We start from the raw sequence: 53,527 nt of genomic DNA on the forward strand, positions 1-53,527 counted from the left end.
CTCATTCTCTCCTGGCGCGGTGGCTCTAGTTCTTCTTTTGCCACCGTTCTCATCTTTGGTTAGTCTAAACTACAATTTATAGAAGGGAATCATCGTACAAAACAATGTCATCTTCTCTGAATAAAAACCAGTCAAAATTTTCTACTCTTTCGACAAATCCTTCCTGAAGTCTAAACTCTACAAACATGGGGTCGCATTCAGGACCTTCTTGTATTTAAATGCACTTAATTTGATATTCAGGTAAGTAGGCTGTAACGTGCCTGTTCGGTAGATTTTGGATAGTAATACTCACGTCGCAACGATCAAAACTCGTCAATAAGCCATCTATTGTGTGCCTGAGCCTCTCTATTTTTACTGCACATTTTTCTGGATTGTTAGATTATTCAACGGATGTAAGGTGTACGAGATCCGCAAATACTTTGGGTCGTTCTTTTTCGGGCTGTTCGTTTTCTTTGACTAAATTTATAAGGCGATTTATTTGATAAAAAAACATCAGTTTAGTATACCTATGAGCCTATCGGGATCTCTCTTGTAACAGAGCCATTTGTAAAAAGATAAAGTGCATTACTTTTCTTCTTGTATTGTGGTGGCTGACCTATAGACAATCTACTTTTTGTTTACTGAAACAGTTGATTTATTGGACTTAAATCCATCGCTGATATTTTATCGATCGGCAGACCCAAACCAAAAGCCACTCTACACCAAATTAGAGTAGCCAGCACCCCTACAAACAGTGCTGTTAATTGAATATCCTGCCAAAAACAAGTTAGTCCTTCTTTCCACAAACCGTAGTTAGTTACTAGATAGGTAGGAATGTCGCCGAGAGCTACAGCAATCACGGCACCTAAATTACCTTTTAAGTGATATCCCAGCGGTATACTTATACATAGATTCACAAAAGTCAGCAGATTGCCCATAGCTCCGTACTGAGACTTTCCTACGGCTAACAGACAAGAACCCATCATATTGTGGAGGGTGGTGTGCCAGATACCTAACGCCAAGATTGGCATCATCCAAGATGCAGCCTCATACTCTTTGCGATACAGTGTTAAAATTAACTGATCTCCAAAGCTCACAAAAATTGCTAAACCTACGGCTAACGGTATTAGAATTAGCTTGCGGTTTTTAAGTATCTTGGCGCGCAACTCCTCCCGTGGCAAATCTGCCAGCATAGAAATTGAGGGAAAAATCACCCTGCCGCTAATGGCCAGGATTACTTGGCGCGGCATATCGCCGAGAGTAAAAGCGATGCCGTAAATGCCCAACATTGTTAAAGTAAATATTTTACCGAGGATGAGTCTATCGGCTTGAGAACACAAGAAAAACAAAGCCGTAGACAAAAATATCCATTTACCAAAAGAAAATATTTCTTTAGCTGCTTCTTTATCCCAAGCAAAGCGGTTTGACTTGCCGGGAATCAAAAAATGGCTCCATACTACCTCCATTAAAGCTCCAGTCAAGCCGCCTGCAACGATCGCCGAGATGCTGCGATCGAACCAGGCCCAGACAATCATCACTGTTGTAGAAACAATCTGTATGCCCAACTCAAAAATTACTACTTTCTTCACTGCCATTTTGCGTTCTAGGCTGGATGTGGCGGTGGATTTAAACCCTCCTATTAGGGAATTTATACCTATTGTTGGAATTAACCACACGAGACGGGGATCTCCATAAAAATTCGCAACGGGCAGGGTAATTATAACTAAACAAATCCAAATGAAAAAGCTGCGAATAACTTGCAGTGTCCAACCGGTGTTGAGAAATTGAGGATCTTCCCCCCGTTTGTTCTGGATGATACTTGGGCCTAAACCTATGTCTGTAAATAAGTTTATCCCTGTTATAAAAACGTAGGTTAGACCTACCAGACCAAATAGTTCTGGCAAAAGCAGACGCGTCAGGATTAGGTTGCTGGCAAATCGGATAATTTGACTGCTTCCATAGCTGGCGATCGTCCAGGCTGCACCTTTGATTGCTAATTTTTTTTGTGATGACATATACTCAGAGTTTATTTACTAATGACGAGTGTAGTTGCTGAATTTGTTTTTGGCAACTCCTAGAGGATGGTGTTGCCACTTTTATAGCTGACTGTACCTTGTCTTAATTTGCATAGGGAGGACGGGTCTGAGGTGTCCCTCTCACAATAAAGGTAAAATTTAATCTCATACTTACTCCACATCTAATAATCATAAGGGTTTTTTGGTTCGGGAATTGGTTTGAGAGAGGATGCTTGAATGATTAATTTGCGCTTGCCTTGCAGTTCTTCTACGATCGTTTCTCCTTCTATTTCTAGCCAACTATCTGGGGCAAAGGCGGCGCGGCTTTGACCGATCAGTAATTTTACCGGCAACCCGATCGGATAGGCGTCTGCCGCGCAGCAAGTAATGATAAAACGCCCGATCCACATATATTGTTCTGCTATATTGGGGGGATGAATTACAAATCCTTGAACTTTGACTTTTTGACCTCTGTATGTATCCGGTTCGGGGTTGAAATTTAACAGCCGCACCCATTCGACAAGCGATCGCTTTTCTGGTTTTGTATTATTGCGAAATTCTTGGGGTTGCAGTCGGGTGATGGGCAGGGATTCGGTGAGGCCTCGTTCTAATGCTGTCTGGCTGGTAAATGTGCGTGGCGTTGTTAGTAAACCTATTAATGCGACGCTCAACATTAAGGTGCTGCCGATACTGGGGGGAAACAAAGTAACGTGTTCAACTTCTGTGGTTCTGAGAGAGTTATTTGCTGGTGATGTCCGCGATTGCTTTGTGGTGCGATCGAGTTTTAAGAGTTCCCAAGCTTTTAAACCGCCAATAACCATTAAGCCGATTCCTCCCGCTAGAGTCAAGCCAAAGTAATTGGGGTGAATGAGAATGCTTAATTTGCCGGTGATCCAATATTTAAGAAGCAGTATTCCCCAGGCTAAGATAGCTAGGGCGTCCAGCCAGGGGCTAATTTTTTTAAGATTCATTTTTTAATAGTCATTGGTCATTGGTCATTAGTCATTAGTCATTAGTCATTAGTCATTAGTCATTGGTCATTGGTCATTGGTCATTGGTCATTGGTCATTGGGAATCTATCGTTAGTTGTCAGTCCGGGTCCATTTATTATTAACCTAAATGCAAGTTGACAGCGAGGGTCATTAAAAAGGTTAACTGAGCGGCCAAGACAATTAAGTAAACTACTGCTCGACCTTTAAAAATTGACAGCATTAAACCGATGCCTTTGAGGTCAATCATCGGGCCGAAAACGAGAAATGCTAACAGCGAACCGCTGGTAAATGTGGAAGCAAAAGACAGGGCAAAAAAGGCATCTACTGTAGAACAAATCGATACGACTGTGGCTAATAGCAGCATGGCTAGAATCGAGGAAACGGGGCCTTGACCGAGGTTGAGAATTAGTTCGCGGGGCGCGCCAACTTGAATGATGGCTGCGATCGCACTTCCGATTACCAACACTCCTCCCAATTCGCGCAACTCCTGTACCATAGTATCTAAAAGCAGGCGCAGACGCTCTTTAGAAACGCGGTGGAACATGGAGGAAGGTTTCGAGGTTTTTTCTGTTTTGCTTGTTTGTAATCGCTTCCAGTCGTCTTGTAGCAAAGATTCGATCGGCACCACCCCCCCCGGCTGACCCAGCATAAATGTTCCCGACTGCAACAGCAGCGGAGTGTTAGCTTGGACGAGTTCTTTTTCGGAAAACTCTGGTTTTGGCAAAGGGATTGCGCGGGCTACAGAAGGTTGCAGCAGAGGCCGCAAGTCTTTTTGGGCGCTGAACACCCAGCCGATAATTGTGGCTATAAACAGAGAAAATACCACCCGCAAAACTACAATTTCTGGCTGATCCCGAAATGCCGTCCAAGTAGCCCAAATTACCACGGGGTTGATGGTGGGGGCCGCGAGCAAAAAGCCGATCGCGGCTGGTGCGGGTACTCCCTGCATCAATAACCTGCGGGCTACGGGCACGTTACCGCACTCGCACACGGGAAACAAAAAGCCGATCGAACTGCCCATCAAAGCCGCCAGCAGCGGGTTTCGCGGGATGCGCGATACGAGTTTGCGTTCGTCTACAAAGCCCAGCAGCAAACCTGAGAATAAAACTCCCAGCAGCAGAAAAGGTATTGCCTCTACTAACAAGCTGAGAAAAAGGGTAAAAGCATTGTTTAACTGGTTCGTGAGGGCGGGTTGCATCGATCACCTACTGGTAGATTGCTATTTAGTTATACGTCTTTGGTAGAACTCCTTGTAGATCATACCAAAGCATAGCACTAACTTAAGAGCCTGTTAATTTTTTTTAGCATTTTTTTGGCTGAAATTTGTAGACATTCTAATTTATTCAAGACTGATGCCTTGAATAAATTGGACTGATTAAACTTGTTTGAATTTGACTAAAATTTTATTCATATCCGCCTCGTACAGCCACTCAATAATTGACTCTGCCAACCGTCGCAGATTGGATGGATCTTTCGGTTAATAATTGATTGTAGAACAAATGCCAAGGCAGATTTTGCAGATTGCGGGCGAGGCTAACTGTTTTATATAACGATCGCTACAAAATTGGTTTGTAGCGATGACTTTAGTTTTCACTACAAACCTATAGGGGACGCACTGGCAGGTGTGTCGCTGGCTGAGCGTTACGGGGGGTTGCGAGTACCGGATCGGGGAGATGGGATGACATGGCCTCAAATGCCCTAGCTTGCAAGGCGTCCCGCCATCGCGATTGCAAGCTAAAACTCAGGGACGCGATCGCCCTAGCTTTGTGCTTTTAACTTGTTTCAGGGCGTTGTATCGCCGGGGCGATCGGGCAATTCCGATTTTATTCTATTACCAATCAATTATATTTCTCAGCCTAATAATTTATTAACAAAAGGTTAAGACGATAACTTAAGGTTAATGAATAGTTAAATAGTCGAACCAAACGTTAATACCGCTCAACTCAGTATAAAATAAAGTCAGGTATAATTACCAGGGCGCATTTATCTCGGTGATACTCAATCTTGCCTAATACTTTAAGTGGTAAAATTTTTCTTACTACAGTCAGTTTTTTGTGTAATTTAAAATGCAGTGTGCCAGGGGGATGCCGGTCAAAACACTCAACAACTCACCTGTTGACCTTTGGTAGCTGAATGTCTGCTGGCAAATAGAACCCAAAAAAGCGTGCTGATAAATTTATGTTGAATACCTCCTGCGTAGAAAGACCCGTCCAACCCATCTCCGAGGCTGACCTCGGAGAACTTTGTTTAGACTCTACTCTCCAACAATTGTCGCTTTACGATTTTCAGGTAGAAGCTACGGATTGGGGAATGCGAATTTCTCAGATGTTAGAAGCTAATCCGCTGTTACCGGGAGTCATTGTGACCCATCAAGGTGAATTTGCCGGTATGATTTCCCGGCGGAGATTTTTAGAATTTATCAGCCGTCCTTTTGGGCGAGAATTATTTTTAAAGCGACCTGTGAGGGCTTTGTACCGCTTTGCCGAAACAGAGAGTTTAATTTTTCCCAGCAATACTTTAATCGTGGATGCAGCCAGGAAGTCGCTGTTGCGATCGAAAGAACTGCTTTACGAACCGATTGTGGTTCAAGTGTCGCCTCAAACTTATAGTTTGCTAGACGTGCACGAACTGTTAGTAGCGCAATCCAACATTCATGAACTAGCGACCAAATTGCTGAGGCAGCAAACTCAATCTCAACTAATTCAAACCGAAAAACTAGCGAGTTTGGGGCAGATGGTAGCTGGAGTCGCCCACGAAATTAGAAATCCCCTAACCTGCATCAGCGGAAATCTCGGCTTTTTGTCCAACTACTCGAAAGACATCATGGATTTGCTGTCTGCTTACGAACAAATTGTCGGTGACAGCGAAAAAATTGACGGACTCAAAAAAGAGATAGAATTTGATTTTTTGCAAGAAGATTGGGTGGAAATTCTCAAAAGTATGAAAGTTTCATCGCAGAGGCTGACCGAACTCGTCACCAGCCTGCACACCTTTTCTCACATGGACGAAACCCACTTGAAGCAAGCTAACATCCACGAATGTATTGACAGTACGCTGCTAATTATGAAAAACCGTCTGAAGTACGGGATTAAAGTAGTTAAAAGCTATGGTGATTTGCCTTTATTCAAGTGTTACTCTGGTCAGTTGAGCCAGGTATTTATGAATATCATCAGCAATGCGATCGACGCTTTGGAAGAGGTAAAAGAAGAAAATGGTTTTATGCCTGCAATTACTATTGAGACGGAGGTAATAGAGAGTTCTGACGGAGACTGCGTGAATTCGGAATTACTTCAAAATTATGTTAGGGGCGATCGACAAAATGCCAAACAGCTATCCTCCGCCAGCCAAAACGGCGACTTCTGCCCAGAAGCCGCGGAAAAAAATCAAAATAACGCTTGGATAGCCATCCGAATTGCTGATAACGGGCCGGGAATACCGCCAGAAATTCAGCGGCGGATTTTTGAGACATTTTTCACCACTAAACCCGCCGGGAAAGGTACTGGTTTGGGGTTGGCAATTACCCATCAAATTGTTACGGAAAAGCATAAAGGCAAGTTGAACTTGCATTCTACGCCCGGTACAGGTACTGAATTTGAAATTTTGTTGCCATTGATTTGAAGCAATAAGTCATATCAAATCTGTTAGCATCGAAATTATTCCTATCTCTCTTCTCTTGATCTGCGTGAATCAGCGTCAATCCATTGTCATCTGCGGTTAATACATTCTCTTTTTTTAACCGCAGATGAGGGCAGATAAACAGCGATTAACGCAGATGAGTTAGATCGAGTTCGGTTGCACCATCGGTGATTGTTGACTGTTGACTGTTGACTGTTGACTGTTGACTGTTGACTGTTGACTAATGACTAAGGACTACTGACTACTGACTACTGACTACTGACTCTTTTTAAGCTCTTAGCTGCACTGGCATTACCAAGAATGTAGCATTGACTCCGCCCAAAGGCTGGAAAATTACTGGGGCTAAAGCACCGTTTAATTGCAGTTGAATTTCTGGGGATTGAGCAGTTTTCAAAATGTCAATTAAGTATTTCACGTTGAAAGCAATATCTATGCTATCTCCCGAAATCTGTGCGGGCATTGACTCTTTGCCACAGCCGACATCTTTAGCATCTACAGACAAAGTAATTTCCTGATTCTCCTCGTCGATGCTGCATTTGAGAATATTATTTTTTTGGTCGGCAAAAACGGCAATTCTTTCTACTGCTGCTAAGAACGATCGCCTTTCTAAGGTAATTTGCCGCTCAAAAGACGGTGGAATCAACTGGCGGTAGGCGGGATATTGCCCTTCCAAGGTGCGAGTTGTCAGCCGCTGGTCTGCCCATTCAAACACTACTTGACCGTGTTCAAAATGCAGGGTGACAGGTTCAGTCCACTGCCGCATCACCAGCATTCTTTCTACTTCCCGCAATGCTTTAGCGGGGACTGTCACCTCAAATTCTTCTTGGGTTTCTTCGCCTTCAGCTTTTTCATTGGCAGTTTGAACTACTGCCAATCTGTGGCCGTCTGTAGCTGCAAATTCCAGGCAATCTTGCAATACCTTTAAATGCACCCCTGCAAGTACCTGTTTTGCCTCGTCTGGGCTAGTAGCAAATAAAGTTCCTTTGAGTCCTTCTATCAAGGCTTCGGGCGGCAATTTGAGGATTGTTCCGGCTTCGATTGCAGGCAATTCTGGGAATTCTTCCGGGCCCATGCCTCTAACTTGGTAGCTGCCAGAACTGCAAGTGAGATATGCTACGGTGTCTCCCGCTTCGTCTTCTAGAGTAATCTCTCCATCTGGGAGTCTCGAAACAATATCGTTAAGCAATTTAGCGGGTATGGTAAAACTGCCGCCGCCTGTTACTTCTGCTGCGAAGCTGGTACGAATGCCCAAACTGAGATCGAAAGCTGTCAAGCTAACCCGCTGATTTTCCTCATCCGCTACTAAGAGCACGTTGGCGAGTACCGGATGTGTCGGGCGGGAGGGAACGGCCCGACTTACCAACGAGAGGTTGGCGTTGAGGTCACTTTGGGTGCAAACCAATTTCATGGTACGAAGGTTAATTAACCGGATTTGAAACAGAAACAAATGGTATCACAGAAAGCCTGCGGGTCGGTTTTTCTCTGTCAGGGCTTAAGCCTGGGCGCTTATTCCCGGTTTCTACGCAAAATTTTGTCTGTAAAAACGAGAAATCTTCCAAGAAACCGGGTTTCTGAGGTTCGCGCGCGTCGTGAACTATCTGTGTAGGGTGCGAAGGGCTCACCAGTTTTTTTTAGTTTATTGAATTATTTTTGTATCGATCACCCTGTGGAAACTGTGGAAAAAAAAGCTAACTGCTTGCTGGGCGTCACTTATAGGTAATAAATACCTGTGGAAAACTTGTGGAAAAGCTGGTGCGGTCGATCGCCCGCTTATTTTTGTGCAAAAACTGTTTTGGGCGATCGAGTAAAGTTTTCCACAAACCGAGGGCAACTTTTCCACAGGTTTTTCCACAGGCAAGATTGTCTATTATGGGGCATTGGGAATGGGGAATGGGAATTGTTGACTGTTGACTGTTGACTGTTGACGGCGTTGAGTGATGACAACTGACAACTGACAACTGACAACTGACAACTGACAACTGACAACTGACAACCGACAACTGACAACTGACAACTGTCAACAGACAACTGACTTCAAATTAACTTTTGCGACTGACAACGTTAATTCGATCGCTCAACTGACGCAAAGTTTGAGCCAAATTCGGGTCAGTGTTCCGCAACTGAGCAATTTTTTCGCAACTGTAAAGCACAGTCGTGTGATCTTTGCCACCGAACACTTCGCCAACTTTTGGCAAACTCAAACCAGTATGCTGCCGAATTAAATACATCCCTATTTGACGGGCGAGACTAATTTCTCGCCGGCGGGAAATTCCTTTCAAATCTTCAACAGAAACATCAAACTCCTCAGCCACAACTGCAATTACTGCATCTGGCGTTGCTTCTACGCTTTCTGTTTGCGGATTCAAAACCGGGGCGATATTTTCCACGGTCATCGGCAAACCAGTAATTGAAAGATATGCTACTGCCCGAATCAAAGCACCTTCCAATTCCCGAACGTTGGAAGTGTAACTAGAAGCAATGTATTCAATGACATCTCGCGGCAGCCGCATATTTTCATACTCAGCTTTTTTCTGCAAAATTGCCATCCGAGTTTCCAAGTCTGGCAATTGAATGTCGGCAATTAATCCCATCGAAAATCGGGAACACAAACGCTCTTGTAGACGCGGGATTTGCTGTGGCGGACGGTCGGAAGCTAAAACTACTTGGTTTCCTGATTCGTGCAAAGTATTAAAAGTGTGAAAAAACTCTTCTTGAGTGTATTCTTTTCCTTCAATAAATTGGATGTCATCTATTAATAAAACATCGGCTGCCCGATAATGGTCGCGGAAAGTTTGCATACTGTCTTTGCGAATGGCGGCGATTAAATCGTTAGTAAATTTCTCAGTAGAAACGTAAAAAATCTTGGCGTTGGGGTCAATTTCCAAGCGATAATGACCGATCGCCTGCATCAAATGAGTTTTGCCCAAACCGACGCCACCGCACAAAAATAGGGGATTGAATTCTCGGCCCGGAGACTCGGCTACCGCGAGGGAAGCCGCGTGAGCCATGCGGTTGTTGGAACCGACGACAAAGCGGGAAAATAGGTATTTGGGGTTTAAATTGGCAGGTTTGGGGGGGTGAAGCGAGTGGCTTTCCGGGACATCGGCTGCGATGGGAGACGGCCAAATCATGGCGGAGTCACTGCTGCCGCCTGTTTCGTTTCCTCCGGCAATTGTCAAGTAAATGTCTACGGGATAGCCGAGAATTTCGTAGACTGCATCGGCAATGGTTTTGACGTAATATTTTTGCAACCAATTGCGAGCAAAGGGGTTGGGGGCGCTGACGATCAAACAGTTATTTTCGAGTTGTTCGGCCCTGGCAGTTTTGATCCACGTCTCAAAGCTAGGTCTGCTAAGTTGTACCTGGAGACGTTCAAGTATCTGATTCCACAGACTTTCGAGGGGAATGTCCACTGCTCACCTCTGCCGATCGGCATTCAAGATATTAATTCTACTCTAGAGAGTTTAGTCCTCAGATGCTAAAGTTTAAGGGAGTCTGCCGTAGCTTGCGGGGCGGGACGCCATCGCCCAAAAATTTGGGGGCTCTGCAGCCCAAACCAGGTATCGGGGAGCTGTTCAGCAAATATTTAGATTTGGCAGGAAAGCCTTAAAACATGGCCATGAAGAGTTCTACTGGCAAATTTTGGAAGCAACCGGCAATTTACATATTGCTGCTGGTAACGGGAGCCGGGGCCGCCATGTTGGGCGATCGTCTGACGGTTTCTCAATTTCGTGCAAATTCTGGCGATTCTGAACAAAGGGCGCTGGAACCGAAATTGCAACTGCCTCGTAATACAAAGGATCAAGCTAGCAAAGTCTTGCCGCCGGCTTCCTTGTCGGGCGACGGGACTAATGTGAATTTTATTGTGGCTGCGGTGGCAAAAGTTGGCCCGGCAGTGGTTCGGATCGATGCTTCGCGGCGGGTGAAACCCGGAAATAGAGGCCTGTCGCCGGAAGATTTTTTTGGCATAGAACCGAATTCGGGTGGCCGGGGCGGGATCGAACGGGGCACTGGTTCGGGTTTTGTCATCGGTGCCGACGGCGTGATTCTCACTAACGCTCACGTTGTAGAGGGAGCCGATACGGTAAATGTAACTCTCAAGGACGGCCGCAGCTATCAGGGGCGGGTGTTGGGGGCGGATAAGGTGACGGATGTGGCTGTGGTGAAGATTGAGGCGAATAATGTGCCTGTGGTGGCGATCGGCAATTCGGATAAGCTGTTGTCTGGGGAATGGGCGATCGCGATCGGCAATCCTTTGGGTTTGGACAATTCCGTAACTGCGGGAATTATTAGCGCTACGGGACGATCGAGCTCTGATGTGGGCGTGCCCGACAAGCGGGTCGGTTTTATTCAAACAGACGCTGCAATTAATCCGGGGAATTCCGGCGGCCCGCTGCTGAATGCTTCGGGCCAAGTTATTGGCATGAATACGGCGATTATTCAAGGTGCTCAAGGATTGGGGTTTGCGATTCCCATTCAGGCGGCGCAAGAGGTGGCGAAGGAACTGATTTCGACGGGGAAAGTCGAACACGCTTATTTGGGCATTGAAATGGCGACGCTGACTCCGGATGTTAAGGAGCAAATTAACAGCAACGCTAACAGCAGCCTGCGAGTTGCAGTCGATCGGGGTGTGGCTATTGTTAGCGTTGTTCCTAATTCTCCGGCAGCAGCAGCCGGTTTGCGCGCTGGAGATGTGATTCAAAAAATTAACAATCAGCCAATTATTCAGTCGGAAGCTGTTCAGGAGTTCGTGCAAAATGCTAAGGTTGGCGGGCTGTTGCAAATGGAAATCAACCGCAACGGGCAAATAGTTAATTTGAGTGTTAAACCGGGGAGTTTGCCGGTTCAAAAAGTTAGATAAGAAGGAAGAAGGAAGTTCGGCAACGGATGTAACGGATGTAACGGATGTAACGGATGTAACGGATGTAACGGATGGAAGGAAGAAGGAAGAAGGAAGAGGGAAATAATAATTTGTCAGTAGTTAACGAGTAACCAATAACCACTAACCAATAACTATGGCAGAAATCTTACAAATCTCAGAATTAGGAAATCCTGTGCTGCGCCGCAAGTCGCAAGTTGTCGAGAATATTAAGGACGATCGCATTCAACAGTTGATTGACAGCTTAATCTGTACAGTACAGCAGGCAAACGGAGTGGGGATTGCCGCCCCTCAAGCGGCTCAGTCCGATCGCCTGTTCATCGTCGCATCCCGCCCCAACCTGCGGTATCCCCAAGCACCCCACATGGAACCCACAGCGATGATTAATCCCCGGATTGTGGCTGCATCAACAGAGACAGTCAAAGACTGGGAAGGCTGTTTGAGCATTCCGGGGATTCGGGGATTGGTGCCGAGAAGTAGGGCGATCGAGATAGAATACACCAGTAGAGATGGCAAACTCCACCGACAAGAATTGACAGACTTTGTGGCCCGAATTTTTCAACACGAACACGACCATTTAGATGGAATCGTGTTTTTAGACAGAGTGGAAAATACCCACGAACTAATCACAGAGGACGAGTACCAAAAGCAAATTGTCAACTTACTATAACACTTGATATAATTGCTAGTAGTAACGCCAGTGATGTTGTGAATAGGAGGGCGAATGTCTATCAATTTGGAAAAAGGCGGGAGAATCAATCTCTCTAAAGAAGCACCCGGGCTGAAAAATGCCGGGATTGGTTTGGGATGGGATACCAATGCTACAGACACAGGCGCAGCATTTGACTTAGATGCTTCCGTGTTTATGTTGGGGGCTACTGGCAAAATTCCCGGCGAAAAATACTTTGTTTTCTACAACAACAAGGAGTCGCCGGACACTGCTGTAATACATCTGGGAGATAGCAGAACCGGAGAAGGATTTGGCGATGATGAAACAGTTACCGTCGATTTAACCAAAGTCGATCCGGCGGTGCAAGAAATTGTGTTTGTGGTAACTATCCACGAAGCAGAATCGAGAAGGCAAAACTTTGGTCAAGTGCGGAATGCTTTTATCAGGATTTACGACACTACTACTAACACAGAGGTAACGAAGTACGATTTGGACGAGGATTTTTCTAGGGAGACAGCGGTAGAGTTTGGCAGACTTTACAAGAAAGACGGTGAGTGGAGGTTCCAAGCTGTAGGACAAGGCTACAATTCCGGCTTGCAAAGCTTTGTAGAAAAGTATGCCGCATAAAAAGGCGATCGCTCCTAGCTAAATAAATCGAGGGGAAATTCGGAAGCCGGAATGTTTCCCTCGATTTTAAGCAATCAGACTCATGAGGTGACAAACCAGATGGGAATTCAATTAAAGAAGGGCGAAAGATTTAATCTTTCTAAAACATCTCCAACTTTAACAAAAGTTGCGATCGCCCTGGGATGGGAAATAGCAACTCAACTAAATTTATCGGACTCAAACCAGCAAAGCTGCGATATCGATGCCTCTGTTTTTGCGTTAGGTTCAAACGGCAAGATTCCCGATGAAAGATACTTTGTATTTTACAATAACTCACAGTCGCCGGACGGAGCGATCGCCCATTCGGGAGATAATCAAACTGGTCAAACTCTAGGGGATGACGAGACAATTTATGTAGACTTAGAAAAAGTAACGGCTGCTGTTGAGGAAATGGTTTTTGTGGTCACGATTCACGACGCACAAGCTAAACATCAAAATTTCAGCCAAATCAGAAATGCTTTTATCCGATTGTACGATCGCCAAACCGAAAGCGAACTAGCGCGGTATGATTTAACAGAAGGTTTTTCTGAAGAAACAGCAGTCGAGTTTGGACGGTTGTATAAAAAAGATGCAGCTTGGAGATTTCAGGCCGTAGGACAAGGATATAAAGCAGGGTTGCAGAGTTTTGTTGACAAGTATCATTCAGAGACAAAACCGGAAGAAAAGCCAGCACAACGTACAGTAGAACTGCCTAAATTACCAGTTATTGAAGATAGCCACAAAAGTCAGAAAGCTATAGCATTAGACAAAAAGCTTGAGGAGAAAGCGCCGCACATTTTTAATCTCGCGAAGAAAGCCGATATCTCGCTAAAAAAGGCAAATCTCACAAATCACGATGCTAAAGTAGCGCTTTGCCTCGATATTTCGGCTTCCATGTCTTCTCTATACAGTTCAGGAAAAATTCAGCGTTTGGCAGAGAAGATTTTGGCTTTGGGATGTCGGTTTGATGACAACGGATCGATCGACATATTTCTGTTTGGAGTCAACCCCCACAATCCCGGTGAAATGTCGATCGACAATTTCTCAAACTTCATCCACCATATACTGCAACAGTATCCTTTAGAAGGAGGTACTTACTACGGTAAAGTGATGAAGGAAATTAGAAAGTTCTATTTTCCTGACGCTCGCGGTAGCAGGCGCTACGCAGCTATTAAAGCCGATCGACCTGTCTACGTGATGTTTGTAACGGATGGAGAAACTGCTGACGAATCGGAAAGCCAGCAGCAGCTACAATGGTCGTCCCACGAGCCGATATTTTGGCAGTTTATGGCGATCGGCAAGTCGCAGAAGGATGTCAAAAGTAAGGGAGTTCGCGGGTGGTTAGCAAGAGCCGTAGCGAGCGATTTTAGCTTTTTAGAGCAGCTTGACCAAATGGGCGATCGCTACCTAGACAACGCCGATTTCTTCAGTTTACAAGACCCGGAACATATTGCGGATGAGGAATTATACGATTTGTTGACAGCAGAATATCCGCATTGGGTAAAATCAGCGCGACTCAAAAATCTCTTACCCTAGAAACAGCTTTTGCAGCCAAACAAAATGCTAGCTTAGGGCAATCATTCAACTTCACCATAAACCTTACAAAATCACAAAACTATGGCTATCAACTTAACAAAAGGACAATCGATCGTTCTCAGCAAAAGCGAATACGACTTGTCCAGACTGACAATGGCTTTGGGCTGGGATGTTGCACAAGCTAAAAAAGGTCTTTTCGGGCGAAGCAGCGGTGCAAATTTTGACTTAGATTCCTACGCTATGCTGCTGGGAGAAAATGGCAAAATAAAGAACTACAAAGAGGATGTAATTTATTACTCTCATTTGGAGTCAAAGGACAAAACAGTTGTTCACTCAGGCGACAATCTCACGGGGGCTGGAGACGGAGACGACGAACAAATAGTGGTGAAGCTGAGTTCTTTGCCTGCCGAATATCACAAAATTATTTTGGGCGTAAATATTTACGATGGAAAAGAGAGAAAACAGCATTTCGGCTTGGTAGAAAATGCTTTTGTGAGAGCTGTAGATGCCGCCGGGAAAGAAATCGCTCGCTATCGCTTGTCAAATGACCCATCTTATGAAGGAAAATTAAATATGTTGATGGGAGAAGTCTATCGAGAAGGCGGCGAGTGGAAGTTTAAGGCTTTGGGAAATCCTTTGGCTGAGGATATGAACGGTGTTGTCGGTTCGTTTATGCGGTGATCTTAAAAATGTTTTTTTAACCGCAGATAAACGCAGATAAACGCAGATGAAATTCCATCTGCGTTTATCTGTGTTAATCCGCTGATATCTGCGGTTAAAAAATCCCCATGTACTTATTAGACATCTGCAAAAAACCTACTCCAATCAATCTTTGACCGGCCGCATTGTCGGGAACATGACGGCATCGCGGATGCTTTGAGTATTAGTTAAAAGCATCACCAATCTGTCTACGCCGATACCCATTCCCGCACAATTAGGCATTCCCAAAGATAGCGCTTGAATAAAGTCTTCATCCATTGGATGCGCTTCGTCATCGCCGGCATTTTTCTGCGCCAACTGTTCCTCAAACCGCTTTCTTTGCTCTTTCGGATCGTTCAATTCTGAGAAGCCGTTCGAGTATTCTGTACCGTTGATAAATAGCTCGAAACGTTCTACAAATCCCGGCTTGCTGCGATGTCCTTTTGCTAAGGGACTGACTTCGACAGGATAGTCGATGATGAATGTAGGTTGAATTAGTTTGGGGACAACTAATTTGTCAAAAACTGCATACAGCACGTAGCCTAAACTCTGTTGTTCTAACTTAGACAGGTGCAATTCTAGTTTGGTTGCAGAGGCGATCGCACTTTCCAAGTCCAAACTGTCAAAATCCAGCCCAAACTCGTCTCTGACAGCTTCTACCATCGTTTTCACTTGCCAGTGTTTGCCGCTGAAACCGGGATATTTTTCGCTGTAGTCGAACTTCCGTTCTAAACTAATCGTTTCCCCCTGATTTTCAATTTCCTTGACATCCCCAAATACCGCCGCCGCTGCGAAACAAATCACGTCTTCGACAACTCCTAAAATGTCGAAAACATCAGCATAAGCTTGGTAAACTTCTAAAGAGGTAAACTCTGGATTGTGGGTGCTGTCAATGCCCTCATTTCTAAATGCTTTCCCTAGTTCAAATACTCGCTCGAAACCGCCGCAAATTGCTCTTTTTAAGAATAATTCTGGAGCCACTCGCAAATACAAATCCACATCCAAAGCATTGTGGTGAGTGATGAAGGGCTTAGCAGCAGCACCGCCGTAAATAGCTTGCAGCGTTGGCGTTTCTATTTCGTAAAAATTTGCTTGCCAGAGATAGGAACGGATGCTTTGAACGATGCGGCTGCGAAGCATAAAACGGTTGAGCGCATCTTGGTTGCTTGCCAAATCCATTTCGCGGTGACGGCGGCAAACTTCGGGGTCGTTAATTCCATAATAAGAATCGGGAAATTGAATGGTAGCTTTTGATAAAAGCTTTAATTCCCTCACTAAAATAGAAAGTTCTCCCCTGGGGGTGCGGCAGCCGATACCTTCGACGCCGACAAAATCGCCGACATCGAGCAATTTTTTAATTTGTTCAAAGCTCAAACCGACTTCGCCGGTGACGATTGCTTTCTCGATTTTGAGTTGAATTTTGTCTGTGGCGTCTTTTAAATCGATGAAACCAATTTTGCCGCTGTCTCGCTTGGAAGTGATGCGGCCAGCTAATCGCAGGGAAATTTCTTCGGGGTCAGTTTCTCCGTTTTGGAGTTCTTTTCCCGGCTGACTAAATATTTCGCGAACAAGCTTGGCTGTGTGCGATCGCGCGTAGGATTCACTGGGATACGGTTCTATGCCTTGCGATCGCAGTTCGTCTACTTTTTGACTGCGGACTTCGGCTTCACTCAGAGTCATTAGTTATTGCCTGATTAAAATTACAAATATCTGACATCTTGCACTATTCTGGCGATCGTGCACGGCTGGGCGGGCGATCGTGTCCGCCCCACAAGAAAATTCACTGTTTGTGGAACAGGCCCGAAAGGTCTGTTCGTGACAAAGCTGCAAGATGTCAGAAACACCAAACTCTATCTTGACACTCCCCTGGCTGAAGCCGAGGGGATTCTTAATTCAGCGACTGACCTTAAAATGTTCTGTCCTTGCGGCAATTCTTAAACCTTTCAACCGTGGGGATACCACCAATTGACGAGCCTAACTCAGAAACATCCCAGCGGATCTATCTCCAAAAGCGTACTAGGATATTTCCCTAGAGTTCGGGTATGCCCTACCCTACTTAACAATTCGAGCGTAAAAAAGTTTGTGTTTGCTGGATTGAAACCTACATTTTCGGTTTCGACTGTTTATAGTGTTTTCGTCGCACTTTGTCCCCCAGTTTATGCCTAAAAGTGTGTCTCATGTCCCGTTTCACGACGGCAAGGGAGTTTAACCGTGACTGTTTCAGTTTACCATACTGTCCCGTCGTGTCCAAAACTTTTCACGAAAGTTTTTTGAATTGAAAAGATGAGATTTTAGATTCAGGACTGGGGTAAAGAGAGCAGGCAGGATAAATCCTGTAACGCCCTTTCATCCCCGGACTGAAGTCACGGGGTTTTCAGGGTATTCGTTATAACAATTTGCGATCGACTGCACAAAGCGACCGAAACATTAAAAAATTAAGTTGTCTGTCGATCGCAACAGGTGAGATGATATGTAGTGCAGCCTCACGGCAGTTCCACAGAAACTGAACAGCAGAAACGCGAGCGATCGAACTCGGCTCATCGCACCTCTGTCAGAATCGACCACACACACTCTCTCTTAACATATAAAAACCATAATTATGGCTGTTGCAACCCAATCACTCGAAGAACTCTGCATCAACTCTATCCGCTTTTTGGCCATCGATGCGGTAGAAAAAGCAAAATCAGGACACCCGGGACTGCCGATGGGCGCTGCCCCTATGGCCTTCGTGCTGTGGGATCGGTTCATGCGGTTCAACCCCAAAAACCCCAAGTGGTTTAATCGCGATCGCTTCGTCCTCTCCGCCGGCCACGGCTGTATGCTACAGTACGCCCTCCTGTATTTGACCGGCTACGATAGCGTCACCCTCGACGACATCAAGCAATTTCGCCAGTGGGAATCCAGAACCCCCGGACACCCCGAAAACTTCATGACCCAAGGCGTAGAAGTTACCACCGGCCCCCTGGGACAAGGAATTGCTAATGGCGTCGGTTTGGCAATGGCAGAAGCTCACCTCGCTGCTAAGTTTAACAAGCCCGACCACACAATTGTTGACCACTACACCTATGTAATTTTGGGTGACGGCTGCCACATGGAAGGCGTTTCTGCCGAAGCTTGTTCTTTGGCCGGACACCTCGGACTCGGCAAATTAATTGCCTTGTACGATGACAATCACATTTCTATTGAAGGCGACACAAGCTTGGCCTTTACTGAAGATGTGGGCAAGCGTTTTGAAGCTTACAATTGGCACGTTATTACAGTAGACAATACCGCTCTAGACGAAGATACTAACCTAGAAGCAGTTCACAAAGCTATTGAAGAAGCCAAAAAAGTCACGGACAAACCGTCCATGATTAAAGTCCGCACCGTCATTGGTTACGGTTCTCCCAACAAGCGCAATTCCTACAGTGCTCACGGTGCTGCTTTGGGTCCCGATGAAGTGAAAGCAACTCGCGATTTCTTGAAGTGGGAACACGCACCGTTTGAGATTCCTGATGATGCTTTGTCACACTTCCGCAAAGCAGTCGATCGCGGTGCTCAAGCTGAGCAAGAATGGCAGAAAGCTTTTGATGCTTATAAAGCAGCATATCCTGCAGAAGCGGCAGAATATGAGCGCACGGTTGCCGGCAAACTTCCCGAAGGTTGGGATAAAGTTTTGCCGACATACAACCCGGAAGATAAGGCAGATTCGACTCGGAATCATTCTGGAAAATGTTTGAATGCTTTGGCAGGTGTGCTACCTGAATTGATCGGCGGTTCCGCTGACTTGGCATCTTCTAACATGACTTTGCTCAAGGGTGAAAAAGACTTCCAAAAAGGTCAGTACGAAGGACGTAACCTGCGGTTTGGTGTGCGGGAACACGGCATGGGTGCGATCGCCAACGGTATGCTTCTGCACGGCGGTTTAATTCCTTACTGCGCTACTTTCTTGGTATTTGCTGACTATATGCGGGGAGCAATTCGCCTCTCTGCACTCTCGGAAGCTGGAGTTATTTATGTAATGACTCACGACTCCGTAGCCTTGGGCGAAGATGGCCCCACTCACCAACCCGTGGAAACCATCGCTTCTCTGCGCGTAATTCCCGATTTGTTGGTAATGCGCCCTGCGGATGGTAACGAAACATCGGGCGCTTACAAAGTGGCAGTTGAAAGCCGCACTCGCCCAACTTTAATGGCTTTGTCGCGCCAAAATCTGCCCAACTTGGCTGGAAGTTCGATCGAAGGAACAGCCAAAGGCGCTTACATTTTGTCTGACGACGGCGGCACTCCCGACATCATTTTAATCGGCACCGGCGGCGAAACCTACCTCTGCGTTGATGCCGCTGAAAAATTGCGCGCCGCAGGTAATAAAGTGCGCGTAGTTTCGATGCCTTGCTGGGAATTGTTCGACTTACAAGATGCCGCTTACCGCGAATCTGTACTGCCGAAAGCTGTTACTAAACGGTTGGCAGTTGAAGCAGCTTGTAGCTTCGGCTGGGGACGTTATTTGGGTTCCGAAGGCGACAGCATCAGCATCGACACATTCGGCGCTTCTGCACCGGGCCCCGTTGCTTTAGAAAAGTTTGGCTACACCGTTGATAATGTGGTAGCTAAGGCTCAGGCGCTGTTGGGTTAATAGCAGCAGCATAATTTTTGGTGGGGCGGGCTTGGAGCTCGCCCCATTTTTTATAGCAGAAGGAAGTTCGGCAACGGATTCTGTAACGGATGTAACAGATGTAACGGATGGATGAAAGAAGGCTTTAGTTATTTAGAAGATAAGGAAGAAGAAAGGAAAAGTTAAAATCCTAAAATCTCAAATCGGCATCTAGGGTTTCACTTCGTCATACCTCACATCTTGCACCATTGTCAGGAACAGGCAAGATGCCTGTTCCACAAGAAAATTCATCTCTTGTGGAACAGGCATCTTGCCTGTTCATAAAAGGATTGAGAATGGTGCAACATATGAGTTATACCCAACCTAGAGCTCGCTACAGCTCGCGAATCATTGAGAATTGCTATATTAAGACTTACCGAAGAAAAACCCGTTTCTACAACAATATTCGGTTTGGCAACGAGGCATTTATGAAGAAACCGGGTTTTTAGCCCCCCGTGCCTCCAGAACTGTATATTTCAGAGAGTTAAGATAAGTTATAAGTTATTGCGTTAAATTACTCCTTCCCCATTTGCCATTCCGTTTATGATTTGGAATTTTTTAACTCAGTTGTTATTCACCGGCAATTATATTCCTCAAGGCTACTGTTACCTTTGGCAGCGAGAGCTAGTCGCACTCCACATAGTGTCAGACTCTATAATTGCCCTGGCCTACTATTCAATACCCCTCTCGTTAATTTATTATTTTATCGGTCAGCGAAAAGACTTGCCCTTTCGCAATATCTTTTGGCTGTTTGCAGCCTTTATTATCTCTTGCGGCACTACTCATATAATGGAAGTTTGGACGCTTTGGCATCCTGTTTATTGGGTGTCTGGCAGTCTGAAAATTATTACCGCCGCAATTTCTGGTTACACCGCTTTTGCATTAATTCCTTTAGTTCCCCAAGCATTAACTCTCCTGAGTCCAACTCAATTAGGGATGATCGATTCAATACTGCAAAAAGAAATAATTGAACGCCGAGAAACGGAAGCTCGCTATCAAACTTTAACTGAAGCTTCGCCGGTGGGAATATTTTATGCAGATGCTGGAGGAGACTGCTTGTATGTCAACGAGCGCTGGTGTCAAATTTCGGGAATTACCTGTGATGAAGCTTTGGGCAAAGGGTGGTTGCAAGGCATTCATCCAGACGATCGCGATCGGGTTTTTACTGAATGGTATAGCGCCGTGCAGCAGAAATTGCCGTTTAAATCTGAGTACCGCTTTCTCGACATTAATAACACTCAAATCAGTTGGATACTCGGTCAAATTGTCGGTCAACTCGGAGAAAATGGGGAGATAAAAAGTTATGTTGGTACTATTACTGATATTACAGAACGCAAGCAGGTAGAAGAGGAAAATCGACTGCTCAATGAAACTCTGGAGCATCGAGTTGCTGAGCGCACGGCTCAAATCGAAATTTCTAACCACAAATTGCAAAAAGAAATAGCATACCGCGAAAAAATTGCTTTCACTTTGTTGGAATTGACGCAACTGCAAAATGCAATTCTTAATAGCGCTAACTACACAATTATTTCTACAGATCCCGACGGTACAATTAAAACATTTAATCGAGCGGCAGAACAACTTTTAGGTTATTCGCTCGAAGAAGTGGTCGGAAAAGTCACGGTAGAAATAATTCACGATCCTCTGGAGGTCGCTCAAAGAGCTGACGTTCTTTCTCAAGAATTGGGAGTGAAAATAGAGCCGGGAATTGAAGCCTTTGTTGCCTTGCCGCGCCGGAAAATAGCTGACGAAAATGAATGGACTTACATTCGCAAAGATGGTTCGCGGTTTCCGGTACTGCTGTCGGTGACTGCCTTATTTGATAGTAACGGAAATATTAACGGTTTTTTGGGTATCGGTCAGGATATTAGCGATCGCAAACAAGCTGAAAAAGAGCTGCGTGATCTAACCAGTGCCATGCAAAATGCGGTGGAAGGCATTTCGCGGCTGGATATTGAGGGCCGCTACGTGAAGGTTAACCGAGCTTACGCTCATAAATGCGGTTACGAACCGGAACAAATGCTTGGCATGAAATGGCAGCCCACCGTACATCCGAGCGATCTTGAGATGATGGTCTCAGCTTATCAGGAAATGCTAATTTCTGGCAAAGTAGAAGTTGAAGCTAGAGGCGTTCGGAAAAATGGCTCGTTTTTTTACAAGCAATTAACGATGGTAAAAGCTTGCGATGCACAAGGGATATTTAACGGCCACCACTGTTTTATGAAAGATATCACCGAGCGCAAACTAACTGAAACAGCTTTGCAGGAAAGCGAATTTAAATACAGGCAAATAGTTGAATTAGCAGAAGAAGGTATTTGGGTAATTGACAGCAATGCCCTCACGACTTACGTGAACCACGCGATGGCGCGAATGCTCGGCTATAGTGAATTAGAAATGTTCGGTCGGTCGATTTTGGATTTTATGGACGAACAGCAAAAAACACAAGCTCTTGATAAGTTCCAGCGGCGCAAGCAAGGTATTGGTGAACAACACGAATTTAAATTCAAAAGCAAGGACGGCAAAGATATTTGGACTGATATGTCTACCAGTCCAGTCATGGACTCCCAGGGTAATCTGCGGTCTTGTTGCGCCTTGGTTTACAACATTACAAGCCGCAAAGAAGCAGAGCAGCAACTACTGCAACTGACAGAAGATTTGAAGCGTTCCAACGAGGAATTAGAACAATTTGCTTATGTGGCTTCCCACGATTTGCAAGAACCGCTCCGAGCCATTACCAGTTACACTCAATTGCTGGCCCAGCGGTATCAAGGAAATTTGGACGATCGCGCAGATAAGTATATTAATTATATTGTCGATGGCGCCACCAGAATGCAGCAGTTAATTAACGATTTGTTGGCGTATTCGCGCCTGGGAACGAGGGGTCAGGAGTTTGAGCAGGCGGACTGCAACGCTGTGGTTAAGCAAGCTATGTGCAATTTGCAAATTGCGATCGCGGAAACAAAAGCTGTAATCACCTGCGACGCGATGCCAACCGTGATGGCGGATGAATTTCAACTGGTGCAATTATTCCAAAATTTGCTCGCCAACAGCATCAAATTTTGTCGCCAAGATATCCCGTTGATTCATATCGCTGCCTCCAGGCAAGAGAGCGAATGGGTGTTCAGTGTTCGCGATAACGGCATTGGCATCGATCCGCAGTATGCCGATCGCATTTTTATCATTTTTGCGCGCCTGCACTCCCGCCGCCAATATTCCGGTACTGGTATAGGTTTGGCGATGTGCAAGCGCATTGTTGAACGCCACGCCGGTCGGATCTGGGTGGAATCTCAGGAGGGAAAAGGAGCGACTTTTTACTTCACTATTCCTATAATTAGTACCTGAAGCCTCAAAGTTCAATTTTGTTTTTATACTTTAAAGGATACGCCGGTTATGAGCGATCGAAGCACTGTTAGACCTATAGAGATTCTGCTGATTGAGGATTCTCCCAGCGATGCCGATTTGGCAAGAGAAGTCCTCAATCAGGGTAAAATATTGAATAACTTGCATTTTGTGGAGGATGGAGTCGAAGCAATCAAGTTTTTGCGCCGAAAAGAACCCTATCTTAGGGTACCTCGTCCCGATTTGATTTTGCTCGATTTGCATCTGCCGAAAAAAAGCGGTATTGAAGTGCTAGAAGAAATTAAAAATGACCCAAAGTTAAAATTAATTCCTGTAGTGATTCTCAGCACTTCAGCAGCTCCCGAAGATATTTTTAAGTCATACTCCCTCCACGCCAACTGTTACATAACAAAACCAGTAGACTTCGTAGAATTTACTAAAGTAGTCAGGTTAATTGAGGAATTCTGGCTGGCAGTCGTCAAACTTCCTCTAAATTAAACGAACAGATGCTTTGCTTATGAGCGCTCTAAAAATTTTTAACCTATGGAAATTCTGCTGGTGGATGATTTGCTCAGCGAGGCTGAATGGACTTTATAAAAGCTGGCGACCAGCCAATTTTTATAATTGGCAAATAGTATAAGATATGGTATAAGCAATAATTTTATTGAAGAAAGCAGGCTTTTGTGTTCGCCTTCTCGTCCCAATTTAATTCTGCTTAACGTGATTTTGCCTAAAAAAAACGGTGGAAAATCTTGAGAGAAATCAACTCAGCACTAAAGTTAAAAATGATTCCGGTGGTAATTATGACAACCTCAGCAGCCGATGAAGAGATGGTAAAGTTTTATGCCCTGTCAGCCCGGTGCTACATCACTAAGCTTATAGATTTTAGTCAAGTCGCTAAGCTGGGGAGATGGATTAAGGATTGGTGGCTGGTGGTGGTGGCAGTTCCCAAATAATAATTTTCAAGTTGAAAATGGCAGGGGAAAGCGAAAAAGTTTAACCTAAGATTGGTAGAGTAAAATTTTTACAGTCAAAAACGTCTAAGCTATGTGGATTAAGATTCTGTTAGTAGAAGACAATCCTGCTGATGCTGATTTACTTGCAGAACTGTTAGAAGTATCTGTGGGCGTCGAGTGGGAACTGGTGTCTGTTGAGTTCCTCCATGAGGCGATCGCACAACTGTGTAAACAACCCTTTGATGTAGTTTTGCTCGACCTTTCTTTGCCCGACAGCCGCGGTTTGGAAACGCTAACTCGCCTGCGAGAAGTTGCTCCTGATGTGCCAATGGTGGTAATGACGGGCTTGGATGATGAGGCGATCGCACTTGAATCAGTTCGCTTGGGAGCTCAAGATTACATTGTTAAAGGTCAAATTACTACTCAATTATTAGTGCGGACGATCCGCTACGCGATCGAACGTTCTCAAACATTTCAAATGCTGCGGGAAAGCGAGCGCCGCTTTCGGGCGATTTTTGACTCATCATTTCAGCTAACCAAGCTGCTGACTCCCCAAGGAATTGTGCTGGAAGTGAACGAGACAGCCCTCGATTTTGCCGGATTGGGATCGGAGGGTATTGTGGGCCGCCCGATTTGGGAAATGGCGATTTGGGCCCAGTCGCCACAGGTTTCCGAACAATTGCAATGCGCGATCGGCAAAGCAAGTCGTGGCGAGTTTTTCCGCAGCGAAATCGACTTGTTAGGCAAAAGTGGCCAAATTATGACAGTTGATTTCTCACTGAAACCGGTTAAAAATGAAACAGGACAAGTTTTGCTGCTGATTGCCGAAGCCCGTGACATTAGCGATCGCAAACGAGCAGAAGCGGAAATTCTCAAAGCCCTCGCACGAGAAAAAGAACTTTCAGAACTGCGAGCTAAATTTGTCACAATGGTTTCCCACGAGTTCCGCACACCTTTGACAACCATCCAATTTTCCGCTGGATTGCTGCAAGATTATAGTTCTCAGTGGTCCCAAGATAAAAAATCTACTCATTTTGTGCGGATTCAATTAGCAATTAAACGCATGACAGAGTTATTAGAAGATATCCTCGTAATTGGCAAAATCGAAGCCAATACCTTGCAGTTTCAACCGGTTTCCTTAAACCTCGAAAAATTTTGCCGTCAACTGGTAGAAGAGCAGCAGATCAACGACAGCAACCAACACCCGATCGCCTTTCAATATGAAGGCGGCAACTGCGAAGCTCAAATGGATGAAAAACTGCTGCAGCAAATCTTGGGAAATGTCCTCTCAAATGCCATCAAATATTCCCCCGCCGGCAGTACAGTTTCCTTGCACCTCAACTGTCAAAACAAAGAAGCTGTTTTCCAAGTTCAAGACCAGGGCATCGGCATTCCCCAAGCCGATCGAGAGCGGATATTAGAAACTTTTTACCGAGCTCCAAATGTCGGCACTATTTCGGGAACAGGTCTCGGTTTAGCAATTGTGAAGAGGGCTGTGGAACTTCACGGCGGCCAACTTGCGATCGACAGCCAAGAAGGAAAAGGCACAACTTTCACTATTACCTTGCCTCTAATTTGCCCTCCCAGTCAATAACAACTGAATTATTAACTATATATATCCGCGATTTAACGATTAATTAAGCGCCTAACCAACAAACTTATCAAGTGTCTGAACCCAGAATTTTCCAACAAACTACTAACTAAAAGGAGCTATCACCGTGGCTAAGATTTTGGTAATAGAAGACGAAGAAGCGATTAGAGAGAATATTTTAGAGTTGCTGGAAGCCGAGAATTTTGAAGGAATAGGAGCGATTAACGGCAAAGTCGGCATCAAATTGGCGATCGAAAAAATCCCGGATTTAATTTTGTGCGACATGATGATGCCGGAAGTAGACGGTCACGGCGTCATCAAAGCTTTGCGATCCGAACCCTTGACTGCCACAATTCCGTTTATTTTCCTCACAGCCAAAGCCGATAAAGTTGACGTTCGCACGGGCATGGAACTGGGAGCGGACGATTACATTACTAAGCCCTGTACGCCGCAAGAACTGCTAAAAGCAATTGCTATTAGACTTGAAAAACAAAAAACAATTAGCCGACAATCTCAAAAGACGCTAGACGAATTACGCACTAATATTAGTATGTCGCTGCCCCACGAATTGCGGACTCCTTTGAATGCAATTCTGGGTTTTTCTGAGCTAATTCTGTCAGAATATCAGGTCTTAGAGGAATCAGATATCTTAGAGATGATCGGTCAAATTCAAACTTCCGGTCATCGCTTGTATCGGCTGATTCAAAACTTTTTGCTGTATGCAGAACTGGAGATAGCAGCCACAAATCCCGAACGGCTCAAGGAGATGCGAAACAGCGAATTTAGCTGTGTAAAATCTTTGCTGAGTCAAAAAGCGCGGCAGCAAGCAAAACACGCGAATAGAACAGACGATTTACAATTAAACTTGCAAGATTCGTCGGTAGCTATTGATTCTGTCAGACTCGCAAAAATTGTTGAAGAACTCTTGGACAATGCCTTCAAATTTTCTTTAGAAGGAACGCCTGTTTTATTAAGCAGTTTGGTCGAAAATCAGACTTTTATTCTGTCTGTCAAAGACCAAGGCCGCGGCCTGACTGCCGATCAGATTGCACAGCTAGAAGCTTACAGGCAGTTCGATCGCAAACTTTACCAACAAGCAGGTTTGGGATTGGGCCTGGCTATTGTTCAACGCCTTGTAGAATTGCACGGAGGAGAATTTAAAATAGAAAGTTTGCCGCAGCAAGAAACCATAGTTTGCGTTTGCCTGCCTGTCTAAACAATGATTATTCCAGTTTCAAAAAAGAATACAACTGTAGGCACACTCCCAACCCTTAGAGCATATAGCGGTTCTCAAGCGTGGTGAGGTATGCCCTGTTTGGCCAATGCCCTGTTTGGCCAATGCCCTGTTTGGCCAATGCCGGATAGTACCTCATCTTTCTGAGAAAGGCTATAAGTCATTCCCAATTCTCAAATCTCAACTCTAAAATGGTATTATGCAGGAGCGATCGCTCCTTTCAGACACCGCTGCATATAAATTTGAGCTACCTTATCATTAGGGTTGATTTCCAAGCAGGCCGAAAACAATCTTATAGCTTCGCCCCAGTTGTCACTATAGTAGAGTACCAAAGCTTGCTCAAAGATGGTCTTTGTCTCTAACTTTTTCTGTCGTAACTCTGGCGGATCGGCGGCAAATACTTCATAAACTGTTACCATTCGCGATTTGCCTTTAACTGATACGCGATCGATCAACCTCAAATCATAAATATCGTTCAACTGTATAAAAGTATTGTGAGTAATTAACATCGAAACTCCATACTCTTTCGTCAAAGTTTCCACGCGGGAGGCTAAGTTTACCGCATCGCTAATCACCGTGCTGTCCATCCGACTTTGGCCGCCAACCGTGCCTAACATCAAAGAACCCGTATTGATTCCAATGCCAATTTGCAGCGGCGGGCGATCGGGTCGATTGCGACTCATATTATACTCGTTAAGCTGTTCTAGCATAGCAATTCCAGCTTTCACAGCATCGTCCGCACTGCCATCAAACAGCGCCATAATCGCATCGCCAATGTATTTATCAATAAAACCAAAATTCCCAGTAATTGCCGGTTCCATTCGCGACAAATAACCATTAATAAATTGAAAATTTTCTTCAGGGCTCATCGTTTCAGAAAGAGAAGTGAAATCGCGAATATCTGAAAACAGCACCGACATTTCTTTCTGTACCTGATCGCCTAATTTTACTTCCAGAATACTTTCATATCCCAGAAAGTGGAGAAATTCGTGCGGTACAAACCGCCCGTAAGCATCTGTTAATTTTTCTTCCGCTGCTAAAGCTTTTTCCAAATCGTCTGTGAATTGGCGGCGCTCGGTTTCTACCTCTAGACGTTCCGTGATGTCTTGAAAAGCGGCGAGCGCGTAAACTATGTTTTTCCGTTCGTCGTAGATTGGAGTCGCCCAAACCTCGATCGGCACAATCCGATCCGACCCACGAATTTCTAGATCGTCCATACGCACAAATTCTCCCCGCAACGCCCGAACAATCGGTTGGCTATCCCTCGGGTACAATTGATTAGTTCGAGCGTCGTAAAAATGATAAGCTTCAGGAAATTGATCGGTATCCCCATCAAAAATTAAACCTTGGGCTAGTATCCTTTCGCCCCAAGAATTCATGTAAAAAGGTTGACCGTTACCCTCCACAACAAATATTCCCACCGGCATCGCTTCCAGGAATTGAGTCAATCGGCTTTCGTTTTCTGACAGTGCCTCGTTTAACTTTTCTTCGGCTGCCAAAGCTTTTTCTAAATCAGTAGTAAACCTGATTCGTTCCACTTCCACCTCTCTTTGCAAACTAATATCCTTAGCAAAACCCTGGTAGTAAAGCACTTCACCGTTAGCATCATAAACTGTGCGCGCATACTCAGAAATCCAGATAATGCTGCCATCTCGACAGTAAACCTGAGACTCAAACTCACACAGAGTACCGTGCTGTTTCATCAGCGCCAGAAACTCTTGACGGCGGTTCGGTTCCACGTACAATTGCTGCTGAATATCATGAATACTTTCTATCAGTTCTGACGGGGAATCGTAGCCGTACATTTCCGCCAGAGCAGGATTCGCACTGATAAACTGTCCGTCCGGCGTCGTCTGAAAAATACCTTCGAGAGCATTTTCAAATAGGCCGCGATACTTCTCTTCAGCTTGAATTAGCGCGGCTTCAGCTTGCTTGCGTTCAGTTATGTCACTAAAAGCAATAATCGCAGAGGAAATGTCGCCGGTAGAATCATAAATAGGAGTTGCCCAACTCTCTACAGGAATAATCTTGTCGCCCGTCCGAATTTCTACAGCCTCAGTCCGCACATTTTCGCCCCGAAGCGCCCGCATTATTGGCAATTCTTCCACGGGCCATCTTTGATTAGTTCCGGTTTTATAGAATTGATAAATTGCTGCATTCTGCTCCGAATTAATAGGCGGCACACTGCCTTTGCCAAATACCTCCCGTGCCTTCTGATTTGCGTAAAAAGATTGACCGTTCGCATCAAGCACGCACACCCCTAACGGCATAGCTTCCAGGTATTGCGTCAACCGACTTTCGTTTTCGTGGAGTTGGGCAATCAGGATCGCTTGCTGGCGATTTAATTTTGCCAGCTCCTGATTCATCTCTTGAAGTTCTCTTTGTTTTTCAGCTAATTGTTTATCTTGAAAATATCTGTATATTGCCTCAGTCACAGTTAATTTTAAGTCATCACCTTGCCAAGGCTTAGATATGTATCGGTACAATTTAGCATAGTTAATAGCATTGGTTACCGCCTCCAAATCAGCCTGCCCCGTCAGCATAATCTTGAGAGTGTTCGGCGAGATGGCATGAACGTTTCTTAAGAGTTCATCTCCTTTCATATTAGGCATGATATGGTCGGAAATAACCACAGGAACTTCATACTGTTCTGCTAAAAGTTCTGCCAGCAGCTCTAAAGCTTCTTCGCCGCTTTGGGCCGTTTCAATTAAATATTTATCTTCAAAGGCTTTTAGCAGGTCTATTTCCAGACTATCGAGTATAGTCTGCTCATCATCGACACAAATAATGACTGGTTTTTTCATAAATTTGCTAGACCCGACTTAATCGCTGCAATTAATTCTTGACTTTGCCAAGGTTTTTGTATAAAAGCATGAAGATTGGCTTGAATTTTGGCTCGTTCGATTGCTTCTTTGTCTGCTTGTCCCGTCAGCATCACTTTCACAATTTGCGGATATTTGTGATGGATTTTAATCAGCAACTCATCTCCTTTCATTCCGGGCATCAACCAATCAGAGACAATCACTAGAATCTTAACCTCAGCTTCATATAGCTCTTCAATAATCTCCAGGGCTTCGGCAGCACTTTCAGCAAATTCGCAAAGATATTTACCGTTAAATGCCTGTTGCAGTTCAATTTCCAGACTTTCCAACACCCCTAATTCATCGTCAACACACAAAATTGCTGGTTTAGACATCGCTAGTTTCCTTCTTTAGTTTGGGAGGGTGAACCCCGATGGGTAAGCACACCGTTTTCCAACTTCTACATTCCGCGCGGGTAGACGGCAAATTTTTAGCCCCCGACTTCACTCAGGGGCGCTTTACCTACTCTGTTAAATTAATCGGCAAAGATACTGTAAATGCAGTTTTACCGGGTACGGACTCCACATCAATTTGACCCTGATGTTTTTCAATTATTTTTTTGACAATATCCAGTCCCAACCCGCTGCCTTCTCCCGCAGGTTTTGTAGTAAAAAACGGCTCAAAAATTTTCGGAATAATCTCTGGTTGAATCCCCTTACCGCTGTCAATAATTTTTACCAAGACGCTGGTATGTTGCTGTACCGCGTCAATTGTTAAAGTTCCGTGATTGTCCATCGCTTGTAAGGCATTGTGAATTAAATTTGTCCAAACTTGATTGAGTTCGTCGGGATAACACAGTACCGGAGGCAATTGATCTTGATAGTTTCTGAGAATTTCCACACCCTGCTTGATCTGGTTTTGATAAAGAGTTAATACAGTTTCAATTCCATCCGTAATATTCACCTGTATTTTTTCCCCATTTACATCGTAACGCGCATAATTTTTCAGGGCAAAGACGACTTTGGCAGCGCGTTCAGTAGCGGTAGCGATGGTTCGGGCGCTTCTGTGAATGCTAGCAAAGTCGTAGGCCGTTTTTATAATATTTTCGCTGTCAGGGTCTTTGAGCAACGGCAAGAATTCTTGCAGATTTTCCTCCAATCCGATATTGACTAAAATGCTAGCAAGGCTGTCAGCATTTTCAATCCCTTCCGACTCTAGTTGCTGCTTCACGCCTTTTTTCAATCCCCGTTTTTCTCGCGTAGATAAAGAGTAAGTTTGTTTGCTGGAACTGTACATCAAACTCACGAAATCCTGCTGGCGTTCGGTTGATAGTTCTTTAAAAAAAACTGGCAAAGTTTCAAGATTATTATCCAAAAAGCTGGTAATATTTCCAATAGACGATCGAATCGCCCCCAATGGCGTATTAATTTCGTGAGCAATGCCCGCAATCAGTTGCCCTAATGCCGCCATTTTTTCTGATTGCACTAATTGATTCTGAGTAGCTTGCAGTTGGTGTAAAGTAACTGTAAGTTCATTGTTTTTCTGTTGGAGTTTTTTTCGCAACTGGCATATTGCTAAATGGGTTTCTACCCTCACTAGAACCTCTTCCACCTGAAAGGGCTTGGTAATATAATCTACCCCGCCCACAGCAAATGCTTTGACCTTATCTAGTACGTCATTAACCGCGCTAATAAAAATCACCGGGATGTCGCAAGTTCGTTCATCAGCTTTGATTTTTTCGCAAACTTCATATCCATTCATTTCCGGCATCATAATATCCAGCAAAATCAAATCCGGAGGCATACCTTTTGCCGCCGAAAGCGCTAAATCGCCGCTAGGTACGGGGCGCACTTTATAGCCCTTGCCATTCAAAATTCCGGCTAGCAGCCGCAAATTAGCTGGGGTGTCGTCAACTACTAAAATATTACCGCGATCGGTGCTAGGAATGTCGTTATTCATGGGATATTGCTTCCGAGATTAAATTTAAAACTTTGTCGTACTCAAAATTTTCTATACAATTTGCGATCGCACCGGCCGTTACTGCATCCTTTAATCGAATTTGCTCGATCCAGCTATCAATTAAATCCATATCTGCATTCAGTATCGCTAGCTTTAAACCAGCTACCAGTGAATCAGGCAATTTCACGAAATCAGCCGCACTCATTGCGCGATCGCCCTCTTTGATTGCCGATAAATTAGCTTGACCCGGATCTTCATAAATATAGCGCACTCCGATATGTTTGTGCATAGCATCAAAAATATCGGCTTCCCGGAAAGGCTTCCTCATAAAAGCATCGCAGCCCGCCGATAAAGTAACTGCCCGTTCTTCGTCCAAAACGCTCGCTGTCAGCGCAATAATCGCAGTAGCTTCACCTTTAATAGTGCTTTTAATGTATTTCGTAGCTTCGTAGCCGTCCATCACAGGCATTCTCATGTCCATCCAAATTAGATGCGGTTCCCAACTCTCCCAAATCTCAATAGCTTCTTGGCCGTTATTAGCTTCTTTTAGTTTAAAACCCAGAGGATGGAGGATTTTAATTAACAATTGGCGATTTAGCGGTTTGTCGTCTACTATCAAAATTCGATAGGTGTGTTGGTTGGGTGCCAGGGCAATAACATTGCGGGTCGGTTTTGCGCTTTCAATATCAGGCGCATCCACCGCAAGAACTTGAATGTCAAACTTAAAATTTGTTCCCTTGCCAACAGCAGAACAGACGCTCATTTCGCCGCCCATTAATTCCACAAATTTGCGGCTGATTGGCAATCCCAAGCCTGTACCTTCTTGCGAATCTTTACCTGTCTTGGTTTGCACGAAAGCTTCAAAAAGATCATCTAATTCATTGGGAGCAATACCGGGGCCAGTATCTTCGACTTCAAAATGGAGGAAGAAGGAAGAGGCCGAAGCTGCCTCGTCATTTTGGGGTACAAAAATCTGATTTTCCGACTGACTAACTTGAGATATCTTAAGACCATTACTTGGGGTAACTTCTGTATTTGTTGATGGTTCAGGATAATCAAGTTTTCCCCCTTGTGCCTGCTGATTTATGCCTGACGACTGCTTGCTAACTCTGACCCAGACACCGCCCTCCTCGGTAAATTTAAGAGAGTTATTGAGCAGATTAATTAAAATTTGCCGCAATTTTAAATCGTCCGTTTCTACGTATTGTGGCACATCGAGACTGCGCTCAAAAACTAACTGCAAGTGCTTGTCAGCGGCTTTTATTTTAAACATATCTTCCAACTCGTTTAGCAGGCGATAGATGTCGAATTTTTTGGGATTTAGGATAGTACGCCCCGATTCAATTTTAGATAAATCTAGCACGTTATTAATCAGGGTGAGCAGGTGTTCTCCGCTGCTGCTAATTATACTAATATTTTCTTGATGTTCTGGGGATAGAGTTTGGCTGCGAGTCATCAGTTGGGAAAAGCCGAGAATTGCATTGAGAGGCGATCGCAATTCGTGGCTCATATTAGCAAGAAAAGTGCTCTTAGCTTGATTGGCTACCTCTGCTTTGTCTTTAGCTACAGCCAATTCGGCCGTCCGCTCTTGCACTCGCTGTTCTAAAGTTTCAAAAGATTGTTGCAGTTGTTGAGCCATGCTGTTAAATGACTTGGCTAATTCCCCCAATTCGTCAGAACGTTCGCTTTCTACTGTTTTGTCCCATTCACCTTTAGCAATATTTTTTGCTGCTGTATTTAAGCTCAAAATAGGATTTGTCACCCACTGAGAAGTCAGAATGCCGATCGCCACAGCTACTCCTAAAGCTGCGAAACAAAGCAAAACCGCTGTGCGGGTATTGGCATCGATTTCTTTGGTGAAATCTGCTTCGGGAACCACTACGACAATCAGCCAGTCTAAACCTTTGCCGTCTTGGAAGGGCAGGACTTTTAAAAATTGTCGCTTGTCATCTATTTCAAAGCTCAATAACTCGGGTTTTTTAATTTGGTCTAATTTTTTAAACTTTGCAGTCAAATATTTAGCTGTCGCTTGAGTAAAAGGGTTGCTGCTTTCTTCCACTTTAAACAATTCTCTTTCATTACCTTTAGTGCGAAACGGTTTTTCTGTGGTGGAAGTTGCTAACAAAGTACCCTGGCGATCGACAATAAATGTTTGACCGGATTTGCCCACTTTGAGACTGTTGAGAAATCTTCCCAAATGGTCGAGACGCAAAGCAGCAAATAATACTCCTTCTAGCTGATTTTTGTCGCTGTATACGGGTTGGAGAGCACTGATAAGTAATGTCGGTTCTAGTAAGGAAACAAAAACCGAACTCCAAGTGGGTTTGCCGACTTTTACTGCTTTTTTGTACGCAGGATGTTGCCGATTATCATAGTTTTTGGCAATGGTGGTAACTGTAGTGCGATCGCCGAGAGCGTTCGTATTGTAAGAATTAAAATTTAACCCAGTAGAGGGGTCTATCACATTAATCATTCGGGAGCCGTTAGAAAGTTGTTCACCGCCTCTATAATTTCCCTTCTTGTTGCCAACTGAGGTAAAATTGATATAGGGATATAATTGTACTTGCCGCCAAAGATATTTATCCCAAGCTGATAAGTTTTCCATCTTTAACAAGCCGAGCTTGACAGCATCCAGCTTGGTTTGATTGATTTGATGGGGAGTTGTCAGGTAAACTTGCAGGTTTTGCTCGACACGCAAACTCACCTCGCTCATTAACTGACTGGCAAGGTTATTAACTGCTTTTTGTCCGTTTCTAAAAGACAGATATCCTACGAGTCCCACGGCTCCCACGATTTGCAGTACAAATGGAACTATGAGAACAGTTCGCAGCGGTAATTTGTCTAAAATTTTAGAAACCATAAGATTGAGGGGTTTTGTGAACTTAGTCTAGAACCGTATTTGCACAACCGGTCTTAACAGCAGCACCATTTATTTACTGCCGATGAGCTAGGGGGAATTGATGCGGGCTATTTTAGCTGTGGTAGATGCTCGACCCCGATCGCATGTGAACCTAATGTTGGCTCGATTAAAGTCTATTATTTTACCCATTGTCGTATTATTGTCACCATTTAGGCAGAATTTGCAGTCTCTGGCTTCGAGAACTGCCTGATACCCGATCGCGCGGGCGAGTTTAACCCGCATGGCTCAAGCGGTTTGGAGGCAGGTCAGGAAATTTGCGATCGCACTCGCCATTTTCCGCAAGACGTGTTATACTGTAGAAAGTCGAGGGCACGTAGCTCAGTGGATAGAGCATCAGGTTCCGGTCCTGAGGGTCGGGGGTTCAAATCCCTCCGTGCTCATTTTATATGTCTTTTGTGGAGTAAGGGTTTAAGGTTAATTGTATTACCGATCGTCCTATTTTCCGCTCCAATTTCGCTCCCATCTGTTCCAAGTATCTGCAAAACCACCTCCATATCAGCCAAGTTTGCCCCGGACTTTTTGCGCTGTGCTTTCAACTGGTTGAGCAAGTCGGCGGGCTCTGGAAAATCTGCGACGGTCGGAGCCGAGTTTTTAATTTCCCTCCGTGCTCATTTAAATTTATACAATGACCACGAATTTCTTGATGGTACCAGCCACGTGATTTATCCGTGGAATCAATCCAAAATCGCAAATCGAAAATCCTCAAGCCCCCGCATTTATCCGTGGGGTCGCCTCTAAAATCTAAAATCTAAAATCTAAAATCGATTGACTGACTTTGAGAGACCGGGGACAAATTTTTGTCCTCGGTCTCAATTATTGTGATTTAAGCGTCAGTGTCAAAAATCGAATCGCCGCTGTAGTCGCAGGTTGCGGACTGATTCCGCCCCTGTTCCTTAGCACGGTAGAGTGCACGATCGGCGATCGCAATCAAGTCAGCCGATGATAGTTCCGCAATCGGAATCAAGTTGGCGATACCCATACTAATAGTAACTACATCGCTCACATCAGAGGTTTTGTGAGGAATATGCAAAGCTTGAATAGCAGCGTGAATCCGTTGGGCCACCGAACTCGCTCCTTCAATATCTGTATTAGGCAAAATGATGGCAAATTCTTCTCCGCCGTAACGCGCCACTAAATCCGCCGGACGGTAGACCACTTCTTGCACAGTCTGAGCAAGTTTGAACAGACAATCATCCCCCATTTGATGACCGTAGCAATCATTATAACGTTTGAAATAATCGACATCAAATAACAAAAGAGAAATAGGTTTTTGTTCCCGGTATAGGCGCTGCCATTCATGCTCTAAGCGGTCATTAAAACAGCGGCGATTAGCAATTTGAGTCAACCCATCAATATTTACCACTTGTTCTAAGAGGTGAGTAGCGCGGGCTAGTTCTTCGTTAGAGAGTGCCAGTTGTTGATTGATTTCTCTCATGCGCGCTTGAGCCTGCTGCCTTTCTGCCAATTCCTTCTGCAACTTCTGAAAAATATCCGCTTGTTTAATGGCGATCGCTAACTGATTAGCAATCTGTTTAACAAGGTCAATTTCAAATTCTTCCCATTGCCGAGGAGCAGAACATTGATGAATACATAACAACCCCCACAAATCTTGTCCATTGAGCAACGGCGCAACTAAATTAGCCCGAACCGGAAATTGTTTCCAAAGAGCGCGGTAACAGTGTTGAAGGTCAATATTATTGATATCTTCAACTACCTGCATTCTCCATTCTTGATATGAATCCGGATCTTGTTCACCACCACACGGGTCGTTAAATTGATTTTTGCTTACCAATTTACAGCCTTCGCCTACGGATTCTGAAACAAACTCACCATATCCAAAATTACTGTCAGGATAGAACTTAAATATGCCGACGCGCTCGGCATCAAGAAACACGCGAATCTCCTGGGAAGCAATCTCAAAAATTGTAGACAAATCAAGAGATTGACGGATGTGTTGAGTAATTTCTTGAAGTAATATCGCCTTGTCGTACTGTTTCCGCAGGGCGATTTCCGCTTGCTTTTGGGCGAGAATAGCTGCCTCGGCTGCTTTTTTTGCTTTAATAATTTCACCTTCGTACAGGATACGCTGGCGGATACAGATCAAGATGCAATCGTTGATGAAGCTTCCTCCCTTCTCTCGACGCACAGCGTTGATCAGCATGGGTATCTCACTACCCTCCTTCGACCTTAATGAGAAGTAAATTTCCTCTACTTTACCGTGGAGCTTCAACAGGGGGAAGAAATGGGTTTGATAGAAAATCCGGCTGGCGATCGGCAGAATGGATTCCATTTTCTGTCCCCGCAGTTCATCGGTTTCGTGTCCGAGTAATTGCAGTAATGTGGCGTTGACCATTAGGATCGTACCATCGTCAGCAAACGAGAGGAATCCACAGGGTGACGTGTTTAGTAGCTCGTCTATCTGGTAGGTCATGTTTGCCATACAAATCAGGTAGTATGAGGTGCACTCAAATACTCCTTAATCATGTCGATCGTCTCTTGTGGATGACTCATGTGCGGGCAATGTCCCGTAGCTTTCATCAGCCGTAGCGTACTTTTAGGCAGGTGGCGGTGGAGATAATGCCCTACCTCGGTGGGAGCTACCATGTCATCAGTACATTGCAATATCAGTGAAGGTACTGAGGCCTTCGGTAAATCACTGCGATTGTCAGAGTAAAAAGTTACCTCGGCAAAGCGACTTGCAACCACCGGATCGGTGGAACAAAAACTTGCCTCAAGTTCCTCACTTAACTCTGGACGCTCCTCATTCTGCATCACCATTGGCGCCATAAAGCTTGCCCAACCAATGTAATTTTTCTCCATGATATCGAGGAGATCCTCAATATCTTGGCGCTCAAACCCTCCGTAATAATTTGGTAAATCATTCATGTAGCAGGGTGAAGGCCCTACGAAAATCAGGCGATTAAAGTAATTAGGAGCTTGAATTGAGGACACAAGGCCGATCATACTGCTGACAGAATGGCCGACAAAAATCACATCACTCAAGGCCAATTCTTCACAGATATCGAGGACATCCTGAACATAGCCATTGAGGTCGCTGTACCGTTCAGGACTGTAGGCACTAATATCAGACTGCCCCGAACCTACATAATCAAATAGGATGATTTTGTAGTCCTTCTCGAAGGCCGGTGTTACGAAACGCCACATATTTTGATCGCACCCAAATCCATGAGCAAACATCATGGTCTGGCTGCCTTGTCCAAACACTTTTATATTATTCCGCCGTAAAATTTTTTGAGTCATTTGAGCGACACGAGCATTAAATTAATTATAAGACTTTTGCGCGCTTTCATGAGGGAGGATTGCTGATTCCACATAGTGGTAGACAACAATTCAGGATGTCGGATTAATTGAGTGGCAACCTCAGCAGTGACAGGCTTCCTCAACATATAACGCTGCCCGATTTCCTAGGCGATCGCTTGTAACTATTGCAATTGCGCTTGGGTTTCAATTCCTTCGGCAATTGTGCTGAGATTTAAGCCATGAGGGATTGCAACTATGGCTTTGACAATTCCGCAAGCGATCCGATCGCTGGCTAAATCAATCGCGCACAAATGAGGGCTCAATTTTGAGCGACTTCACCGGAAAATTTTTCAGGTAGTTAAAAGCAGCATACCCAGTCCCAAGTCATTAACATAAATCCCAATACCACGCTTCGATAATGGGTCCAAAACATTGTAGGTAATGTCAAAATTCCGCATCGTTGCCATTTCGGTAATCTCTAGCTCTAGATATTTCTGCTTCATCTCGGTATACTCAAGAAGGCGATCGCTCTTAGCGATTAAAGTCGGTTAGATGAGTTGACGTGCCGACACCTTCACCGCGATATTAGGAAGAATTAGTCCTGCTGCTAGCCACTGCTAATATTGGCGGCGTTGCTTGATCAGGGTAGGAAAAAAATCAGTTGAAAATCCCGAAGCTTTGTGGATACTGGTTTCTATGACTTGCCTATTTAGCATTTCATGCCGTAAATCAGCAACGCCAACCGTGCAATCTTAATCTCCTCAAAACAGTTATCAAGTTATAGTTTCTACCCCTAGTTTGTCGCACTTCCCAGTGAGGGGGTACGACGGGCTTTACTGGTGTCGTAAGCGAGTAAATAGCATTTCTACATCCTCGCTTGCGTAGCTATTTTTGTTTCAGCACCACCAAAGTAATATCATCAAAAACTTTCTGAGAGCCGATATGCTGCCGCACATCATCAATCACCGCTTGTCTAATTCCTTCTACTGAGAGGGAACAGTTGCGACTGGCTACTTCACATAACCGCTCAATCCCGTATTGCTGGCGATTGATGTCGAATGCTTCTGTTATTCCATCAGTGTATAGTATCACTACATCTCCCGAATTGATTTGTATCTGTTCAGACGCAATGAAATCAGCAATTTCCTCATCCAAGCCAATGGGAAAGCCGAGATTCATCGTATCAATCCGCTCAACTTTACCTCCAGAACGTACTACAATGACTTCTTCATGTTGTCCGCTCAAACTCAAAATTCCGTCAGCATAGTCAAGCAGGGCAAGAGTTAGGCTTTTAGCAGGGTTGATGCGCTGGATGTTCTTATAAATGGTGTTGTTGAGAATATCCAAAAATTGTACCGGATCGGTCTGATTACTTTCTTGCAGGGTTCTGACAGCGGTTTGGGCCATCAGCATGATCACCCCACTTTCCAAACCATGTCCGGTGACATCACCGATGCTAATTTTGACCAGACCATTTTTTTGCAGCACATCGTAGTAGTCGCCGCCGACTTCATCAGCAGGTTCCATAAATCCAGCAATTTCTAACCCCTCAATTGACTCTAATTCTTGTTGTTTAGGTAAAATCATCATTTGCAGTCTGCGCGTTACTTCTAACTCCGCACCCATACGGATATTTTCAGCTCTGAGACGCTGATTAAGTCCGCTAATTTCCTGATTTGCTTGAGCAAGTTCGGTGGTACGTTTCGCAACTTTGGCTTCAAGAGTATCAAAGGATTCTTTCAATTGATGACTCATGTGATTGAAAGCATTGGCAAGAGTTCCGACTTCATCTTTACTATAAACTTTTACAGTTTGCTCCAGTTGTCCTTGGGCAATTGCTTCTGCTACAACTACTAATTCCGCAATCGGGGAAGTCAGTCGCCGTGCCAACCACCAACCAATACTTACTGCTATTGGTAATGTGATCAAAAATGTTATTAAAGCCAAATTTCGCGCCTGAATTTCGCTCTGAATTACTGCTGAAGCATCCAATTCAATCACCAGTATTCCTTCCCGCCTCCCCATTGCGTCAATAATCGGTGCATAACCGTATAGAATAGGTTTTGCATCTTGATTTTGGAGCAAATGTTCTTCCACAAGTGGGCCTGTAAGATTATTGATTTTTGCCTCTAATAGTGGTGTTAAATTAGTGACTGTTTCGCCGACAGTGGCGATGGATTTAGGAGGCGGGGAATAGTCAATCACATACACAATTTTGTCATTGGGAAGATGACGTAAGGTGTAAATACGATTAATACCTTTGGTGGTTGCTTGAATGGTTTGGAGGCGCTTCCAGAGGATTTGATAGTAAGGGCGTTGTTGATCGTTGTAACTGATAATTAGGGAATGGTAATCGCTGTCAATTTGTGGCGTAGCTAGGCTGACGAGATCGAAGATGCGATCGCGTATAGCCTGAAGCTGTGCTGTTCGCAAATGTAGGTAAAGGTTAGCTGTTAACATCCCAGCAACAAGCACAATTAAAACCGAATAAGCGGCTGTGAGTTTAGCGCTTAATCCCCAGCCATGCTGTTTTAATTTGACATTGGAAACAATCAAATTTTGAATAAATTTGTGATTTTTTAACATGACAATTTTTTACCGATTATTGACTCAAACCAAGACTATATCGGTAGGCAGCCCGTTGCTCTTTTCGCCCAATTTTATTGGTAATTTTCTCCCAGTTATTATTGATTTGCTGCATCGCTTCATCCCTGGTAATTTTGCCAGCTAAAAACTCTGCTATTGTTTGGTCAAGGATCTCTCCTTGATAGCGGTTATTCTCAGCAATTCGCAGGTCAAGAACGATATTAGGACTTCTAAGACTAACGCCGATTGCACCAAGATAATTACTCGTAGCTTCAAAACTCATACCTGTTTTTATCCAAGGTTCTCGGTTAGTAAATTGCGAGATCCGATAAGGATTAAAACCCGTCCATCCAATCGTAACATCGATATTGGATTGCGCTGGTTGACTCATATAGGATATGAAAGCATAACCTGCATCTTTATTCTTAGGAGGGGCTGCTTTGTTAATGGCTCCCACCCAACCACCGAAGGCCGCATAGGGAGCATGATTAATGCCATTGAGAGCAAAAGGACAAGTAACTTTATCACAAGGTATTAGTTTACCAGTGGTGCGATCGAGCACTTGTTTGGTTCCTGGCAAAATGACGGCTCCAACTTTATCTTTAACTTTAGATTTAGGTGTGATTGCCAGGAGACCAGTATCGCCCCAGTCTAAGGTTAACGCGCAGCGGCCAGCAATAAAAAAGTCGCGAGCCTGTTCCAGATCAAAATTCAATTCGTCAGGAGGGCTATATTTTAATGTTTCTTTATAAATATCTAAGGCGGCAGCTATCCCTTCATTATTAACCAGTGGCTTCATGGTATCTGGATCGAAAAAAGCACCTTGTTGAGTTCCCTGACTTTGGAGGAAAGAAGTAGCAACAGACCAAAACATAAAATAGGACTGAGCGTTAGGTTTTTTTGCCGTGCAGGAACCGTAATCGGGAGTACCATCACCGTTCAAATCCCGACCTTGAAATCGCTTCGCGATCGCTAAATAATCTTCCCAAGTTTCCGGCGGGTTGAGGCCTTCAGCTTGCAGCAAATCTGTCCGGTAGTAAACCATGATAAAATCACCATCGAGGGGAATAGTGACAATTTTTCCTTGGTAATTAGAGCTAAAATCTCGGAATAATGGAGCGATATCCTTCCACTCAATAGTATGATCAGCAGCGACTCGTTCAGTTAAATTTTCCAGATACCCAGGTGTCGCATAATCTACCATCCATTGAGGAGCGAAGACAATCACATCATATTTTTTAGTTCCATTGCTCAAGTCCTGTTTAATTTCCTGATATAACTTCCCAAAGGGAACTGTGATAATTTTAATTTTTGATCCGGTGAGCTTTTCAAACTCAGGGGCTCGCCGTTTTAGGGGTTCTGCAATCACTGGCAAATCGCGAGTTAAGATAGTAATAGTTGTGCCATCAAAACGGGTTATGGGGGCCGGAGAAGCTACCTTAACAGAAGGTTGAGGACTGGTTTTAGTTGCAGGAGACCCTTGGCAAGCGGTGGCGATTCCTGAACACACAACAGCTAACCAGATTGATATTTGCCTAGTTGGTTTCAGTCGGTGTAAATAGTTCATGGTTTTAAGTTACAATGTCGGGGATAAATAACAGGAGTAATTTAATTATGCGTTAATCTGCTAACAAGACCCCGGACAGTTTTTGAGTAAAAGCCTAGAACCCTTATTTTACCGTTAGCGATCGCAAACCGTCCGAAGTGTTGACCTAGCGATCGCCAATCTAAATACTGAAACAATGTAAATTTAATCATAATTATGCTACATTGTTGAGTCTGTTGGCTTGTCTTCACAAATTTATTGCATGGTTACATAAATACATACTTGTGAATGAATTTTCATAGTAAGTTCTCTCTAGATCAGCCACTAGACGCTAAGCGAGCAGGTTTAAAGTCTTCTTTCTTGGCTTCCACCAGTATAACCGCAGGGGCTTTGATAAATAGTTGCTCCGGGGAACGACTAAAACCTCTTTGAATACAACTTGATATTCTCAATGTATCATATTAGTTGTTTGTGTAATTAATTTTGTTTAACTACTTAAAAAGATCGATCGTTCGCGATCGATCTTTTTTAATGATCAATTGTTAAAAAGTGATGGCTGTTTGGGCGAACTCACACCACAGCGGTGCGCGCCGCGCCACTTACAAGCATACTGCTAACTCTCAAATATCCTCATCGTCTTGACCTTGCACACCCTGGAGAATCCGCGATAGCTCACTCTTCTCATTAATCGTAATCCGACTAGGAGAACCGCTGATAATCCGTTCGTAACCACTGAACGAATCTTTAATTTGTGGCCCTCTTTCAGTAATCGTGTATTCTCGAATTCCTTTGTCGTGCCACGAACCGCGCATCTTAAACACATTAATTGCCCGCGACATTTCTCCTCTAATCTCTACATACTGCAACATGATAATCGTGTCAGTAATCGTAGAAATATGGGAGTCCGTAATCGAATGAGCACCCATAAACTGGTCGCTTGTATTCGTGAAAAACCCGGTTATTTCTTCCTGCTTCGCAAAACCAGTCACTCCGATCACAAATTGCCTGAAAGCATTATTGCTGACACCCCTAGCTAACGCCGACAGCGAGTCTATAGCAATTCGAGAAGGTTTGAACTCAGCAATTTCTGATTTAATACTCTGCAAGTGGTCTTCCAAACCCGCCGATTCCGGGTAAGTGCACAGCAGCTTCAGCAGTCCTTTCTCTTCCATTTCCTCAAAATCAATGCCCCAAGAATAAGCATTGCGGAACAACTGAGCCCGCGACTCTTCATAGGCAAACAACAGCGCCCGATTGCCGTTCATACAAGCATTCTGCAAGAACTTGCTAACCAATAGCGTTTTGCCGGTTCCCGTTGCACCCGTAGCCAAAATAATTGAGTCTTTGAAGAAGCCGCCACCGCACATCTCGTCGAGAGTTTTATCGCCCGAAGAAACCCGCACGTTTGAAGACTTTTGAGTTAATCGCATCGCCCCCAATGGGAAAATATTAATTCCGTCATTAGTCATCGTAAAAGGATATTCGCCCTTCATGTGAGTTGTACCGCGCAACTTCAAAATTTCGATGGTGCGGCGGCGGCGTTCTCCTTCCAATACGTTGCGAACAATCACCACATTATCCGACACAAACTCTTCCACCCCAAACCGAGCCACCGGGCCGTATTCTTCCACCCGTTCCGTAGTCATAACTGTAGTTGCTCCGACTTGTTTGAGGCGGGCAACTAAGCGAAAAATTTCTCGGCGCACCACCGATGCAGCGTCGTACTGCTGAAATACGGCTGTCACCGAATCTATAGAAACTCGCTTGGCTTTGTATTTGCGAATGGCGTACTGAATTCGCTCGATTAAGGCTGATAAATCAAAATTTCCTACGATATCTTGACCTTCCGGGTCGGGGGAAGCGTCCAAAATAAATAGCTTGCCTTCCTCGATTAACTGTGCCAGATCCCAACCGAAACTGCAAGCATTTTTAATAATATCTGTCGGAGATTCTTCAAAAGTTACGAACACTCCCGCTTCGTCAAAATGGGTAATTCCGTTATAGAGAAATTGTACGGCAAATAAAGTTTTTCCCGTTCCTGACGTGCCGCTGACTAGGGTGGTTCGGCCGAGTGGCATTCCGCCGTGACTGATGTCATCGAAACCCTCAATCATCGTGCGAATTTTTTCAACTCCTGGCGTTACCAATCCTTTTCGTTGAACCGTTTGACTAATTTCATTCATGTCGATTTTTGTCAACTCTCAGTATTCTTTAGTTGTCACTCATTAACCGCCGATCATGAGTCTTTGTACCCAGCTTTTAGTTTTGGCTCTTGCTCAATAACTAATGACTGCTGACTGCTGACTAATGACCCCGCCCAAAAACCGATACCGTGCCACGTACTCCTGTCGTGGAAAGATAAAAATTTTAGACTTTTGTTCAACCTCCCAGATTCATCTGTTGAGTAAACCTAAAATCTAAAATCGTTCGACGATCGCGCGACTCGACGCTTCGACGCTCGCCCTCGCCGAACGTTTCACGCCAAACCGAAGTCTCAAATCTAAAATCGACTGACTCTCACCTGATTATCTTATGAATTCATGTCTTCTTCGCGAAGTTCTTCATAGAGCAAATCTAATCCTATCAGAACTTTCTCGCGATCGGACAAATCGCCAATAATTTTTCGCACCGGCGGTGGCAGGATTTTTGCCAGCGTCGGGGTTGCCAATATTTTGTCCTCTTCTGCTAGCTGAGGATTTTTGAGAACATCTATGACTTTCAGCGCGTAGACTCCTTGAAATTCTTGTTCTAGGATGTCCTTTAGGGTTTTCAAAGCTCGCACTGAGTTGGGAGTATTCCCCGCAACGTACAGCTTCAGAACGTAGGTTTTCTTCAGAGGACTCATGAACTTTTTTAAATGTTGAGTATTAGTTGTCAGATGTTAGTTGTAGTTGTTATTTGTCTTAAATCCGCTGTTCTTTGTTATTTTATAATAATTGCTGCCTCGCGCTCGCGCGGCCGTTGGTCGGCTCCTTTCTTTTTTGTTAGATTCTACCTTCTACCTTTTCTTTCTTAAATTAGGCCGAATCCCTGCTACATTCTACCTTGAGATGTTTCTTTCGGAATCGATCGCCGATACATCTCGCACATATGAGCGATCGCGTCAATCAGGGTCAAACGGTAATCAAGCAATATTTCCTCGCTGCGTCCTTCTAATTTTAGCTGTTTAGCAAACTCGTCCATCAATTCCATGTGAATTTCTACAATTTGAGTCACGGGAACGTCAGCAAAAAAAGCCAAATTCACAAATTCATCTATTTGATTGTTGACCGCAGCATCTTGAGAAAAATAATTCAAAACGATGCCGCGATAACTAGACTTGAGTTGCTCCAAAAACTTTTGTTTCTCTGGGGCCGACAGATTTCTCAAAAAAATCTGGGAATTTCTTTTATAATACACACCTAAGTATCCTAATCGCTCCCGTAATTTTTCCGCCAGCCGCCGCTGCTGTCGGCTGAGCAAACTTTGAGCCGTCAATTGGGCTGTCGCATCAACCGTTACGGATTGGTAATTGACAGGAACCGGAGTTGAAAGTTTCAGAAATTGTGCGATCGCCCGATCGATACCGGCAGCTATGGAGCTCGATCGAGCGATTGCCAGTTGCACCTCAGCAGGGTGATAAAAAAAAGCACAGCTTTCGTCTTGACTCTTGTTGGCGGTACTGGCTGCGGCCTCAAAACCATCTGAATATGGTGCTTCGGGCCTGCCATCTACCGGCGCGTGAGGCGAAAAAATTACAGCAGGCAAAAAGAGCGATCGTTCTTGCAGCTTGCCCAGAAGCGATCGCAGATCCCCATCCACCTCCAAAACCAAACAATCAAGGTGATAATTGTGCTTAAGGAACCCCAAAAGCTCCACTGCCGACTTAATGTGCGTTAAAGTATAGCGTTCGGCTCTCAAAAGCTCGATCGCAGAGGCTGCGATTTCCTCAGAGCGGACAAAAATACCGATAGACAGTTGAGGAAGCAAAGCTGTAGGTGTACCACCTAAGTTGCCTGAAAGTGCTGGATCGCTCAGAGTTGATATCTCCTTTACAAAAAACTTAACATTTTAACAATCATCTCAACATTTATTTTAACCAATCTTAACCGCAAAATAAGTGATGCGCTTCTACCAGAAGAAGAATCAAAGTCTACTCCGTGGTTTTTGTGTCAAGCACCCTGAGCGTGATTTCTGCAATTAAGCTTAAGCCTTAAAATAATTGCTAGTCGCCTCAAATCAGGTGTAGGCATCGGACTCCCCGGTCTCGGTGCAGATACCGAGCCTGATAGCGAACTGATATAAAACAAATAAGATACAGAAATTCGCAGCTACATTGAGCATCAAAAATATTACTGCTCTCGCGAGCAGACTCTCAGGTTTGTTATGCCAGTCACCACCCCCAGTCTCAAAAATTTTATAGATCCAGTGCCGCTGTGCCTCCAAACGGGTGCGCTAGAATCGCTGCAGTCAATTTTCAGATCCTGCAACTGCGATCGAGTCGCAGTAGTCAACGAGCAGTTACAGCCGCTGGGATTAGTGTATCTCCGCAGCCTTTGGGCTTGGGGAGCCGATCGCACAAACGACGGGCAGCAACCTTTGTCAGAAAGCCCGATCGCGCTCGAACCAGTCAGGGCATTACCCGCCGCTATGAGCGTCAGCGAATTCTGGCAGTACCTGCAAACAGAGGAACAGAACACCCCAGCCCGGCCAAACCGTCAAACCGCAGGCATTTCATCAAACAACCCGATCGCCCTGACAGATGCCAGCGGTCAATTTTTAGGAATGCTAGACAGCCTGAGCCTGCTGCAATTCGCCGCACTTAACAGCAGCTCTCTCAGCAGCCTCCCAGAGCAGGCAACAGCCGTCAAAGAAATCGAATTAAAACCTGTTGCCGAAGCCATCGCCACGGCCCTAGGCGCTCAACTACGCTTTCTAGAAGCAGGATTGAAACCTTCGGAAAACCTGAACTCCCTAGTTGAACTGTTGGAAAAACTGCCCCTGCCCCTGAGATTGCAAACCCCAACCGCACAAATAGTCAGTCAAAACGCAGCGTGGCGGACTTTGCTGGGAGCAGGCCCAGAACCAGTTCCAGAACCAGCAGCAAATTTGGGTAAACACTCGCCTCGTAAACCAAGCCATTTAACAAGCGAATACAAGAGCGTGCAGTTAGAGGGCATCACCACCGACTGCAGGAGCCTAGTAGGAGCAAGTAGATCGGGCGATTCCCTGCAGGATAGCTTCGCCGCGCGTGATTCAACAGCAGCCACCAGTTGCCCGCTGCCCTTGTACGCTGCAGCCTCCCCCTCAACCTTAACCGCTCCAGCTTGGTGTCCTATGGCCGGCAAACCAGACACCTACATTTGCGAGTGCCCGGTACAAAAAGGTCAAGAACGGATCTGGCAATTTGTCAAACAGCCGCTCTCAGACAAGCTAATTTTAGTAATGGGACAAGATGTCACCGAAGAACATTTAGTCGCCAAAGAACTAGCAGCGAAAAACGCAGATTTAATCCACCTCAACAGACTAAAAGACGAATTTTTATCCTGCATCAGCCACGAACTAAAAACCCCGCTCACCGCCGTCCTCGGTTTGTCCAGCCTCCTCAAAGATAAATTGATCGGAGAACTAAACGATCGCCAAACACGCTACGCCAAACTAATCCATAAAAGCGGGCGGCATTTGATGACAATTGTTAACGATATATTAGACTTGACCCGGATGGAAACCGGGCAGCTAGAACTAATTCCCGAAGCAGTCGAAATAGAATCAACCTGCCAAAGAGCCTTTGAACAAGCAAAACAACTGCAACAGCAAGAAGAAAAAAACCCTCCCGTTCCGAGCACAACGGACGGTACAGCAAACGCAGAACCCTCCGCCCAAATAGAATTTACACTCGAAATAGAACCGGGACTGAGCCACTTAATTGCCGACGAACTGCGACTGCGGCAAATGCTGGTTAACCTCCTTTCCAATGCCCTAAAATTTACCGAACTCGGTGGCAAAATCGGATTGAAAGTAAATGTTTGGGAAGGCTGGATCGCATTCAAAGTTTGGGACACTGGAATCGGCATCCCTGCCGACAAACAGCACCTGATTTTTCAGAAATTCCAACAGCTAGAAAGCCCCCTCACCAGGCGCTTTCAAGGAACCGGACTGGGACTGGTACTAACTCAACGCCTAGCTCGGCTCCACGGCGGAGACGTTTCGTTTATTTCCTCAGAAAACCAAGGCTCTCAATTTACCCTGCTGTTGCCACCAACTCCTCCGGGAAACAGCAGCGAAGAAGTCCCGGCACCGGGAGCCGCTGAGTCAGAATTATTAAAACCCCAATATCAGATTCCGATCGCCAATTCTCGCTCTCGTTTAGTATTAATAGTCGAAGCAGTTCCCAAATATATCGAAGATTTAACCAACGTCATCTCAGGTTTGGGCTACCAAGTAATAGTCGCCCGTTCCGGCACCGAAGCGCTGGAAAAAGCTCGCAGGTTCAGTCCCGAAGCGATTTTCCTCAACCCGCTGCTGCCACTGCTGTCGGGTTGGGACGTGCTGACGCTGCTCAAGAGTGACCCGGATACCCGATCGATTCCGGCGATCGTCACGGCCACCAGAGGCGAAAAAGAACGGGCCAGTGTCAACAGGGCCGAAGGCTTTTTGAGCTTGCCGGTGGAAGAACCCGCTTTGCGGCGGCTGCTGGGAGACTTGATCGGCAAAAGTAATGCTAGTAGCCCGAAAGTAAAAAGTCCTTTAACCGTGTTGTGGCTCAGCCCGCAAAACAGTTCGTCTCAAGGTTCCGCTTTACTGCTCAACCCCAACTACTGCCGGGTTTTAGAAGCAGACGACCTCGGCCAAGCAGAACTCGTGGCCAGAATTTGGCGGCCCGACGCGATCGTCTTGGATGGTACAAGTCAACTGCAAAACCCCTTAGCTTTTATCGAACAGTTAAGTCGGTCTCGAAATTTGGGTTCTCTCCCCTTGGTGACTTTAGACTCCCGAACTACGCAACTGGCAAATCAAGTCAAAGGATTGTCGGTATTTCCCTGTTTAGCCACTAGCAGTCCCGACGACGGTGAAAATTCACCAACCGGGTTAATGCCAAGTGCTTTGTGGCAAGTAATTCAAGTTGCTGCGGGCATGAGTTGGAAGCCCAGCATTTTATTTGCCGACATTTCGACTTTACCCGATTTGCACTCCTCTTCTGGGGGGAACCCAACGGAAGAATTGGAACATGGCGCTCGATCGACAAATGCCGAGATTCCCCTCCCCAATTCCCAGTTTTCTACTCCCAACTTTCAAGCTTTGATCCAGTACATCCACACCGCAGGATTTCGAGGGTCGATCGCTCCCTGTTGGACAGAAGTTTTGCAGCAGTTGCAATATCAAAGCGTTGACTTAGTTTTGCTGTGTTTGCGAGATGCCCCCTCAGAATCAACCGCTATGCTGCAGGCGCTATCGAACCTGCGACAAATGGCAGTAAAACTGCCAATTTTAGTCTGGGATTATCGGTCTGCAGTAAATTCGGAATCCGAGTCGATCGACTTTCTACTGCAAGAAGTATCAGCCAAAATTTTGCCTTCTTCCTTATCAGCAGCACAATTGTTAGATAAAATTCAACAGGCTTTATTAACTCACTCAAGCTCGTGAAAATGAAGGATTTACCAGGTTGGTAGTGCGGAATTAACTCGTTTATAAATCAGTAAAAATAAACTATTATTTATGAGCTAAAACAGAATTTTGTAGAGCTTTAACTGACAACCGCGAAGCCTTATTTATTAACTGATTCAACTTTATAATAGCTCATAACTTAGCTTGTTTGTAGTGACCTTCTCAGTCGTCTCTAAAATAGTGAAGAAAAACGGCTATCCTGAGTGCAAACATAATTTGAGAAGTATTTAAATGAAAACCCAGAAGTGTTGCGAGTCAAGAAGCAATATCAAAACTCAAAAATATGAGTTATTATAGGCGATCGAGAAACCCTTATATTTTTTTCTGGGGCTGTACAGTGCCTAATCGCATTCCTTTAATATCTCTGCTACTCGCACTCGGTTTGGGGGCAATGCCCGAGCCTGCTGCCTCTCAGGCACTCCTGCCTTACACCCTGCAAATCGACTCGGCCCAACTCGAACAAACGGCCTTGAGCCTTGCAGAAGAAGCCGTCCAGCTAGCCAGACTCCAGCAGTACGAACTAGCGGTACCTAGAGCCGAACTCGCCACACAGTTAGCCCCCAAAAATGCTCAAACTTGGACTTTGTTAGGCAGCTTGTACCTTCAAGTCGAGCAGTTTGACAAAGGCATTGAAGCTTTGGGGCAAGCTCAATCTCTGTCGCCAGAAAATCCATCAATTAAATTTGTCTTGGGAGAAGCTCACTTTCGGAAATCGAACTACGAGAAAGCAGCCGAATATTTGCAAGCAGGGTTAAAGTTAAAACCAGACACTCCAGGTGCATTATTTGATTTAGGCAATGCTTTTTATAAGCTAAAGCGGTTCGATCAGGCGATCGCCCAATACGAAAAAGCCTTTGCTTTAGAAAAAAACCTGTGGCCTGCTGTCAACAATATCGGATTAGTAAAATACGAAATGGGAGAGGTTGATAGCGCCATCAAACGCTGGGAACAGGCGATCGCGATCGATGACAAAGCAGCCGAAGCAATGCTAGCTCTAGCAGTAGCATTGTACACCAAAGGCGACAAAGCAAAAGGCTTCGCGATGGGAGAAGCAGCTCTGAAACTTGACAAACGCTATGCTACGGTAGAATATCTCAAAGAAAACCTCTGGGGCGATCGTTTAATCGCAGATACCCAAAAGTTGCTAGCAACTCCTGAAATGAAAGCAGCACTGGTTAAAATTCAAGACACCCCACCCCCGCCCCAAATGTCGCCTTAATTGTAGTTAAGTTGGTAGTGAGGACTTCAGTCCTCAAAGCCTTTTTTAACTAATAACCAACTATCTTATTCAGGACTAAGCTGTCGCGCATTTAAATTGCATATTAGAAGCGGGCGGGACACCCCACAAGAGTTTTATTGTTTTTTGAGATACAATTTAAATGCAGAACAGCTTACAACCAAAAAATAGTTGAATACGTTATGGGTAGGGGTAAGGTGCGCGCACATCGCACCCTACAGATAGAGTTGGTGGGTAAGTTTTATTATTGCCACGAAGCAGTCGCTGTCTTCAATTCTCCAATCTAAAATCTAAAATCTAAAATCTAAAACCCCATGACCCCCCTAAGCTGGACAGAATTAGAAGCCCTCACAGATTTTGAAGTCGATCGCACAAACGGCCCCACCAACGCTCAATCCCGCTTGCGCCTCTTTGGCAAAACCGAATCCGATGTGCGAGTCACCCTGTACCGCGATAACCATGCTTGGTGTCCCTACTGCCAAAAAATCTGGTTGTGGTTAGAAGAAAAACAAATCCCCTACCGCATTGAGAAAGTTACTATGTTCTGCTACGGGGAAAAAGAAAGCTGGTACAAGCGCAAAGTGCCATCGGGAATGCTACCGGCGATCGAACTAGACGGCCGCATCATCACCGAAAGCGATGATATCTTAATCGCCCTGGAACGAGTCTATGGCCCCTTGGGTTTGGGCATGGAGAACCCCGCAGTAATACCCCTGCGGCGGCTAGAGCGACTGCTGTTTAGGGCCTGGTGCTCTTGGCTGTGCTACCCAGCAAGTTCAGCCAAAGTAGAACAGCACAACCGCAACCAATTTATCAGTGTCGTCGCCCAGGTAGAAAAGGCTCTCGCCAGCACTCCGGGGCCTTATTTCCTCGATGAATTTGGCACTGCGGATGTGATCTTTACGCCCTACGTGGAACGGATGAATGCCAGTCTTTACTACTACAAAGGCTACTCGATGCGGGAAGAAAACCCGCGCTTTGCTGACTGGTTTGCGGCGATGGAAACCCGCCCTACCTATCGCGGCACTCAGAGCGATTTTCACACCCACGTCCACGATTTACCGCCTCAGATGGGCGGGTGTTATGAAAACGGCGAACCTCAGATGCTTCTGAATAAAGCCCGCGTGGATAATGGGCCTTGGGCTGGCCTGCCGGATGTGATGTATCCAGAACCGGAAACCTCCCGCGCTGAAGCACTTCACCGCGTCATTAAGCACCACCGCAACATCGTTCGAGTCAATCCGGCTGATGACAACTTATTCGATGAGGCTTTGCGTTGTGCTTTAACTTTGATGATGACTGGCGAAGTTTGTACGCCGCCGCCGGGTTCTGATGCGGCTTTGCGGTATTTGCGCGATCGGGTGAATGTGCCCCGCGATATGTCGATCTACGCCGCCAAGCGGCTGAGGGAAGCGTTGGAGGAAACGGCGGCTTTGGTGGGTGATGGCCAAGGTTCTCCGATTCTGCTGAAGCATCGGCGAGATCAAGATCCGGCTAATTTTGTGTAGGGGGCGTCTGGTGGATTTGCTCAAAGGTTTCTACAAACACGACATCACAAATTTGTAAGGTACGATCGGATTATTTCCTAGACTGTTTCAGAGGCTATGGGTATGGTTTCAGTATCCAACAACCAACCAATCATTATTCGTACAGAGCGCGGACTGACAATTTCAGGTACGCGCATCACTCTCTATGATGTGATGGACTATTTGACGGCTCAATATCCCCCGAAGTTTATCCGTTCCTTGTTTGACTTAACAGAGGATCAGATTAACGTTGCTTTATCCTACATTGAGGCAAATCGTGCAGAAGTCGAAGCAGAATATCAAATTGTTTTAAAGCAAGCTAAGGAAATTCAGCATTACTGGGAAGAACGCAATCGCGAACATTCTGCCCGCGTTGCAGCGATGCCACCCAAACCCGGTCGAGAGGCTCTTTGGGCAAAACTCCGAGAACAGAAAGCCAAACACGAACTAGAAGCATGAATTTTCTGATCGATCACAATCTCGGAGGTCATGCAGAGATTTTATTGGGCAATATTGCGAGTCAAGGCTGGTTAAATCTACTCCCAATTCGTTTTGTCACTTTCAAGCAGATGAATTTGTCGATCGACAGTAACGATCGAGTTGTTTGGCGACTTGCTCAGGAAAATCAAATGATCTTGCTTACTGCAAACCGCAGCATGAAGGGTGAAGACTCCCTGGAACAGGTAATCCGAGAAGAAAATACAGTGGATTCCCTACCTGTCATTACGATTGGAGATGCCGATCGATTTTTAGCCGATCGAGTCTATCGGAATCGTTGTGTCGATCGTATTCTGGAAATCTTGCTGGATATCGAAACCTGGATGGGCGTTGGTCGTCTTTTTGTTCCGTAAGGTGAGTAAATAGAAGTGTGCTACCATTGGTAGTATTGAAAGTGGCATAAATAGTTTTACAATAATTATGAAAGTATCTATCTCTTTGCCAGATGAGCTAGTGCGTTACATTGACGATCGTGTAGAAAATCGCAGTCGGCTAATTGAGCTTTTATTGCAAGCGTGGCGCAAACAACAAGAACAGCAGGCAATGGTAGAAGCCTGTTTATTGCTCGATGAACTGAGTGATGAATTAACCGATGAGGATGAAGCATGGCAGCAAGCAGCGATTACCGACTGGGAACAGGGTAAGCTCATCTAATTTGGTATAAATTGTACTTGACAAAACAAACAAAATACACAGGAGAACCCGCTCGTCATTAACGGTTCTATAATGCCTCAAAAGCTAAGTC

General features: G+C 45.0%; 41 protein-coding genes and 1 tRNA gene. 21 read left to right on the forward strand and 21 right to left on the reverse strand.

Annotated elements, in window-relative coordinates:
- Positions 1-617: 617 nt before the first annotated feature.
- The 3 genes from QUB06_RS22165 to QUB06_RS22175 all read right to left on the reverse strand — a co-directional run bounded on the left by QUB06_RS22165 (position 618) and on the right by QUB06_RS22175 (position 4,184).
- The gene (locus tag QUB06_RS22165; protein WP_333437099.1) at positions 618-1,994 is read right to left on the reverse strand and encodes an oligosaccharide flippase family protein; all 1,377 of its coding nucleotides are present in this window, start codon (positions 1,992-1,994) and stop codon (positions 618-620) included.
- 182 nt (positions 1,995-2,176) lie between these two features.
- The gene (locus tag QUB06_RS22170) at positions 2,177-2,965 is read right to left on the reverse strand and encodes a TIGR03943 family putative permease subunit (protein WP_333341691.1); all 789 of its coding nucleotides are present in this window, start codon (positions 2,963-2,965) and stop codon (positions 2,177-2,179) included.
- A 139-nt stretch (positions 2,966-3,104) separates the two neighbouring features.
- The gene (locus tag QUB06_RS22175) at positions 3,105-4,184 is read right to left on the reverse strand and encodes a permease (RefSeq protein WP_333437100.1); all 1,080 of its coding nucleotides are present in this window, start codon (positions 4,182-4,184) and stop codon (positions 3,105-3,107) included.
- Between the two features lie 980 nt (positions 4,185-5,164).
- On the opposite strand from QUB06_RS22175, the gene QUB06_RS22180 reads away from it, so the two are divergent.
- Positions 5,165-6,604, forward strand: coding sequence for an ATP-binding protein (locus QUB06_RS22180; RefSeq protein ID WP_333437101.1), 1,440 nt, complete (start codon positions 5,165-5,167; stop codon positions 6,602-6,604).
- Positions 6,605-6,890: 286 nt separating this feature from the next.
- On the opposite strand, the gene dnaN is transcribed toward QUB06_RS22180, so the two are convergent.
- The 3 genes from dnaN to dnaA all read right to left on the reverse strand — a co-directional run bounded on the left by dnaN (position 6,891) and on the right by dnaA (position 10,035).
- Entirely contained in the window at positions 6,891-8,030 is a 1,140-nt protein-coding gene (dnaN, locus tag QUB06_RS22185) for a DNA polymerase III subunit beta (RefSeq protein WP_006632140.1), read from the reverse strand.
- A gap of 298 nt (positions 8,031-8,328) precedes the next feature.
- Complete coding sequence (locus QUB06_RS22190; protein ID WP_333437102.1) at positions 8,329-8,643, reverse strand: hypothetical protein; 315 nt, start codon at positions 8,641-8,643, stop codon at positions 8,329-8,331.
- Between the two features lie 18 nt (positions 8,644-8,661).
- A complete protein-coding gene (dnaA, locus tag QUB06_RS22195; protein WP_333437103.1) occupies positions 8,662-10,035 on the reverse strand; it encodes a chromosomal replication initiator protein DnaA in 1,374 nt (457 codons plus the stop codon).
- Positions 10,036-10,241: 206 nt separating this feature from the next.
- Here dnaA and QUB06_RS22200 point away from each other — a divergent pair, with 206 nt between their 5' ends.
- From QUB06_RS22200 to QUB06_RS22225, 6 genes are all read left to right on the forward strand, one after another.
- Positions 10,242-11,483: an HhoA/HhoB/HtrA family serine endopeptidase gene (locus QUB06_RS22200; protein ID WP_333437104.1), complete on the forward strand. Its 1,242-nt coding sequence runs from the start codon at positions 10,242-10,244 to the stop codon at positions 11,481-11,483.
- On the forward strand, positions 11,443-11,589 hold the full coding sequence (locus QUB06_RS22205; RefSeq protein WP_333437105.1) for a hypothetical protein: 147 nt from the start codon (positions 11,443-11,445) through the stop codon (positions 11,587-11,589). The genes QUB06_RS22200 and QUB06_RS22205 overlap by 41 nt, the downstream gene beginning before the upstream one ends.
- A gap of 48 nt (positions 11,590-11,637) precedes the next feature.
- Positions 11,638-12,171, forward strand: coding sequence for a peptide deformylase (def, locus tag QUB06_RS22210; RefSeq protein ID WP_333437106.1), 534 nt, complete (start codon positions 11,638-11,640; stop codon positions 12,169-12,171).
- 54 nt (positions 12,172-12,225) lie between these two features.
- Complete coding sequence (locus QUB06_RS22215) at positions 12,226-12,798, forward strand: TerD family protein (RefSeq protein WP_333437107.1); 573 nt, start codon at positions 12,226-12,228, stop codon at positions 12,796-12,798.
- Between the two features lie 51 nt (positions 12,799-12,849).
- Entirely contained in the window at positions 12,850-14,352 is a 1,503-nt protein-coding gene (locus QUB06_RS22220; RefSeq protein ID WP_333437108.1) for a TerD family protein, read from the forward strand.
- An 81-nt stretch (positions 14,353-14,433) separates the two neighbouring features.
- A complete protein-coding gene (locus QUB06_RS22225) occupies positions 14,434-15,033 on the forward strand; it encodes a TerD family protein (RefSeq protein ID WP_333158968.1) in 600 nt (199 codons plus the stop codon).
- 144 nt (positions 15,034-15,177) lie between these two features.
- On the opposite strand, the gene lysS is transcribed toward QUB06_RS22225, so the two are convergent.
- A complete protein-coding gene (lysS, locus tag QUB06_RS22230; RefSeq protein ID WP_333437109.1) occupies positions 15,178-16,731 on the reverse strand; it encodes a lysine--tRNA ligase in 1,554 nt (517 codons plus the stop codon).
- A 747-nt stretch (positions 16,732-17,478) separates the two neighbouring features.
- Entirely contained in the window at positions 17,479-17,616 is a 138-nt protein-coding gene (locus QUB06_RS22235; protein WP_333110366.1) for a hypothetical protein, read from the reverse strand.
- Positions 17,617-17,650: 34 nt separating this feature from the next.
- Here QUB06_RS22235 and tkt point away from each other — a divergent pair, with 34 nt between their 5' ends.
- The 7 genes from tkt (at position 17,651) to QUB06_RS22270 (ending at position 26,786) form a co-directional block, all read left to right on the forward strand.
- Positions 17,651-19,666 carry a transketolase gene (gene tkt, locus QUB06_RS22240; RefSeq protein ID WP_333437110.1) on the forward strand — a complete coding sequence of 672 codons (2,016 nt, stop codon included), beginning with the start codon at positions 17,651-17,653 and terminating at the stop codon, positions 19,664-19,666.
- Positions 19,667-19,911: 245 nt separating this feature from the next.
- Positions 19,912-20,133 (forward strand): hypothetical protein, encoded by a 222-nt coding sequence (locus QUB06_RS22245; RefSeq protein ID WP_333437111.1) that lies wholly within the window; start codon positions 19,912-19,914, stop codon positions 20,131-20,133.
- Between the two features lie 94 nt (positions 20,134-20,227).
- On the forward strand, positions 20,228-23,026 hold the full coding sequence (locus QUB06_RS22250; protein ID WP_333437112.1) for a PAS domain S-box protein: 2,799 nt from the start codon (positions 20,228-20,230) through the stop codon (positions 23,024-23,026).
- A 48-nt stretch (positions 23,027-23,074) separates the two neighbouring features.
- Positions 23,075-23,521, forward strand: coding sequence for a response regulator (locus QUB06_RS22255; RefSeq protein ID WP_333437113.1), 447 nt, complete (start codon positions 23,075-23,077; stop codon positions 23,519-23,521).
- Positions 23,522-23,826: 305 nt separating this feature from the next.
- The gene (locus QUB06_RS22260) at positions 23,827-23,979 is read left to right on the forward strand and encodes a hypothetical protein (protein WP_333437114.1); all 153 of its coding nucleotides are present in this window, start codon (positions 23,827-23,829) and stop codon (positions 23,977-23,979) included.
- Between the two features lie 91 nt (positions 23,980-24,070).
- Complete coding sequence (locus tag QUB06_RS22265) at positions 24,071-25,573, forward strand: ATP-binding protein (protein ID WP_333437115.1); 1,503 nt, start codon at positions 24,071-24,073, stop codon at positions 25,571-25,573.
- Between the two features lie 124 nt (positions 25,574-25,697).
- Positions 25,698-26,786 carry a response regulator gene (locus QUB06_RS22270; protein WP_333437116.1) on the forward strand — a complete coding sequence of 363 codons (1,089 nt, stop codon included), beginning with the start codon at positions 25,698-25,700 and terminating at the stop codon, positions 26,784-26,786.
- Positions 26,787-27,001: 215 nt separating this feature from the next.
- On the opposite strand, the gene QUB06_RS22275 is transcribed toward QUB06_RS22270, so the two are convergent.
- The 4 genes from QUB06_RS22275 to QUB06_RS22290 form a co-directional block, all read right to left on the reverse strand.
- On the reverse strand, positions 27,002-29,608 hold the full coding sequence (locus QUB06_RS22275; protein ID WP_333437117.1) for a PAS domain S-box protein: 2,607 nt from the start codon (positions 29,606-29,608) through the stop codon (positions 27,002-27,004).
- A complete protein-coding gene (locus tag QUB06_RS22280) occupies positions 29,605-30,000 on the reverse strand; it encodes a response regulator (RefSeq protein WP_333284267.1) in 396 nt (131 codons plus the stop codon). The genes QUB06_RS22275 and QUB06_RS22280 overlap by 4 nt, the downstream gene beginning before the upstream one ends.
- A 127-nt stretch (positions 30,001-30,127) precedes the next feature.
- A complete protein-coding gene (locus tag QUB06_RS22285) occupies positions 30,128-31,564 on the reverse strand; it encodes a response regulator (protein WP_333437118.1) in 1,437 nt (478 codons plus the stop codon).
- Complete coding sequence (locus QUB06_RS22290; protein ID WP_333437120.1) at positions 31,557-34,424, reverse strand: ATP-binding protein; 2,868 nt, start codon at positions 34,422-34,424, stop codon at positions 31,557-31,559. Before QUB06_RS22290 ends, QUB06_RS22285 begins: the two co-directional genes overlap by 8 nt.
- 367 nt (positions 34,425-34,791) lie before the next feature.
- On the opposite strand from QUB06_RS22290, the gene QUB06_RS22295 reads away from it, so the two are divergent.
- Positions 34,792-34,864: transfer RNA gene (locus QUB06_RS22295), tRNA-Arg, on the forward strand.
- Between the two features lie 443 nt (positions 34,865-35,307).
- On the opposite strand, the gene QUB06_RS22300 is transcribed toward QUB06_RS22295, so the two are convergent.
- The 9 genes from QUB06_RS22300 to QUB06_RS22340 all read right to left on the reverse strand — a co-directional run bounded on the left by QUB06_RS22300 (position 35,308) and on the right by QUB06_RS22340 (position 45,846).
- On the reverse strand, positions 35,308-36,924 hold the full coding sequence (locus QUB06_RS22300) for a diguanylate cyclase domain-containing protein (RefSeq protein WP_333437121.1): 1,617 nt from the start codon (positions 36,922-36,924) through the stop codon (positions 35,308-35,310).
- A 5-nt stretch (positions 36,925-36,929) separates the two neighbouring features.
- Entirely contained in the window at positions 36,930-37,745 is an 816-nt protein-coding gene (locus QUB06_RS22305) for an alpha/beta hydrolase (RefSeq protein WP_333437122.1), read from the reverse strand.
- A 182-nt stretch (positions 37,746-37,927) separates the two neighbouring features.
- Entirely contained in the window at positions 37,928-38,068 is a 141-nt protein-coding gene (locus tag QUB06_RS22310) for a hypothetical protein (protein WP_333437123.1), read from the reverse strand.
- A 27-nt stretch (positions 38,069-38,095) separates the two neighbouring features.
- Entirely contained in the window at positions 38,096-38,248 is a 153-nt protein-coding gene (locus QUB06_RS22315; protein ID WP_333437124.1) for a hypothetical protein, read from the reverse strand.
- Positions 38,249-38,630: 382 nt separating this feature from the next.
- The gene (locus QUB06_RS22320) at positions 38,631-40,331 is read right to left on the reverse strand and encodes a SpoIIE family protein phosphatase (protein ID WP_333437125.1); all 1,701 of its coding nucleotides are present in this window, start codon (positions 40,329-40,331) and stop codon (positions 38,631-38,633) included.
- Positions 40,332-40,347: 16 nt separating this feature from the next.
- Positions 40,348-41,898, reverse strand: coding sequence for an extracellular solute-binding protein (locus QUB06_RS22325; RefSeq protein ID WP_333437126.1), 1,551 nt, complete (start codon positions 41,896-41,898; stop codon positions 40,348-40,350).
- Between the two features lie 599 nt (positions 41,899-42,497).
- Positions 42,498-44,060, reverse strand: a complete 1,563-nt coding sequence (kaiC, locus tag QUB06_RS22330; protein ID WP_333437127.1) for a circadian clock protein KaiC — start codon at positions 44,058-44,060, stop codon at positions 42,498-42,500.
- Positions 44,061-44,407: 347 nt separating this feature from the next.
- Positions 44,408-44,722, reverse strand: a complete 315-nt coding sequence (gene kaiB / locus QUB06_RS22335) for a circadian clock protein KaiB (protein ID WP_236503428.1) — start codon at positions 44,720-44,722, stop codon at positions 44,408-44,410.
- 188 nt (positions 44,723-44,910) lie between these two features.
- A complete protein-coding gene (locus QUB06_RS22340) occupies positions 44,911-45,846 on the reverse strand; it encodes a circadian clock protein KaiA (protein WP_333437128.1) in 936 nt (311 codons plus the stop codon).
- 396 nt (positions 45,847-46,242) lie between these two features.
- Here QUB06_RS22340 and QUB06_RS22345 point away from each other — a divergent pair, with 396 nt between their 5' ends.
- The 6 genes from QUB06_RS22345 to QUB06_RS22370 all read left to right on the forward strand — a co-directional run bounded on the left by QUB06_RS22345 (position 46,243) and on the right by QUB06_RS22370 (position 53,436).
- Positions 46,243-49,500, forward strand: a complete 3,258-nt coding sequence (locus QUB06_RS22345) for an ATP-binding protein (protein WP_333437129.1) — start codon at positions 46,243-46,245, stop codon at positions 49,498-49,500.
- A gap of 358 nt (positions 49,501-49,858) precedes the next feature.
- A complete protein-coding gene (locus QUB06_RS22350; RefSeq protein WP_445251412.1) occupies positions 49,859-50,740 on the forward strand; it encodes a tetratricopeptide repeat protein in 882 nt (293 codons plus the stop codon).
- Between the two features lie 332 nt (positions 50,741-51,072).
- Positions 51,073-52,266: a glutathione S-transferase family protein gene (locus QUB06_RS22355; protein WP_333437131.1), complete on the forward strand. Its 1,194-nt coding sequence runs from the start codon at positions 51,073-51,075 to the stop codon at positions 52,264-52,266.
- Between the two features lie 102 nt (positions 52,267-52,368).
- Positions 52,369-52,743: a DUF433 domain-containing protein gene (locus QUB06_RS22360; RefSeq protein WP_333437132.1), complete on the forward strand. Its 375-nt coding sequence runs from the start codon at positions 52,369-52,371 to the stop codon at positions 52,741-52,743.
- Positions 52,740-53,135, forward strand: coding sequence for an ACP S-malonyltransferase (locus QUB06_RS22365; RefSeq protein ID WP_333437133.1), 396 nt, complete (start codon positions 52,740-52,742; stop codon positions 53,133-53,135). The genes QUB06_RS22360 and QUB06_RS22365 overlap by 4 nt, the downstream gene beginning before the upstream one ends.
- 67 nt (positions 53,136-53,202) lie before the next feature.
- Positions 53,203-53,436 carry a ribbon-helix-helix domain-containing protein gene (locus tag QUB06_RS22370; RefSeq protein ID WP_333437134.1) on the forward strand — a complete coding sequence of 78 codons (234 nt, stop codon included), beginning with the start codon at positions 53,203-53,205 and terminating at the stop codon, positions 53,434-53,436.
- Positions 53,437-53,527 lie beyond the last annotated feature (91 nt).

This window comes from Microcoleus sp. D2_18a_D3, assembly GCF_036702455.1.
In the GTDB taxonomy this organism is placed as follows: domain Bacteria; phylum Cyanobacteriota; class Cyanobacteriia; order Cyanobacteriales; family Microcoleaceae; genus Microcoleus.

What these genes read in the sequence shown, in the direction of transcription:
- QUB06_RS22165 (WP_333437099.1), bottom strand. Translation starts at nt 1,994, where the DNA reads ATGTCATCACAAAAAAAATTAGCAATCAAAGGTGCAGCCTGGACGATC.
- QUB06_RS22170 (WP_333341691.1), bottom strand. Translation starts at nt 2,965, where the DNA reads ATGAATCTTAAAAAAATTAGCCCCTGGCTGGACGCCCTAGCTATCTTA.
- QUB06_RS22175 (WP_333437100.1), bottom strand. Translation starts at nt 4,184, where the DNA reads ATGCAACCCGCCCTCACGAACCAGTTAAACAATGCTTTTACCCTTTTT.
- QUB06_RS22180 (WP_333437101.1), top strand. Translation starts at nt 5,165, where the DNA reads ATGTTGAATACCTCCTGCGTAGAAAGACCCGTCCAACCCATCTCCGAG.
- dnaN (WP_006632140.1), bottom strand. Translation starts at nt 8,030, where the DNA reads ATGAAATTGGTTTGCACCCAAAGTGACCTCAACGCCAACCTCTCGTTG.
- QUB06_RS22200 (WP_333437104.1), top strand. Translation starts at nt 10,242, where the DNA reads ATGAAGAGTTCTACTGGCAAATTTTGGAAGCAACCGGCAATTTACATA.
- def (WP_333437106.1), top strand. Translation starts at nt 11,638, where the DNA reads ATGGCAGAAATCTTACAAATCTCAGAATTAGGAAATCCTGTGCTGCGC.
- QUB06_RS22215 (WP_333437107.1), top strand. Translation starts at nt 12,226, where the DNA reads ATGTCTATCAATTTGGAAAAAGGCGGGAGAATCAATCTCTCTAAAGAA.
- QUB06_RS22220 (WP_333437108.1), top strand. Translation starts at nt 12,850, where the DNA reads ATGTTTCCCTCGATTTTAAGCAATCAGACTCATGAGGTGACAAACCAG.
- QUB06_RS22225 (WP_333158968.1), top strand. Translation starts at nt 14,434, where the DNA reads ATGGCTATCAACTTAACAAAAGGACAATCGATCGTTCTCAGCAAAAGC.
- lysS (WP_333437109.1), bottom strand. Translation starts at nt 16,731, where the DNA reads ATGACTCTGAGTGAAGCCGAAGTCCGCAGTCAAAAAGTAGACGAACTG.
- tkt (WP_333437110.1), top strand. Translation starts at nt 17,651, where the DNA reads ATGGCTGTTGCAACCCAATCACTCGAAGAACTCTGCATCAACTCTATC.
- QUB06_RS22245 (WP_333437111.1), top strand. Translation starts at nt 19,912, where the DNA reads ATGCCTGTTCCACAAGAAAATTCATCTCTTGTGGAACAGGCATCTTGC.
- QUB06_RS22250 (WP_333437112.1), top strand. Translation starts at nt 20,228, where the DNA reads ATGATTTGGAATTTTTTAACTCAGTTGTTATTCACCGGCAATTATATT.
- QUB06_RS22255 (WP_333437113.1), top strand. Translation starts at nt 23,075, where the DNA reads ATGAGCGATCGAAGCACTGTTAGACCTATAGAGATTCTGCTGATTGAG.
- QUB06_RS22260 (WP_333437114.1), top strand. Translation starts at nt 23,827, where the DNA reads ATGACAACCTCAGCAGCCGATGAAGAGATGGTAAAGTTTTATGCCCTG.
- QUB06_RS22265 (WP_333437115.1), top strand. Translation starts at nt 24,071, where the DNA reads ATGTGGATTAAGATTCTGTTAGTAGAAGACAATCCTGCTGATGCTGAT.
- QUB06_RS22275 (WP_333437117.1), bottom strand. Translation starts at nt 29,608, where the DNA reads ATGAAAAAACCAGTCATTATTTGTGTCGATGATGAGCAGACTATACTC.
- QUB06_RS22280 (WP_333284267.1), bottom strand. Translation starts at nt 30,000, where the DNA reads ATGTCTAAACCAGCAATTTTGTGTGTTGACGATGAATTAGGGGTGTTG.
- QUB06_RS22285 (WP_333437118.1), bottom strand. Translation starts at nt 31,564, where the DNA reads ATGAATAACGACATTCCTAGCACCGATCGCGGTAATATTTTAGTAGTT.
- QUB06_RS22290 (WP_333437120.1), bottom strand. Translation starts at nt 34,424, where the DNA reads ATGGTTTCTAAAATTTTAGACAAATTACCGCTGCGAACTGTTCTCATA.
- QUB06_RS22300 (WP_333437121.1), bottom strand. Translation starts at nt 36,924, where the DNA reads ATGGCAAACATGACCTACCAGATAGACGAGCTACTAAACACGTCACCC.
- QUB06_RS22305 (WP_333437122.1), bottom strand. Translation starts at nt 37,745, where the DNA reads ATGACTCAAAAAATTTTACGGCGGAATAATATAAAAGTGTTTGGACAA.
- QUB06_RS22315 (WP_333437124.1), bottom strand. Translation starts at nt 38,248, where the DNA reads ATGAAGCAGAAATATCTAGAGCTAGAGATTACCGAAATGGCAACGATG.
- QUB06_RS22320 (WP_333437125.1), bottom strand. Translation starts at nt 40,331, where the DNA reads ATGTTAAAAAATCACAAATTTATTCAAAATTTGATTGTTTCCAATGTC.
- QUB06_RS22325 (WP_333437126.1), bottom strand. Translation starts at nt 41,898, where the DNA reads ATGAACTATTTACACCGACTGAAACCAACTAGGCAAATATCAATCTGG.
- kaiC (WP_333437127.1), bottom strand. Translation starts at nt 44,060, where the DNA reads ATGAATGAAATTAGTCAAACGGTTCAACGAAAAGGATTGGTAACGCCA.
- kaiB (WP_236503428.1), bottom strand. Translation starts at nt 44,722, where the DNA reads ATGAGTCCTCTGAAGAAAACCTACGTTCTGAAGCTGTACGTTGCGGGG.
- QUB06_RS22345 (WP_333437129.1), top strand. Translation starts at nt 46,243, where the DNA reads ATGCCAGTCACCACCCCCAGTCTCAAAAATTTTATAGATCCAGTGCCG.
- QUB06_RS22355 (WP_333437131.1), top strand. Translation starts at nt 51,073, where the DNA reads ATGACCCCCCTAAGCTGGACAGAATTAGAAGCCCTCACAGATTTTGAA.
- QUB06_RS22360 (WP_333437132.1), top strand. Translation starts at nt 52,369, where the DNA reads ATGGTTTCAGTATCCAACAACCAACCAATCATTATTCGTACAGAGCGC.
- QUB06_RS22365 (WP_333437133.1), top strand. Translation starts at nt 52,740, where the DNA reads ATGAATTTTCTGATCGATCACAATCTCGGAGGTCATGCAGAGATTTTA.
- QUB06_RS22370 (WP_333437134.1), top strand. Translation starts at nt 53,203, where the DNA reads ATGAAAGTATCTATCTCTTTGCCAGATGAGCTAGTGCGTTACATTGAC.